The sequence below is a fragment of the Paenibacillus sp. GQ49 genome, assembly GCF_059759055.1.
This window is the reverse complement of sequence record NZ_JCAXEL010000031.1, coordinates 1-55627: the sequence shown is the minus strand read 5'-3', so window position 1 is coordinate 55627 and position 55627 is coordinate 1. Positions and strand designations below refer to the sequence as shown.

Sequence of the window (55627 nt, the reverse complement as noted above, 5' to 3'; positions counted from 1 at the left end):
CAATCCGTCCGAACTCTTTTTATCGGAACGTCCACTTGGTGTAGCAGGTTCAACGGTAGTTGCCAGTATGGAGGGGACACGTCCTCTGCTCGTGGAATTGCAGGCGTTGATCTCGACTACCCATTTTCCTTCTCCCCGCCGTATGGCAACAGGGGTAGATCTGCATCGATTAAATCTGATCATTGCAGTGCTGGAGAAACGGATGGGTATGTTCTTACAGACCCAGGATGCATATCTGAATGTAGCTGGAGGAGTAAGGCTGGATGAGCCCGCTGTAGACTTGGCGGTTGCCGTCAGCATTGCATCCAGTTTGAGAGATGTGCCGACCAAGCCAGATGACGTCATCTTTGGCGAGATTGGTCTGACAGGTGAAGTTCGAGCCGTATCACGGGCCGAACAACGAGTGAAGGAAGCCGCAAAGCTGGGCTTCAAACGAGTCATTTTACCAGAAAAAAGCTTAAAGGGCTGGAAACATCCTCGCGGGATACAACTGATCGGTGTGAATACCGTGGCAGATGCACTAGCGGTTGCTTTAGATTAGGGGGCATAACAAGATGAAAGATATGAGCCAACTGGATAATATGAATGAGTTGTTAAGGCTGATCGCACCAGGTACACCTTTCCGCGAAGGTCTGGAAAATGTGCTGCGCGCCAAGACGGGCGCACTGCTTGTTGTAGGATACAGCCCTGAAGTAATGGAAGTGGTGGATGGGGGATTCTCGATTAACTGTGATTTCTCCCCGAACTATCTGTACGAACTCGCCAAGATGGATGGAGCCATTATTCTTAGCGAGGATTTGAAGCGTATTCTTTACGCCAATACCCAGTTAATCCCCGACTCGTCGATCTCATCATCAGAGACGGGGATTCGTCACCGGACGGCAGAGCGTGTAGCGAAGCAAACGGGTAAATTGGTCGTATCCATATCACAGCGCCGGAATATCATTACCTTGTATCAGGGAACACTTCGTTATTCCCTCAAGGAAATCGGGGTTATTTTGACCAAAGCGAATCAAGCGATTCAAACCCTGGAGAAATACAAAGCGGTATTAACACAGTCCCTTACGAATCTGAGTGCTTCGGAATTTGAGGAATTAGTAACGATTCCTGAAGTGGTTAATGTGATTCAACGTACCGAAATGGTGATGCGGATCAAAACGGAAATCAAACGGTACATTCATGAACTCGGGAATGAGGGACGACTCATTTCCATGCAAATGGAAGAACTTGTGGGTACAACGGAAGAAGAAGCTTGGTTGCTGTATAAAGACTATGCCCGTGACGACAGTGATGACAAAATCCGTGAGATTATCGTGGGACTGAAAAGGTTGTCGGACGATGAGTTGCTGGATGCACATCATATTGTCCGTCTTCTCGGCTATCCTTCATCAGCGGCTACTTCGGAGGATTCGGTTGCCCCTCGTGGATTCCGGGTATTAAATAAGATCCCCCGCCTGCCCAATGTCATTATCCATAATCTGGTGGATCAATTCGAACAATTGCCTCATGTTATTATGGCTACAATTGAAGAACTGGACGAAGTGGACGGTATTGGTGAAGTTCGTGCCCGGACCATCAAGGAAGGCCTCAAACGTTTGCAGGAGCAAATGTTTATCGACAGACAGATGTAAGGGTTTGCCTATATAAAGGCTTGAAATGGATGAGGTGAAACAACGATGCTAACCAGATTCATTCCGAATCTCTTTACCCTGGGTAATCTGTTTCTTGGAATGATGGCAATTTTGCTTGCGATTGATGGAAATTACAGTTTGGCTGCCATTATGGTCATTGTAGCGATGCTGCTGGATGGTCTGGATGGCCGAGTGGCACGTGCACTCAATGCTCAAAGTGAATTCGGCAAGGAACTTGATTCCTTGTCTGACATGGTTTCCTTTGGTGCAGCACCAGCCTTGATCATATTTATGGTGTCATTTCAAGATTCGATGCCGATCCTCGCCTGGATCGCAACAGCGGCTTTTCCGATCTGTGGAGCCATTCGTCTTGCACGGTTTAACGTTCGTCCGGGTATTCCCGGATACTTCACAGGTCTGCCGATACCGGCAGCCGGCGGGGTACTGGCCACACTGTCCTTGTTCAATAAGGATATTGGCCCGGTTAGCATGATGATTGCTACGTTGCTGTTATCGTATCTGATGGTGAGTTCGCTTAAATATCCCAATTTCAAAAAGGTCGGGTTGCCACGCAAGGCAATCTGGATTGCACCATGGGTTGTGTTATTTGCCATAGCCGTAGCCGTTATTTTCCCAGAGCAGTTATCCAAATTGATCTTTATTCCGCTGGTATTATACGCCCTGTATGGAATGAAGCATAATGTGCGAACGGCGGCCTCACGTAGTCGGGCGAAAAAGCGCAAGGATGAGAAATCTTCCCGTCCTTCTGATCGTTAAGTCGCCTTGGGGACAGACACTATACAAAGAAAGCACGTACTCTCCTGAACTGGAGAATGCGTGCTTTTTGTTTATTCAGATCTATTTACGGTAAAAGAAACCCTTACGGACGACATACATATCTTCTTACGACAGATTAAACATCCCTAACGTTGAACACTTCTGTGATTCGTGATTTACGACCTCTTCCATGTTAATGTCCAGCAGATTGCAGAGAGCCGACATGTAGAACAGGTTCCGCCCTAGCTCAGAGCTGATGACCTCTCTGCAGTTCTCACACAACTCACCTTCCACATGCGTTTCCAGCAGGCCCTTGGTTTGAGCGATATCGCTCTCCGGGGCATATTTCTGCTTGGTGGCGTGCAGCTCGATGCAGCCGCATTCGGTAATGGCTTTGGACACGGCACGGTTAACAGACGCTCCGGCTTGTCCCGTTTTGGACAGTACATCAATCAGGCTGCGATGACGCAACAACAGTTCAGAAACTTGATCCTGGAAAGCCTGTAAACTTAGCGTACTCATTTTTGCCACTCACCTCGGGATATGAATTGAATTCATTATATGCCAATAATTTACCTACTTTCAACTGACGATTGCAACATTTCCAAAAAGTTCTTCTGGATGGGATTAGCAATTCAGGAATTGGATCATACTGGATATAAAGATCAAGATACATTGAAGGAGGTGCAGGGACTAATGTGGAAAAAAGGCATTTTAACTTTTACAGGATTGTGCGGTGCATGGTTCGGCTACACGGCATATCATCTGGCAGGAAAATCGGTCCCATGGATGGCGGAGTGGATTCAGTCAGCAGGATTACTGGGAGCTGGTATATCGACGCTGCTGGGAGCTGTAATGTTTATGGCTGTATGTAATATTGGTGGAACATTGATGGCAGACAGGCTGCATAGTGGAATTGATTCATTGGCAAAAGTACCTATGAACGAATTGGCTGCAGGTGCCGCAGGTACCGTTGCAGGATTGCTCGTGGCCTTGTTACTTTACCCTGTTGTGGGATGGATGGGGACGGCAGGAGAAGTGCTGCAAGTGGCGCTGACGGTGATTAGTGCTTATTCCGGTTATACCCTTGCCATGGCGAAGAAAGACGATCTGGGGGCCTTCTGGATGTCTGGACGATGGGGTCATCCCGAGGTGGACGAGGACAGACGGATGGAAGAACATAAAATTCTGGATACCAGTGTTATTATCGATGGGCGTATCGCTGATATATGCAAAACCGGATTTATTGAAGGCACAATCGTAATTCCGGAATTTGTTCTGGAGGAGTTACAGCATATTGCTGATTCATCGGATCTGCTCAAGCGGAACAGAGGACGGCGTGGACTGGACATTTTGAACAAAATCCAGAAGGAACTTGATGTAAAAGTCCTGATCTACGAGGGGGATTTCGAGGAAATCTCCGAGGTGGACAGCAAACTGGTTAAACTGGCTAAAGTGCTTCAGGGCAAAGTAGTCACTAATGACTTTAACCTGAACAAAGTGTGCGAACTCCAGGGTGTATCTGTGTTGAACATTAATGATCTCGCCAATGCGGTTAAGCCGGTTGTTCTGCCAGGTGAGGAGATCATGGTGCAGATCATCAAGGATGGCAAGGAGCATGGTCAAGGTGTAGCTTATCTGGATGATGGCACAATGATCGTTGTGGAAGGCGGCCGCGATTATATCGGCATGATGATGGAAGTGCTGGTGACCAGTGTGCTGCAGACTTCAGCGGGACGAATGATTTTTGCCAAGCCTAAACTGTTGGAAAAAGCCCAATAAAGCGGTATGATGGGTAGTGTATCGTTGAATGATATTGTATATCTTCGGACGATAAACTGACAGACAAGGCAGGGATTGCGGCATGGATAAAGGGTGGGGCGTTGTCATTGTGGCAGCAGGTCGCGGAACCCGGATGGGGACGACCGAGAGCAAACAGTTTCTGTTGCTGCAGGACAAGCCCGTTTTCATACATACGCTTGAGGTATTTGCTGTGCTGGACGAGATCCGCGAGATGGTGCTGGTCACAGGAACCGCAGATGTTGAACGCTGCCAGGATTGGGTAAAAGAATACCAACTGGATTCACGTGTCCGTGTTATCCCCGGAGGGAAAGAGAGACAACATTCTGTCCATAAAGGCCTTGGGGCACTTGGGACGGATTGGGTTCTCGTTCACGACGGGGTACGTCCTTTTGTGAACCATGAGCAGATCAAGGGATGCATGGCGGCTGCCATGTCCGGTGGTGGAGCAGCTGTACTGGCGGTTCCCGTGAAGGATACGATCAAACAAGTGAATGCGGAAGGAGTCGTTACGGCGACGCCAGACCGCAGCAGTCTGTGGAGCATTCAAACCCCGCAGGCTTTTCGTCTTTCTTCCCTGCTCTCCGCCTACGAATCAGCAGAGCAGGACGGATTTCTGGGGACAGATGATGCCATGCTGGCTGAACGTCAGGGAATGTCGGTCAAGGTTGTGGAAGGCAATTATACCAATATCAAATTAACAACGCCGGAAGATTTGCAATATGCTGCGTTTTTGCTGGGGGGAGAGAAGAAGAGATGATACGTGTAGGACAGGGATTTGATGTACATCAGCTGGTAGAGGGACGCCCGTGTATTATTGGCGGAGTAACGATTCCTTATGAAAAAGGACTGCTGGGTCACTCGGACGCAGACGTGCTGTTGCACGCGATTAGTGATGCCATTTTGGGTGCGCTGGCACTTGGGGATATTGGCAAGCATTTCCCTGATACCGATCCGGAATTCAAAGATGCCGACAGTCTGAAGTTGCTGGAGCATGTATGGCAGCTTGTGAAGGATCGCGGGTATAAGCTTGGGAATATCGATTCAACGATTATTGCCCAGAAACCAAAGATGGCTCCTTATATTCCACAGATGGCTGAGGTTATTGCCAAAGCACTGGAAGCGGATGTAACACAGGTGAACGTGAAAGCAACAACGACAGAGCAACTGGGATTCCCGGGACGGGGAGAGGGCATTGCCGCTCAATCCGTTGTTTGCCTTGTACGTGTGTGATATCATCAATCAATTAGTGACGGAGGGGATCATATGAGCACGGAAATTCGTGTGCGTTACGCGCCGAGCCCAACGGGACATCTGCATATCGGGAATGCTCGTACGGCGTTGTTTAACTATTTATATGCCAAACATAATAACGGTAAATTCATTATTCGTATTGAAGATACAGACGTGAAACGGAATATTGCCGGTGGTGAAGAAAGCCAACTGAAATACCTGAAATGGCTCGGAATTGAGTGGGACGAAAGTATTGACGTGGGCGGAGAATACGGACCATACCGTCAAACGGAACGTCTGGACCTCTATCGTAAATATACGCAGGAATTGCTGGATAAAGGTCTGGCTTACCGTTGCTTCTGCACGGAGGAAGAATTGGAGCAAGAGCGCGAGGAACAGTCAGCACGTGGAGAAACACCGCGTTATTCTGGCAAACACCGTGACCTGACTCCAGAGCAAATTAGTGCGTTTGAAGCGGAAGGCCGCGTAGCGAGTATTCGTTTCCGTGTGCCGGAAGAGCGCACATATACGTTTGATGATATGGTTAAAGGCACAATCTCGTTCAACAGCAAGGAATCCGGTGACTTCGTCATTGTGAAAAAAGACGGCATTCCCACGTACAACTATGCTGTTGCTGTGGATGATCACTTGATGAAGATCTCCCACGTCCTGCGTGGGGAAGATCACATCTCGAACACGCCGCGTCAACTGATGATCTATGAAGCGCTCGGCTGGGAGCCGCCGCAATTTGGTCATATGACGCTGATCGTGAATGAAAATCACAAGAAGCTGAGTAAACGGGATGAATCCGTTATTCAGTTTATTGAGCAATATGATCAGCTCGGCTATTTGCCTGAAGCGATGTTTAACTTCATTTCCTTACTCGGCTGGTCGCCGGAAGGGGAGGAAGAAATCTTCTCGCAAGAGCAGCTGATCTCCATTTTTGATACGAAACGTCTGTCCAAGAGCCCGGCGGTATTTGATACCCACAAGCTGGCTCACTTGAACAACCACTATATCAAACATGCTGACCCGGAACGTATTGCCGAGATGGCCATTCCGCATCTGCAAAAGGCTGGACGTATTTCTTCCGAGCTGTCTGCTGAACAAAAAGAATGGGCTTATACGCTGGTACACCTGTACCAGGAGCAGATGAATTCTGCCTCCGATATTGTCGGATTGTCGGAAGTATTCTTCCGTTCCAATCTGGAGCTTGAAAGTGAAGGAGAAGCAGTGCTTGCTGAGGAGCAGGTGCCAACCGTACTGAAGGCATTTGCGGATAAAGTACAGGCGAGCGAAGAGTTTACTCCAAGCAAAATGGCTGCATTGATCAAGGAAGTACAGAAAGAAACCGGCTTTAAGGGCAAACAGCTCTTTATGCCAATTCGTGTAGCCTTGACTGGACAGACGCATGGACGGGATCTGAACCAAACGATCGTGCTTCTGGGTCGTGATACGGTGATCAAACGTTTGCTTGCACAAGTAAAATAATCTTAGTCGAAGGCATTCCGTTTATTTGGAATCTGAACACAGTCCTATGAAGTATGGATTACGTAGGAGGCTGTTGTCAGTCTGAGGCCTTTTCGCTATAATAACAACACAACGAATAATTGATATGATTTATCTAATAGAACAGCAAAGATCGGGAGGAGTAGACTGACCCGGACAGATTCAGAGAGGATGGTCCCGCAGCAAAGAGAGATTTCTTTGGATGCGGTGGCTGTGAACCATCCACTGTCCATCAGTCGAAATGCGCCCGTGAGCTGCACAGCCGAATCCAGCCCCGCCTTTGTCGATCATGACAAGGGAAAACGTTAGGATAGGTTGTGACGATTGGTTTCCGTTACCAAACCGCTTGAGGGCTTATTCTATTTAAGAATGAACCGAGCAGAGTGGGACCGCGATAAACGCCTCTGCAGCTAAATGCTGCAGGGGCGTTTTTTTGTTTAGGCGAGTGTGCAGTACACTACCAAGGAACGCGCCGTCCGGTAAGCCGGAGGACGGGAACCTGAACAAGAGGGGAACGAGCATGTTCAAGAAGATCAGATCAGATATCCAGGCGGTGTTTGAAAACGATCCGGCGGCCCGAGGTTGGTTAGAGGTGGTATTCACCTACTCAGGGCTGCATGCGATATGGGCACACCGGATGGCTCATTTTTTATACAAGAGAAGATGGTTCTCGGTTGCCAGGTTCATTTCGCAGGTTAGCCGGTTTATGACAGGAATCGAGATACATCCTGGAGCTACGATCGGAAATCGGTTGTTTATTGACCATGGAATGGGCGTCGTTATTGGAGAAACATGTGAGATCGGCGATGATGTCGTTATCTATCAGGGGGTTACCCTGGGCGGAACAGGGAAAGAAAAAGGGAAGAGACATCCGACCATTGGTAATAATGTGGTTATCTCATCCGGAGCCAAGGTGCTGGGTTCATTTAGCGTGGGGGATCAATGCAACATTGGTGCGAACTCCGTTGTGCTTAAGGAGGTCCCTTCCAATAGTACCGTAGTAGGTATACCGGGCAGAATTGTTAAACAGGATGGCCGACGGGTAGATCGCCTCAGTCAGCAATTGCCCGATCCGGTCGTTGACTCCTTGCGCGGTATGCAAAAAGAACTCGAACGATTGCAGAAAGAAGTACGTACACTGCAGAATGCCCGTGAAAATGAGACTGTGCGTGATACGTGATACAATAAATAAAGGCAGTATAGGATGAAAGGATAAGTGACCATGACGCTTCAGATTTATAATACGATGAGTCGTACCAAAGAGGAATTTGTTCCCCAAGAGCCAGGGAAAGTAAAAATGTATGTATGCGGACCAACGGTGTATGACTACATTCATATCGGGAATGCACGCCCGGTTATCTTTTTCGACACAGTTCGCGGATACCTGGAACAGACAGGACATGATGTGAACTATGTGGTGAACTTTACGGATGTGGACGATAAGCTGATTCGCAAAGCAGAACAACTTGGAACAGACGTTCCTCATGTAGCTGAGAAATTTATTGCTGCCTATTATGAAGACCTTGAGGGATTGGGTATTCCCAAGGCAAGCAGCAATCCGAGAGTAACGGAAAACATGCCGCTGATCATTGATTTTATCCGTGAGCTGGTTGAAAAAGGATTTGCGTACGAAAATGGCGGTGACGTCTATTATCGCACAGGCAAATTCAGCGAATATGGCAAACTTTCGAAACAAAACCTGCAGGAGCTGCAATTTGGAATCCGTGTGGGTGTGGACGAGCGCAAAGAGCATCCCGAAGATTTTGTGCTCTGGAAGGCTGCCAAACCAGGTGAGATCTATTGGTCCAGTCCTTGGGGCGATGGTCGACCAGGATGGCATATTGAGTGCTCCGCCATGGCCAGGGAGTACCTTGGGGATACACTGGACATTCACGGGGGTGGGCAGGATTTGCAGTTCCCGCACCATGAGTGCGAATGCGCCCAATCCGAGGTATTAACAGGTAAACCACTTGCGAACTACTGGATGCATAATGGATTCATCCGGATTGATAACGAGAAGATGTCGAAATCACTCGGTAATGGTGTTCTGGTTAAAGACTTGCGGAATCAATATAAACGCGAAGCGATTCGTTATTTCATGTTGTCTACCCACTATCGTAACCCATTGAACTTCACAGATGATACGATGGAGCAGGCACAGAACAGTGTGGACCGGATTGCGAATGCGGTAGGTAACCTGAACCATCGTCTGAATGCAGTAACTGTTGATCAGGATATCACAGCAGAGTTTGCGGCAAGACTCGACCAAATTCGTCAGCAGTATCACGAGAAGATGCAGGATGATTTCAATACGCCTGATGCGATTACTGCTATGTTTGAGTGGGCAGGGGAAGCCAACCAACTGTTGCAGCAAGAGGTAGTTAATGCGGCAGACATTCGTGCACTCCTCGAGTTGTTCAGTGAATTGAATGCTGTGCTGCGCATTTATACTGACGCAGAGCCAGAACTTCTGGACGAGGAAGTAGAACGTCTGATTGAAGAGCGTGTAGAAGTGCGGAAGTCCAAAAACTGGGCAAGAGCGGATGAAATTCGCGATGAATTGTCTGCACGTGGCATTCTGCTTGAAGATACGGCGCAGGGCATGAGATGGCGGCGCAAATGAGCGAAGGACATCCAAATACACCAAAACAACAGGAGCAGGCCACAGAGGGAGGATGGTTCCCGTATCCTCCTTCCAGACCTGCGAGGTTGATTCCACCTATTGCACTGGCCTATATTGGTGATGCGGTATATGAGGTAGCTGTTCGTCAATATCTGTTGTCGAAAGCCAACATGCGTCCTAATCATTTGCACCGTAGTGCAACCGGGTTGGTATCAGCGAAGGCACAGAGCCGCATACTTACAACGATTGAGGATGAACTGACAGAGGAAGAACGTGATATCGTCCGGCAAGGGCGGAATGCCAAGTCGGGTAGTGTACCCAAAAATGCAGATGTGTTGGAGTACAGACATGCCACGGCTTTTGAATGTCTCATTGGTTACCTCTATAGCAGTGGTCATCATGATCGCATGATTGAACTGATCGGGCTTGGCATTGAGCACGCGGAACAACAATCGCCATCTCCGACAAAAAAATAGAAATTTCAACAAAACAACGCATTACAGAGAGGATCGAACAACGATGGAAGAAGAATGGATCGCCGGTAAACACTCCGTGACGGAGGCGCTGCGTTCAGGCCGGACCATTAATAAAATATGGATTGCCGATACAGCACAGAAACATCTGACTCAACCTATTATCTCGGAAGCTAAAAAACTAGGTATTGTCATTCAACACGTGGACAAGCGTAAGCTGGATCAAACGGTACCAGGCATTCAGCATCAGGGGGTAGTTGCTCAAGCAGCACCTTACGCTTATGTGGAGGTAGAAGACATTCTTGCCGCAGCAAAAGCGAAGAATGAGCATCCTTTCCTGATTCTGCTGGATGAGATTGAAGATCCGCATAACCTGGGGTCCATTTTGCGGACAGCGGACTGCACGGGTGCGCATGGCGTCATTGTACCCAAACGTCGCTCGGCTGCGGTAACCGTGACCGTATCCAAAACATCAGCAGGCGCGGTGGAGTACGTGCCAGTGGCTCGTGTAAGTAATCTTGGACAGACCATTGATCGCCTCAAAGAGGAAGGTGTATGGGTTGTAGGGACAGATGTCACGGCTCATGAAGGTGTCTTTGGTAATGGGGTCTTTACTGGCCCTGTGGCTTTGGTAATCGGAAATGAGAACAAGGGAATGGGACGACTTATTCGTGAGAAATGCGACGTGCTGATCAAATTACCAATGCAAGGTCAGATTAATTCCCTGAATGCTTCCGTGGCAGCCGGGGTTGTCATGTATGAAGTGCTCCGTTCGCGTCAAGCGCAGGAATAGAAGGTATGGCTGATTCCCGTGATGTGCTTCTTGTAGACGGGTACAACATGATTGGCGACTGGCCGGAATTAACCAAACTGGCGGAAAGTGGGCTGGAAGAGGCGCGAAACAGGCTTCTCTTTCGTCTTGCAGATTACCAGGCTTTCTCCGGCCGTCGAGTCATTGTTGTGTTTGACGCCTACCTCGTGCCTGGACTCGGTAAATCCTTTACTCAGAGCAAAGTGCAGATCTATTTTACAAAGGAAAAAGAGACGGCAGACGAATGCATTGAGAGACTCGTTCGGGAACTAAGCATGCGAAGACGCCAAATCTATGTGGCTACGAGCGATATGGTAGAGCAACATGTCATATTTGGACAGGGAGCGCTACGTGTATCTGCGAGGGAGTTGCTAATTGAAGTTGAGCAGAACGAAAAAGAATTAAAAAAACGACTGGAAGAAGATCAGGCGAAGACCACGCGTAACACACTCGGGGGCAAGTTGAGTCCGGATGTATTAAAAGAGTTCGAGCGATGGCGCCGGGAATAACAGCACGTTTTTACAAAATTTAGAATATTGAAACTCTTGACATTTATGTTATTGATGTTCTTTTTTAGGCAGAGCGTGGTTGACGGTGTGAGGTACCATCATATATACTGATCCTATATTTCATAGAGTAGAGTAACGGGGTACCTTGCGTTGCAGCCGGAGGGATTGTCTGTGAGTGTCGACCTCAAAGATATCATGTTATCTAAGTATGATTACCAAAGTGACGAAGACATTGTCGAAGCTTTCCGTGAAGGCGAAAGCGAAGCGTTAGAGTTTTTGATTAACAAATATCGTAACTTTGTACGCGCCAAGGCAAGATCTTATTTTCTGATTGGGGCAGACCGGGAAGATATTATTCAAGAAGGAATGATTGGCCTCTACAAATCCATTCGAGATTTCAAAGGGGACAAGCTGGCTTCGTTCAAGGCTTTTGCCGAACTGTGTATTACAAGACAGATCATCACGGCGATTAAGACAGCAACACGTCAGAAACATATTCCGCTTAATTCTTATGTATCTCTGGACAAGCCTATTTATGACGAAGAGTCTGATCGTACGTTACTCGATGTGATTTGTGGAACCCAGGTCAGTGATCCGGAAGAACTTATCATTAATCAGGAAGAGTTTGTGGGCCTGGAAGATAAAATGTCCGAGATTCTGAGTGATCTGGAACGTAAAGTATTGATGTTGTATCTGGACGGGAGATCTTATCAAGAGATTGCAGTAGATTTGGACAGACATGTGAAGTCCATTGATAATGCACTTCAGCGCGTCAAGCGCAAACTTGAAAAGTACCTGGAAGTTCGAGATAATTAAACACATGTTGTCGTTGACGGAAAAGGCTCGGTGTTTGAGTCTTTTTTTAGTGTCTCAAGTTTATAAAATCTAAGAATGTTTATACTAGTAATCGCTCGGTCCATGCAGGAGAAGAGAAAAAACAGAGATGAGAAACGAATGTACGTTGTACGGAAGTAATACCCAATGAATGAAAGGCTATTCTTTCATTGACATGGTTATACCCTTGTGATAAAGTGTTTTAGGTAGGCCTAAATTTATGGCTTTTTTTCAGGATCAATTTAGAGACTCTGCTTGAATGTGGAAGTCTTCGGGAGGTGTACATCATGCGGGTAATTATTACTTTGGCTTGTACTAACTGCAAACAAAGAAATTACACTACGACAAAAAACAAGCGTAATCACCCCGACCGCATGGAGATGAAGAAATTTTGCAAGTTTTGTAACGAGCAGACTTCTCATCGCGAAACCAGATAGTTTTTGGAGGTGTCGGCGTGAAACGAAGTTTCAAATCTCTGATTTCCTTTTTCTCAGAAAGCTGGGCTGAACTTAAAAAAGTTCGCTGGCCTAATCGTAAAGAGCTGACCAACTACACATTGATCGTACTTGGTACTGTTGTGGTTATGACGCTGTTTTTTTGGGTCATTGACATTGGCATCTCCTTTGTGATCGAAGCGATTATTTAAGAAGGGTTCCGGTGGCTTGATATGGAAAAAAGATGGTACGTCGTTCATACCTATTCAGGGTATGAGAATAAGGTCAAAGCCAATTTGGAAAAACGCGTAGAGTCTATGGGCATGGAAGACAAGATATTCCGCGTTCTTGTTCCTATGGAAGAAGAAGTGGTAAACAAGGATGGTAAGAAAAAAACCGTTATGCGTAAAGTTTACCCCGGTTATGTCTTGGTGGAAATGGTACAGACGGATGATTCTTGGTATGTTGTTCGCAACACACCAGGTGTTACAGGATTTGTCGGTTCGACAGGTTCTGGGTCCAAACCAACTGCATTGTTGCCTGAAGAAGTGGAACAAATTCTGAAGCACATGGGAATGGTTGAACCTAAGCCGAAAATTGAGTTCGATATTAAGGAATCCGTACGTATTAAAGTCGGTCCTTTTGCGAATTTCGTAGGCTCCGTGGAAGAAATTTTGGTAGACAAAAGCAAGTTGAAAGTGCACGTGAACATGTTTGGACGGGAAACGCCGCTTGAGTTGGAATACACGCAAGTGGAGAAGATATAGTTTCTTCAAGTTTCTTGTGGGAGGGTTGAAAAACCCGTTAACCACTATTTTGCAAGGAGGTGTCAATCATGGCGAAAAAAGTTATTAAAATGGTAAAGCTGCAGATTCCAGCAGGTAAAGCAAACCCAGCACCACCAGTAGGTCCAGCTTTGGGTCAAGCAGGTGTCAACATCATGGCATTTTGTAAAGAATTCAATGCTCGTACTGCTGATCAAGCGGGATTGATTATTCCAGTTGAAATTTCTGTATTCGAGGACCGTTCCTTTACTTTCATCACTAAAACTCCACCAGCAGCAGTTCTGTTGAAAGTGGCAGCTAAAGTTGAAAAAGGATCCGGCGAACCGAACAAGAAAAAAGTTGCTACTGTTAAACGTGATGCGGTACGTCAAATCGCAGAAACAAAAATGCCTGACCTGAATGCAGCAGACGTTGAGTCCGCTATGCGTATGGTCGAAGGTACTGCCCGCAGCATGGGTATCACCATCGAAGACTAATTTTCATAAGAAACATGGCTTCGTAAAACCGGTCGATTCGCGACCGGTTGATGTGGGAGGTATATCCGCTAACACCACAAAGGAGGAATAAAACATGGCTAAACACGGTAAAAAATACCTGGAAGCTGCTAAGCTGATTGACAGCGAAGCAACTTACGAGCCTTCAGAAGCTGTAGAGCTTGTGAAAAAGGCAGCTACTGCAAAATTCGATGAAACAATCGAAGCAGCAGTTCGTTTGGGTGTAGACCCTCGTAAGCAAGACCAGGCTGTACGTGGTGTTGTTGTCTTGCCACACGGCACAGGTAAAACACAACGCGTATTGGTATTTGCAAAAGGTGACAAAGCGAAAGAAGCGGAAGCGGCTGGCGCGGACTATGTTGGTGATGCAGACATGATCAACAAAATCCAACAAGGCTGGTTCGAATTCGACGTCTGCGTAGCGACACCAGATATGATGAGTGAAGTAGGTAAATTGGGCCGACTGCTCGGCGGTAAAGGTCTGATGCCTAACCCTAAAGCCGGAACGGTAACTTTCGATGTAACTAAGGCTGTTCAAGAAATTAAAGCCGGTAAAATCGAATATCGTCTGGATCGTGCAGGTCAAATTCATGCACCGATTGGTAAAGCTTCTTTCTCTTCTGAGCAACTCAATGAGAACTTCAAAGCTCTCATGGAAGCTCTGAATCGTGCTAAACCAGCGGCAGCAAAAGGTGTTTATCTGAAGAATGTTAGTCTTTCTTCCACGATGGGCCCTGGCGCACGCGTGAACGCAGCAGCTTTTAGATAATATCTCTTGACAGGCTTGTCCTGTTTTTGATAAGATATAAAAGTTGTGAGTCCGAGTGACTGACCGTTGACATTTGAATATGCTTGCCGTAGACAGTAGGTGCCATTTGGCTTAATTTCCTGCCGAGGTGTGATTATAGAACTTAGAACGATGCAAATCGATGATGAGTATATATCAAGCCTTCGTGATTCTACGGAGGCTTTTCTTAATGGGATAAATTTGATCAGGAGGTGTACAGATTGGCAAACGCAAAAGTGATTCAAGCAAAACAAGAATCCGTTGATGCAGTAACAGCAAAATTGCGCGAGAGCGTTACAACTGTTGTTGTTGACTATCGCGGATTGAACGTTGCCCAAGTAACTGAGTTGCGTAAGCAACTTCGTGAAGCAGGGATCGAATTCCAAGTGCTGAAAAACTCGTTGCTTCGCCGTGCAGCTGCAGCAGCAGAACTGACAGAACTCGATAGTGTTCTTACAGGTCCTACTGCAATTGCATTCAGCGTAGATGACGTTGTGGCTCCAGCTAAAATTCTGAACGACTTCGCGAAAAAGAACGATGCATTGGAATTGAAAGGTGCAGTCGTAGAAGGTCGCGTAATCGGAGTAGAAGAAGTTAAGGCATTGGCAGAACTGCCATCCCGCGATGGACTCCTCTCCATGCTCCTCAGCGTGCTTCAAGCGCCAGTGCGCAACTTCGCGCTTGCGGTTAAAGCAGTTGCAGAAAAAGAAGAACAAGGCGCGTAAGCAACTTGATCTGAATGCTGCTTAGGCAGTAAATGAATTAAAAAAAAATAATATTATATATGGAGGTTCACTCATGAGTAAAGAGCAAATCTTGGAAGCAATCAAAGGCATGACTGTACTGGAATTGAACGATCTTGTTAAAGCAATCGAAGAAGAATTCGGCGTAACTGCTGCAGCTCCAGTAGCTGCTGCAGGTGCAGTAGCTTCTGCTGAAGCTGAGCAATCCGAGTTCGACGTAATCTTGACTAGCGCTGGTGCTTCCAAAATCAACGTTATCAAAGCAGTTCGCGAAATCACAGGTCTTGGCCTGAAAGAAGCAAAAGAATTGGTTGACAACGCTCCAAAAGCATTGAAAGAAAAAGTTGCTAAAGAAGAAGCAGAAGCGGTTAAAGCTAAGCTTGAAGAAGCAGGCGCTTCAGTTGAAGTTAAATAATTTAGCTATTACAAGCTAAATGAACAAAACAACAAACCCCTTGACTTATATCAAGGGGTTTGTTGCTGTAATTGTAAATGGAAAGTGAGTGAGGGCATGTCCAATCATTATTATTCGGACAAACCGCAAGTGGCGCATGATCGCAGAGCAACTGAAGCGGTTCTTCGCGGATTCAGTCTGCGATTCGTGACGGATGCCGGTGTGTTTTCCAAAAACGGAATCGATTATGGCAGCAGAGTATTGATTGATGCGATAGAGTTGCCATTAGGGGCTCATGTTCTCGATGTGGGCTGTGGATACGGGCCAATGGGTCTTACAGCAGCCAAACTTGTACCGGATGGGCATGTCACCATGATCGATATCAACGAGAGAGCCGTTGAACTTTCCAGGGAAAATGCAAAAGCGAACGGAATTAACAATGTTACGGTATTGCAAAGTAATCTACTGTCTGAAGTAAAAAAGCAAGATTTTGACGTTATTCTAACCAACCCGCCTATACGGGCTGGGAAAGAGACGGTTCATACTATTTTCGAACAGGCACATCGCCATCTGAAGGTAGGCGGTTCGTTGTGGATTGTCATTCAGAAGAAACAAGGAGCACCGTCAGCGAAAGCGAAATTGGAATCTTTGTTTGGGAGAGTGGAAGAAGTGACGAAGGATAAAGGCTATCGGATTTTCAAAGCGGTGAAATCGGAATAGGTATCTACTAAAAGCTGAATCCGAGTTTGTAAAGTAAGCAGGGGATCATTTTTTTTGCAATAGGACTATTGACTTGAAATTCAGGTCGTGGTATAGTTGTAAAATGTCAGTATTAAGATGCCCTACTTGGCTTTAGCTAACTAAAAATGTCAACCTTTTTTTACGCCGAACGGGCTTATTATGCCTACGTTTGGCGTATAATATGTACATTTTGGGCAAACTGGGGATAAGAATGATTTGGAAAGACATCCGCCGATCAAAGTTGCTCTTTTTTCGAACGACATTTCGAGTAAGGGCTTTTCTTTATTTGTGGATGCATTGCTTTGCTCTGTATGTGTACCATTATAAGGTTACAAACAGAGGTTCGCAACGAAATTTTTAAAGTGAGTAGACATTGAGGGGTGAGTTTAAGTTGGCAGGACATCTTGTTCAATATGGTCGACGCACTCGGCGCAGTTATGCACGAATTAACGAGATACTCGAAGTTCCGAACCTGATTGAAATCCAACAAAAATCCTATGATTGGTTTTTGGAGGAAGGGTTGCGCGAAATGTTCCAGGATATCTCGCCGATCCAGGATTTTACAGGTAACTTGATTTTGGAATTTATCGATTACAGTCTCGGTGAACCGAAGTATACAGTAGACGACGCGAAAGAGCGTGACGTTACGTATGCAGCACCGCTTCGGGTCAAAGTCCGGCTCATTAATAAGGAAACCGGCGAAGTCAAAGAGCAGGAAGTATTCATGGGAGATTTCCCGCTGATGACCAACACGGGCACATTTATTATTAATGGTGCGGAACGGGTTATTGTCAGCCAGTTGGTTCGCTCTCCTAGCGTTTACTTCAGTACCAAAGTAGATAAAAACGCCAAAAAAACGTATACCGCTACAGTTATTCCTAACCGCGGCGCTTGGTTGGAACTGGAGATGGACGCGAAGGATGTTGTTTACGTCCGGATCGACCGTACACGTAAAATACCGGTTACGGTTCTCCTGCGTTCACTTGGTTTTGGCACAGATGCTGAGATTCTGGATCTGCTCGGTAATGACGAATATATCCGCAACACACTGGACAAAGACAACACGGATTCCACGGAGAAAGCACTCATTGAGATCTATGAGCGTCTTCGTCCAGGCGAGCCTCCAACGCTGGATAATGCGAAGAGCTTGCTCGTAGCACGTTTCTTTGATCCAAAACGTTATGACCTGGCTAATGTAGGTCGTTACAAAATGAATAAAAAACTGCACATCAAAAACCGTTTGTTCAACCAGCGCTTGGCTGAGTCACTTGTGGACGCTGAGACTGGTGAAATCATTGCTGAAGCAGGTCAAATGGTTGATCGTCGTTTGTTGGATGAAATCATGCCGTATCTGGAGAAGAGTGTTGGATTCCGCACGTATCACGTGGGTAACGGCGTTTTGGATGCCAATGATATCCCTATGCAAACGATTGATGTGTTCTCACCAACTGAAGATGGTAAAGTGGTCAAACTGATTGCCAATGGAATCATTGACAAGTCCGTTAAAAACGTGACACCGGCGGATATTATTTCGTCCATCAGTTATTTCCTTAACCTTCTGCAGGGAATTGGTAGCACGGATGATATCGATCATCTGGGTAACCGTCGTTTGCGTTCGGTGGGTGAACTCCTGCAGAACCAGTTCCGTATCGGTTTGTCCCGTATGGAGCGTGTGGTTCGTGAGAGAATGTCCATTCAGGATGCTAACGTAATTACACCACAAGCTTTGATTAACATACGTCCTGTTATTGCATCCATTAAAGAGTTCTTTGGTAGCTCCCAGTTGTCACAGTTTATGGATCAAACGAACCCATTGGGTGAGTTGACACATAAACGTCGTTTGTCCGCACTCGGACCCGGTGGTTTGACGCGTGAGCGCGCAGGTATGGAAGTGCGTGACGTCCATCCATCCCACTATGGCCGTATGTGTCCAATCGAGACGCCAGAGGGACCAAACATCGGTTTGATCAACTCCTTGTCTACGTTCGCCCGTGTGAATGAATATGGCTTCATTGAAGCTCCATATCGTTGGGTTGATCCGAAGACAGGTATTGTAACCGAGCAAATTGATTACCTGACAGCTGACGAAGAGGACAACTATGTTATCGCTCAAGCGAATGCGAAGCTGAATGAAGATAGTACATTTGAAGAAGAAGCGATCATTGTACGTTATAACAAACAGTCGGATAACATCCTTACGATGCCGAGTGAGCGCGTTGACTACATGGACGTATCTCCTAAACAAGTTGTATCCGTCGCTACAGCGCTTATTCCGTTCCTTGAGAACGATGACTCCAACCGTGCGCTCATGGGATCGAACATGCAGCGGCAGGCCGTTCCACTTTTGATTCCTAAAGCACCACTTGTGGGAACAGGTATGGAACACAAAGCCGCGAAAGATTCCGGTGTATGTATTGTCTCCGATTATGACGGAATTATTGAACGATCTACTGCGAACGAGATTTGGGTTCGTCGTGTTGAAGAAGTGGACGGTCAGGAAGTTAAAGGCGATATCGTTAAATATAAATTACACAAATTTATGCGTTCGAACCAAGGAACATGCATTAACCAACGTCCGATTGTTAAAAGAGGTGCCGCTGTCAAAGCTGGCGATATCCTCGCTGATGGTCCTTCAACGGAAATGGGTGAATTGGCTCTGGGACGTAACGTTGTTGTTGCCTTCATGACTTGGGAAGGTTACAACTACGAGGATGCGATCTTGCTCAGTGAAAAACTCGTTAAGGAAGATGTATACACATCCATCCATATCGAGGAGTATGAGTCAGAAGCACGTGATACCAAACTCGGACCTGAAGAGATCACACGTGACATCCCTAACGTTGGGGAAGAAGCGTTGCGTAACTTGGATGAGCGCGGTATTATCCGAATCGGTGCTGAGATCAGTGCTGGCGACATTCTGGTTGGTAAAGTAACACCTAAGGGTGTAACGGAACTTACAGCAGAAGAACGTCTCTTGCATGCAATCTTTGGTGAGAAAGCACGTGAAGTACGTGATACTTCCTTGCGTGTACCACATGGTACTGACGGTATCGTGGTAGACGTGAAAGTATTTACCCGTGAAAACGGTGATGAGCTGCCCCCAGGTGTTAACCAACTCGTTCGTGTATATATCGCTCAAAAACGGAAAATTTCCGAGGGTGATAAAATGGCCGGACGTCACGGTAACAAAGGGGTCGTGGCCCGCATCTTGCCGGAAGAAGATATGCCTTTCCTGCCAGACGGTACACCGGTTCAGATCGTTCTTAACCCACTGGGCGTACCTTCCCGGATGAATATCGGTCAAGTACTCGAGGTTCACTTGGGTATGGCCGCGATGCAACTGGGTATTCACGTAGCAACTCCTGTATTCGACGGAGCGAAGGAGTATGACGTCTTCGATACGATGGAAGAAGCAGGTATGCAACGTAATGGTAAAACTGTCCTGTATGATGGTCGTACAGGTGAAGAGTTTGAACGTGAAGTTACCGTAGGTGTCATGCACATGATCAAATTGGCACATATGGTTGATGATAAAATCCATGCCCGTTCCACAGGTCCTTACTCACTTGTTACGCAACAGCCATTGGGTGGTAAAGCCCAATTTGGTGGACAGCGTTTCGGGGAGATGGAAGTATGGGCGCTTGAGGCATACGGTGCAGCTTATACACTGCAAGAAATCTTGACTGTTAAATCCGATGACGTTGTTGGTCGGGTTAAAACGTATGAATCCATTGTCAAAGGTGAGAATGTTCCGGAACCAGGCGTTCCTGAATCATTCAAAGTATTGATCAAAGAGCTGCAAAGCTTGGGTATGGATGTTAAGATTTTGAGCGAAGATGAGCAAGAGATTGAAATGAGAGAAATGGACGATGAAGATGACGCTGCGAGCGATAAGCTCAGCCTCAACCTTGAGGGTACAGAGGTCGGAGCGGAATAAACCGCTTCGAGCGCATGATGACCGGCGTTTTTCATCAGGCTCGCGTCTTGCTCCGGCTTCGGCCGGAGTGGACGTAACCTAGATTACAGGAATTGGTTAAGGAGGGTTGCTCCTTGTTGGACGTCAACAATTTCGAATACATGAAGATCGGGCTTGCTTCCCCAGAGAAAATTCGTTCTTGGTCCCGCGGAGAAGTGAAAAAACCGGAAACGATCAACTATCGTACGTTGAAACCGGAAAAAGAAGGGCTGTTCTGCGAAAAGATTTTTGGCCCTACAAAAGACTGGGAATGTCATTGCGGTAAATACAAACGCGTCCGTTATAAAGGCGTTGTCTGTGATCGTTGTGGCGTTGAAGTAACACGTGCGAAAGTACGCCGCGAACGGATGGGGCATATTGAGCTCGCTGCTCCGGTATCGCATATCTGGTACTTCAAAGGTATTCCGAGCCGTATGGGTCTTGCTCTGGATATGTCTCCAAGATCTCTTGAAGAGATTATTTATTTTGCATCATATGTTGTAACTGATCCAGGAGAAACTCCACTGGAGAAAAAACAACTGTTGTCCGAGAAAGAATACCGCAGCTACCGTGAAAAATACGGCTATGGTTTCCATGCTGGCATGGGCGCAGAAGCAGTTAAAAAATTGCTTCAAGACCTTGACATAGACAAAGAGCTCGAGTTCCTGAAAGAAGAGCTCCGGACTGCGCAAGGACAACGTCGTAATCGTGCAATCAAACGTCTGGAAGTTATCGAAGCATTCCGCAACTCCGGCAATAAGCCAGAGTGGATGATCATGGATGTACTTCCTGTTATCCCGCCGGAACTTCGTCCAATGGTACAGTTGGATGGTGGACGTTTTGCAACGTCTGACCTGAATGACTTGTATCGCCGTGTAATCAACCGGAACAACCGTCTGAAACGCCTGCTTGATCTGGGCGCGCCAGATATTATCGTGCAAAATGAAAAACGGATGTTGCAGGAAGCTGTTGACGCATTGATCGATAATGGCCGTCGTGGACGCCCGGTAACGGGTCCTGGTAACCGTCCATTGAAATCTCTCAGCCACATGCTGAAAGGTAAACAAGGACGTTTCCGTCAAAACTTGCTCGGTAAACGGGTTGACTATTCTGGTCGTTCCGTTATCGTTGTTGGACCTTACCTGAAAATGTATCAGTGTGGTCTGCCAAAAGATATGGCACTTGAATTGTTCAAGCCTTTTGTTATGAAAGAGCTTGTAAATAAAGGGCTTGCCCACAACATCAAGAGCGCGAAACGTAAAGTTGAGCGTGTAAGTCCTGAAGTATGGGATGTTCTTGAAGAAGTAATCAAGGAGCATCCGGTTCTGTTGAACCGTGCCCCTACGCTTCACAGACTCGGTATTCAAGCATTTGAACCGATTCTCGTTGAAGGTAAAGCAATTCGTCTTCACCCGCTCGTATGTACGGCATACAATGCCGACTTTGACGGTGACCAAATGGCCGTGCACGTTCCGCTGTCCGCTGAAGCTCAAGCTGAAGCACGTATCCTGATGCTTGCATCTGGTAACATTTTGAACCCGAAAGACGGTAAACCGGTTGTTACTCCTTCCCAGGATATGGTGCTTGGTTCTTACTACCTCACTATGGACAACAAGGAAGAAAAGGGCACAGGTATGATCTTGCGTACAGTTAACGAAGCTGTATCGGCATACCAACGTGGTACTGCTGGTCTGCATGCGCGTGTGGCTATTCCGGTTAAGGCGCTTGGTAAAACAAGCTTCACGGAAGAGCAGCAAGAAGGAATGTTGCTGACAACTATCGGTAAAATTATCTTCAATGAAATTTTCCCGGCAAGCTTCCCGTATATCAATGATGCGACTCGTGCTAACCTGTACCAAGGTACTGCAGATCACTCATTTGTATATGAAAAGGGTGCTGATCTCAGAGAAGCTATTATGAATGCTCCTCTGGCTGGCGGTGTCGGTAAAGAATACCTCGGCTCCATCATTGCACGTTGTTTTGAAATTTATCACACAACGGAAACAGCCGTTATTTTGGATAAAATCAAACAACTTGGATTCACATACTCTACACGTGCCGGTATTACGGTTGCGGTATCTGATGTTATCGTTCCGCCTGAGAAGTTTGAAATTCTTAGACAATCTGAGGAAAAAGCACAAATCGTTACGAATCAGTACCGTCGTGGTCTGATTACGAATGAAGAGCGCTATGACCGTATCATTGACATCTGGTCAAAATCCAAAGATGACATCACTGAGATTCTGATGAAGTCCATGGATCGTTACAACTCGATCATGATGATGGTAGACTCCAAAGCACGGGGTAACAAATCGCAAATCACCCAATTGGGCGGTATGCGTGGTCTGATGGCCAACCCATCCGGTCGAATTATCGAACTCCCAATCAAATCGAACTTCCGTGAAGGTCTGACGGTACTCGAGTACTTTATTTCCACTCACGGAGCGCGTAAAGGTTTGGCGGATACAGCCCTGCGTACAGCCGATTCAGGTTACCTGACTCGTCGTCTCGTAGACGTAGCCCAAGACGTAATCGTGCGTGATGATGATTGTGGTACAGATAAAGGCTTTACGGTAAGTCGTATCCAGGATGGTAAAGAGGTTATCGAAGATCTCTACGATCGTATTGAAGGCAGATACTGCTTCGAGACAGTTCGTCATCCGGAAACGAAAGAAATCATTGTAGGTCGCAATGAATTGATTGACTCCGATAAAGCAGAAGCGATCATCAAAGCAGGTATTACTAAATTGCAAATCCGCTCCGTCCTCAGCTGCCGTGCAAGTCATGGTGTCTGCAAGAAGTGTTATGGTCGCAACCTCGCGACTGGTAAACACGTGGAGATTGGTGAAGCAGTTGGTATTATTGCAGCGCAGTCCATTGGTGAGCCGGGAACACAGCTTACAATGCGTACATTCCACACCGGTGGTGTAGCCGGAGACGATATTACGCAAGGTTTGCCGCGTATCCAGGAGTTGTTTGAAGCTCGTAATCCTAAGGGTCAAGCAACGATCAGTGAGATTGATGGTGTAGTTAAAGAGATTCGCGAAGCGAAAGATCGTCGTGAAATCGAAATTCAAGGTGAGGCGGAATCCAAAGTTTACTCCGTTACCTACGGTTCCCGTGTGCGCGTAAGCGAAGGCGCGGAAGTTGAAGCAGGTGACGAGTTGACAGACGGCTCCATTGATCCAAAAGAGATGTTACGGATTAAAGGCATACGTGGTGTACAAAACTACATTCTGCAGGAAGTACAACGCGTATATCGTAACCAAGGCGTAGAAATTAACGATAAACACGTTGAAGTTATGATCCGTCAAATGCTGCGTAAAATCCGCATCGTAGATGCAGGAGATACAACGCTGTTGCCGGGATCGTTCGTGGATATGCATGAGTACGAAAGAGCTAACAAAATTGCGATTCTTAGTGATAAAGAGCCAGCGGTTGCTAAACCAATCTTGCTCGGTATTACGAAAGCGTCCCTGGAAACAGACTCCTTCCTCTCGGCGGCTTCGTTCCAAGAAACTACACGTGTACTGACAGACGCAGCGATCAAAGGTAAAGTCGATCAGTTGCTCGGTCTGAAGGAAAATGTAATCATCGGTAAATTGATCCCTGCTGGTACAGGTATGCACCGTTACCGCAGCATCAAATTTGCTGAGCCAGAAGATGGCCAATCTTCAGTAGAAGAACTTGAGCCAGTTTCGGTAGATTAAATAGAATCCTCCTCATTTAGAGGGGAATGAAGGTTTTGTACGTCAGGAGGCGGACGCTTGTACAATGAAGGCGGACGAATCCTGATGTGCGTAAACTTTTAAAAAATGTTTTAGGATTAGCATTGACAATGCTTGCGCTAGATGCTAATATATCAAAGGTGCGTGGGCAGCTGATTGTACATGGTTCCATTCGGAGGAATGCACAATGTCTAATGAAAAAGCCTTGCAAGATGCTCATGTCAAAATAGGTACCAAACAGACCATGCGGATGGTGCAGACAGCTATGGCTTCTGAAGTCTATGTCGCAGAAGATAGTGATCCGCAGCTCACTTCCAAAATCATTGCTTTGTGTGAACAACACAATGTGAAGTACACGAAAGTGGATACAATGAAAAATCTCGGCAAAGCCTGCGGGATTGGAGTGGGAGCAGCTATGGCTGCTGTCGTAAAATGATAGTGTAAGGAACGTTTTTGTCCGAGAACTTTTAGGGATTCTCTAAGGCAAAAACTTTTCATTTGTCTTTTTATGAACCGCCTGGGTCTGTGGACTTAGCGAAAAGAGGTTTATAAAGAAACATGAATATTTCAGGAAGGGGGTGGCAATCACATGCCAACTATTAATCAACTGGTTCGTAAAGGACGTCAAGCAAAAGTTGAGAAGTCAAAATCTCCAGCTTTGCAAAAAGGATTCAACGCTTTGAAACGTGAATCTACTAACATCAGTGCCCCACAAAAACGTGGTGTCTGCACTCGTGTAGGTACAATGACTCCACGTAAACCAAACTCTGCACTTCGTAAGTATGCCCGTGTTCGTTTGACGAACCGTCTCGAGGTTACTGCTTATATCCCGGGAATCGGACATAACCTTCAAGAGCACAGTGTGGTATTGATCCGCGGAGGTAAAGTTAAAGACCTTGCAGGAGTTCGTTATCACATCGTTCGTGGAGCTCTCGATACTGCAGGCGTAAACAACCGTATGCAAGCTCGTTCGAAATACGGTGCTAAACGTCCAAAAGCTAAAAAAGCCTAAACCATTATAAGCAGAGAACCTGAAAGCCTTCTGGCTTAGGTCTGGAAGGTACAGGGTCTGCTGAACAAGAAAGAAAGGGGGATATCCATGCCACGCAAAGGTCCAGTTACGAAAAGAGACGTGTTGCCTGATCCATTGTACAATAGCAAGTTGGTTACTCGTTTAATCAACCGCATCATGATCGGCGGAAAACGCGGTGTTGCTCAAAGCATTCTGTATAATGCGTTCAAGTTGATTCAAGAACGTACGGGTAATGACCCTATGGAAGTATTTGAAGCAGCAATCAAGAACATCATGCCAGTCCTGGAAGTTAAAGCTCGCCGTGTCGGCGGTGCCAACTACCAAGTACCAATCGAGGTGAAACCAGAGAGACGTACTGCTCTGGGATTACGTTGGCTCGTGAACTACTCCCGCAACCGCGGTGAGAAAACAATGGAAGAGCGTTTGGCGGCTGAGATCATCGACGCTTCCAACAACACAGGCGCTTCCGTTAAAAAACGTGAAGATACGCACAAAATGGCTGAAGCGAACAAAGCGTTTGCTCACTACCGTTGGTAGGATTCAGTTCACAATAAAAAAACTTCAATTTTGAAGGGAGACCCATTTCATGGCTAGAGAGTTCTCCTTGAAAAATACACGTAATATCGGGATCATGGCTCATATTGATGCGGGTAAAACCACGACAACTGAGCGGATCCTGTTTTACACAGGACGTACGCACAAAATCGGTGAAGTACACGAAGGCGCTGCGACAATGGACTGGATGGAACAGGAACAGGAGCGCGGAATTACGATTACTTCCGCTGCAACTACCGCTGCTTGGAAAGGCCACCGCGTTAATATTATTGATACCCCGGGACACGTTGACTTCACTGTTGAAGTTGAACGTTCCCTTCGTGTATTGGACGGAGCAGTTGGTGTATTCAGTGCGAAAGAAGGCGTTGAGCCTCAGTCCGAAACCGTATGGAGACAGGCTGACAAGTACGGCGTACCTCGTATCGCATATGTAAATAAAATGGATATCATCGGTGCTGACTTCCTGAACGTTGTATCTGACATGCGTGATCGCCTTCAAGCGAACGCAGTTGCGATTCAACTTCCGATCGGCGCTGAAAATGATTTCACTGGTATCATCGATATCGTTGCACAAAGAGCTCATATGTACAAAGATGACCTTGGTCAAGATATCGAAGAAACCGACATTCCTGCAGAATTTGCAGATCAAGTTGAAGAACTTCGCAACGAGTTGATTGAGCGCGTTGCTGAACTGGATGAAGATTTGACAATGAAATACCTGGAAGGCGAAGAAATCACAATTGATGAGATCAAAGCCGTACTCCGTAAAGGTGTTGTAGATGTTAAGATCTTCCCGGTTATCTGTGGATCCTCGTATCGTAACAAAGGTGTTCAACTGATGTTGGATGCTGTTATCGATTACTTGCCAGCTCCAACAGATGTTCCTTCGATCACTGGACATCTTGAAGATGGAACTGAAGCAGTCCGTCAGTCATCCGATGAAGAGCCTTTCTCCGCATTGGCATTCAAAATCATGACAGACCCTTACGTTGGTAAATTGACATTCTTCCGCGTATACTCTGGTGTTCTTCAATCCGGATCATATGTATTGAATGCCACTAAAAACAAACGTGAGCGTATCGGTCGTATCCTTCAAATGCATGCGAACAGCCGTCAAGAAATCACTGTAGTTTACTCCGGTGATATTGCAGCTGCCGTGGGTTTGAAAGATACGGGTACAGGTGATACACTATGTGATGAGAAAAATCCGGTTATCCTGGAGTCAATGAACTTCCCTGATCCGGTTATCGAAATCGCCGTTGAACCTAAAACCAAAGCTGACCAAGATAAAATGGGTGTTGCTCTCGGTAAGTTGACTGAAGAGGATCCAACTCTTCGTGCTCATACTGACGAAGAAACAGGTCAAACAATCTTGGCGGGTATGGGTGAGCTTCACCTTGATATCATCATCGACCGTATGCGTCGTGAGTTCAAGGTTGAAACTACTGTGGGTAAACCACAAGTAGCTTACCGTGAAACATTCCGTGCTCCAGCGCGCGTTGAAGGTAAATTCGTACGTCAATCCGGTGGTCGTGGTCAATACGGTCACGTATGGGTTGAATTCGAACCTCTCGAGCCGGGTACAGGCAGCCAGTTCGAAAGTAAGGTTGTCGGTGGTTCCGTACCAAGAGAATACATTCAACCTGCACTGTCAGGGATTGAAGAGCAAATGAAAAACGGCGTTATTGCAGGCTTCCCGCTTGTTGACGTTAAGGCTACAATCGTAGACGGATCTTACCATGATGTCGATTCCAATGAGATGGCATTTAAAATTGCTGGATCTATGGCGCTTAAAGCGGCTAAAGACAAGTGTAAACCAGTTCTGCTTGAGCCTATCATGAAAGTAGAAGTAACTGTTCCAGAAGAGTACATGGGTGACGTAATGGGTATGTTGAACTCCCGTCGTGGCCGCATCGAAGGTATGGATTCCCGTAGTGGAGCTCAAATCATCCGTGCTAAGGTACCTTTGTCTGAAATGTTTGGTTACTCTACAACTCTTCGTTCCGGTACTCAAGGACGCGGCGTATTCTCCATGGAACTCTCTCACTATGAAGAAGTTCCTAAGAGCATCGCTGAAGAAATCGTTGCCAAAACAAAAGGCACCGAGTAGTTTTCTCACACTGGATGCAAGTGCATAAGAATTCAATTCGGAGCACTTCATTCAGTGAAAACATAAAATTATAATTTTAAGGAGGCCACGTTCAAATGGCAAAGGCTAAATACGAACGTAATAAACCCCACGTTAACATCGGTACTATTGGTCACGTCGATCACGGTAAAACAACTCTGACTGCTGCAATCACAACTGTATTGTCCAAAACTTACGGTGGTGCTGCAATTGCATTCGACCAAATCGACAAAGCTCCAGAAGAGCGCGAACGCGGTATCACAATCTCCACATCACACGTTGAGTACGAAACTGACACTCGTCACTACGCTCACGTTGACTGCCCAGGTCACGCCGACTATGTTAAAAACATGATCACTGGCGCGGCTCAAATGGATGGAGCTATCTTGGTAGTATCCGCAGCAGACGGCCCAATGCCACAAACTCGTGAGCACATCTTGCTCTCCCGTCAAGTAGGCGTACCTTACATTGTTGTATTCTTGAACAAATGTGACATGGTTGAAGACGAAGAGTTGTTGGAATTGGTTGAGATGGAAGTTCGCGACCTTCTTAACGAATATGAGTTCCCAGGTGACGATACTCCAATCACTCGTGGATCCGCTCGTGAAGCTCTGGCAAACCCAGATGGCGAATGGGCTCAAAAAATCGTTGAGATGTTCAAAGAGATCGACACTTACATCCCACTGCCTGAGCGTCAAACTGACAAGCCTTTCTTGATGCCTGTCGAGGACGTATTCTCCATCACTGGTCGTGGTACTGTTGCTACTGGCCGTGTAGAGCGTGGTACTGTTAAAGTCGGCGAAGAGATCGAAATCGTTGGTATCACTGAAGAAACTAAAAAATCCGTTGTAACAGGCGTTGAGATGTTCCGTAAATTGTTGGATTCCGCTCAAGCGGGTGACAACATCGGTGCATTGTTGCGTGGTGTTGACCGTACTCAAATCGAGCGTGGTCAAGTACTTGCAAAACCAGGTTCTGTTAAGCCACACACAGAATTCACAGCTCAAATCTACGTTCTGACTAAAGAAGAGGGCGGACGTCACAAACCATTCTTCACTGGTTACCGTCCACAGTTCTACTTCCGTACAACTGACGTAACAGGCATCATCAACTTGCCTGAAGGTACTGAAATGGTAATGCCTGGTGATAACATCACTGTTACTGTTTCCCTGATCTCCCCAATCGCGATTGAAGAAGGAACTAAATTCTCCATTCGTGAAGGCGGACGTACAGTAGGTGCCGGTTCCGTAGCATCTATCCAAAAATAATTCGGCTTAACGCTGAATAAAGCATATGTAACAGTGTACTGGAACGAGTAACATTGTATTGTAACGAAGCTTCGGAAGAGTTCTTTATCCGACATCGGATAGAGAACTCTTTTATTATGTTTAAAGTTCGGAACCTGCGTCATACAAGATGAACATCATTTACGAGTTTAGAAGGATTGGCAAGGCAGCCTGGATATTGAAGATTAACACTGCAATAAACGAAGTCATTTCATCAGAAAAGATAAGTTTAAATGTTTTTCTTAAATATGCTTGCAATACGCCTATCTTTTCTATATAATAATGAATGTTGTTCTGTGACGTTGCGATGATGTGAGAGGTTACTGGCACACCCGGCCCCTTTGCCATGGGAGAGTGGCTAGAAAATTTTCACGGAGTATGTCCGATAAAAAATTGGGCGATAGAAGGAGGGACTAAAATGGCAAAGCAAAAAATTCGTATTCGTTTGAAAGCTTACGACCACAGAATTCTTGATCAATCCGCGGAGAAAATTGTTGAAACAGCAAAACGTTCGGGTGCTGGTGTATCCGGTCCGATTCCGCTTCCTACTGAAAAACAAATCATTACTATTCTTCGTGCGGTGCACAAGTACAAGGATTCTCGGGAACAATTCGAACAACGTACACATAAACGTTTGATCGACATCGTTAACCCGACTCCACAAACTGTGGATGCCTTGATGCGCTTGGATCTGCCGTCCGGTGTAGATATCGAAATTAAATTGTAATACAAGCTACAACAAAGACCATGTATAAAGGAAAAGAGGTGTCAACATGAAAGCAATCTTAGGAAAAAAACTCGGAATGACTCAAGTATTTACTCCTGAAGGTAACGTCGTTCCAGTAACGGTTATCGAAGCAGGCCCTTGTGTTGTTTTGCAAAAGAAAGACATTGAGAACGATGGCTACGAAGCAATTCAAATCGGTTACTCCGATAAGAAAGAGAAAAATGCTAACAAGCCAGAAGCAGGTCACGCTAAAAAAGCGAACACTGCCCCTAAGCGCTACGTTCGTGAAGTTCGCGGTATCAACATCGCAGAATATGAAGTTGGCCAAGAACTGAAAGCTGACATTTTCGCTGAAGGCGAATTCGTTGACGTAACGGGTATTTCTAAAGGTAAAGGTTTTGCCGGCGTTATCAAACGTTGGGGACAAAGCACTGGACCTATGTCACACGGTTCGCGTTACCACCGTGGCCCTGGTTCAATGGGTTCGATCCAAGCTAACCGCGTTCCTAAAGGCAAACGCCTGCCAGGACACATGGGACATGATACTATTACAATTCAACGTCTTGAAGTAGTTAAAGTAGACGCTGAGCGTAACGTGTTGCTCGTGAAAGGTTCCATTCCTGGACCGAAAAACAGTCTCATCAGAGTTAAAGAAACGGTGAAAAAATAACCACTGAAGAAAGGAGGAACACAAAATGCCAAAAGTATCAGTTTACAATGTAGATGGTAGCCAAGTAGGCGAAGTTGAATTGAACGATGCGGTTTTCGGAATTGAGCCGAACCAACACGTTCTGTACGATGCAGTTCTTATGCAACGCGCTTCCCTTCGTCAAGGTACCCACAAAGTAAAAGGACGTTCTGAAGTTCGTGGCGGTGGACGTAAGCCTTGGAAACAAAAAGGTACAGGTCGCGCTCGTCAAGGTTCAATTCGTTCACCACAATGGAAAGGCGGCGGTATCGTATTTGGTCCAACACCACGGAGCTATGCGTATAAACTGCCTAAGAAAGTTCGCCGCTTGGCGATCAAATCAGCCCTTTCATCCAAAGTGCTTGACAATGACATTATCGTTTTGGACGCTCTTACGTTGAGTACGCCTAAAACTAAAGAATTTGCAGCCATCTTGAGTAACCTCAAAGTGGGACGTAAAGCTTTGATCGTAGCTCCTAGCTATGATGATAATGTAGCTCTTTCCGCACGGAATATTCCAGGCGTGAAATTCGTAGCTGCTGACGGTATTAATGTTCTTGACGTGCTCTCGCACGACAAATTGATCATTACGAAAGAAGCAGTTCAGAAGGTAGAGGAGGTGCTCGCGTAATGAAGGATCCTCGTGATATTGTAAAACGTCCGATTATTACGGAACGTACTGCTGACATGATGAACGACTTGAAATATGTATTTGAAGTCGATATCCGTGCAAACAAAACCGAGATCAAAAAGGCAGTAGAAGCTATTTTCAATGTAAAAGTGAAAAACGTGAACACGCTTCGTGTTCCAGCTAAGCCGAAACGGTACGGACGTTATTCCGGATATACTAGCGAATGGAAAAAAGCGTTTGTAACGCTGACAAAAGACAGCAAAACGCTTGAGTTTTTTGAAACTGTATAATTGAATTTTTGAAGTAAGGAGGGAAACCCAGTGCCAATCAAAAAGTATAAACCAACATCCCCGGCAAGACGGAACATGTCCGTTTCTACATTTGAGGAAATCACCACAAATCAGCCGGAGAAATCGTTGTTGGCCCCGTTGAGCAAACAAGCAGGCCGCAACAACCAAGGTAAAATTACAGTTCGTCACCATGGTGGTGGACACAAACGTAAATACCGTATCATTGACTTCAAACGTACTAAAGATGGAATACCGGGCCGCGTTGCTACGATTGAGTATGACCCGAACCGTACATCCAACATCGCTTTGATTCACTATGCTGATGGTGAGAAACGTTACATCATCGCTCCTAAAGGTTTGAAAGTTGGAGATCAAGTATTCTCCGGACCTGAATCAGACATCAAAATCGGTAACGCACTGCCACTCGAAAACATTCCAGTAGGTACCGTTATCCACAACATCGAGTTGAAACCAGGTAAAGGCGGACAATTGGTTCGTGCTGCTGGTACAGAAGCTCAATTGCTTGGTAAAGAAGAAAAATACGTTTCCGTTCGTCTCTCTTCCGGAGAAGTTCGTCGTATTTTGAAAGTTTGCCGCGCGACAATCGGATCTGTTGGTAACCAAGACCACGAGCTCATCAAAATCGGTAAAGCCGGTCGTAGCCGTTGGTTGGGTAAACGTCCTGAGGTTCGTGGTGTAGTAATGAACCCTAACGATCACCCACACGGTGGTGGTGAAGGTCGTGCTCCAATCGGACGTAAATCGCCAATGTCACCATGGGGTAAACCTACTCTTGGTTACAAAACGCGTAAGAAAAATAAAGCTTCTGATAAATACATCATTCGCCGCCGCACGAAGTAATACACACTGTGCATAACTTCGTGAGGCATCTGCGGATGCATAATAGCTACGTTTGAAGGGAGGATCTCCACATGGGTCGCAGTTTGAAAAAAGGGCCATTCATTGATGGCTACATGCTCAAAAAGGTAGAAGAGATGGAAGCTTCAGGCAAGAAGAACGTAATCAAAACCTGGTCCCGTCGTTCTACAATTTTCCCACAATTCATCGGTCACACATTTGGCGTTTACGACGGTCGTAAACACGTGCCAGTGTATGTAACTGAGGACATGGTCGGACACAAACTGGGTGAGTTCGCTCCAACCCGTACGTACAAAGGCCATACTGATGATGATAAGAAAACAAGAAGATAAATGAACATCTTTAATGTTTGAGAGGAGGTTACACAATGGAAGCAAAAGCACATGCTAAGTTTATCCGGATTGCTCCTCGTAAAGTTCAACTCGTTGTTGACTTGATTCGCGGCAAGCAAGTAGGTGAGGCGGTTGCCATTCTCCGTCACACTCCGAAATCCGCTTCTCCAATCGTTGAGAAGTTGCTTAACTCCGCTATTGCGAATGCGGAACATAACTATTCTTTGGATGTTAACAACTTGGTTATCTCGCAAGCTTACGTGAACCAAGGACCGACAATGAAACGTTTCCGCCCTCGTGCAATGGGACGTGCAAGTCGTATTAACAAACGTACTAGCCACATTACTTTGGTGGTATCTGAGAAGTAGAAGGAGGGGAAATGTGTGGGCCAAAAGGTAAATCCAGTCGGACTCCGTGTCGGAATTATCCGTGACTGGGAATCTAAGTGGTATGCAGGCAAAGACTTCGGTGATCTTTTGATGGAAGACGTGAGAATTCGTGAATTCCTGAAAAATAAATTGAAAGACTCCGCTTTATCTCGTGTAGAAATTGAGAGAGCGGCTAACCGCGTAAACGTAACGATTCACACTGCTAAACCAGGTATGGTTATTGGTAAGGGTGGTTCGGAAGTTGAAAATCTTCGTAACCAAATTACGAAAATTGCTGGCGGTAAAAAAGTACACATCAACATTTCTGAAATTAAGAACCAGGACTTGGACGCTGTTCTTGTAGCTGAAAGCATTGCACAACAATTGGAACGTCGCGTTTCTTTCCGTCGTGCTCTGAAACAAGCAATTCAAAGAACTATGCGCTCCGGTGCTAAAGGTATCAAAACTCAAGTAGGCGGACGTCTTGGCGGTGCTGAGATCGCACGTTCTGAAGGCTACAGCGAAGGAACTGTTCCACTGCACACACTGCGTGCTGACATTGACTATGGTACTGCAGAGGCTCATACTACTTACGGACGTATCGGCGTAAAAGTATGGATCTATCGTGGAGAGGTTCTTCCTACGGCTAAGAAACAAGCTGCTAAGGAAGGAGGCAACTAATCATGTTGGTACCAAAACGTGTAAAACACCGTAAGCAACAACGTGGACATATGAAAGGCCAAGCTAAAGGCGGAACGACTCTGAACTTTGGCGAATACGGTCTGCAAGCTACGGAACCGGCTTGGATTACGAACCGTCAGATCGAAGCGGCTCGTATTGCGATGACTCGTTACATCAAACGTGGTGGTAAAGTTTGGATTAAAATTTTCCCAGACAAACCAATCACTCAAAAGCCTCTCGAGGTTCGGATGGGTAGCGGTAAAGGTAACGTAGAAAAATGGGTTGCAGTAGTGAAACCAGGTAAGATCATGTTTGAACTTGCTGGTGTACCGGAGGAAATTGCACGCGAAGCAATGCGTCTTGCCGCTCACAAACTGCCAATCAAAACGAAGTTCGTGAAACGTGAAGAATTGGGTGGTGAAGCAAATGAAAGCTAGTGAATTTCGCAACCTAACCTCTGCTGAAATTGAGCAAAAGATTGCCGGATTTAAAGAAGAACTCTTTAACCTCCGCTTTCAATTAGCTACCGGTCAGCTGGATAACCCGACTCGCATCCGTGATGTGCGGAAAGAAATAGCTCGTGCTAAAACCATTATCCGTGAGAGAGAATTGGGAATCGGTTAATTAGGGATAGGATGGACAATCCGTCCGTAATCAGGAAGGAGGCCAACAATGAGCGAAGAACGTAACGCACGTAAAGTGCAAACTGGTAAAGTGGTCAGCGATAAAATGGACAAAACAATTGTTGTTGCTGTAGAAACTTACAAAAAACACAACTTGTACCATAAACGCATTAAGGTTACTAAAAAATTCAAAGCACATGACGAAGAAAACACTGCGAAAATCGGTGACACGGTGAAAATCATGGAGACTCGTCCGCTTTCGAAAGATAAACGCTGGAGACTTACTGAAATCGTAGAAAAAGCGGTTATCATCTAATGCTCAGCAGCACTGCTGAAAGGAGGAATACTAAATGATTCAACCATTTACACGTTTGACTGTGGCTGACAACTCCGGTGCGAAGGAACTGATGTGTATCCGCGTACTCGGCGGTACGGGACGTCGTACAGCTCAAATCGGTGATCTGATCGTTTGTTCTGTTAAACAAGCAACACCAGGCGGCGTTGTCAAAAAAGGTGATGTAGTTAGAGCGGTTGTCGTACGTACGAAACGTTCTGTACGTCGTAAAGACGGTTCCTACATCGGTTTTGATGAAAATGCAGCGGTTGTTGTAAAAGACGACAGAAGCCCACGTGGAACACGTATTTTCGGACCAGTTGCTCGCGAACTTCGCGATAAAGACTTCATGAAAATCGTTTCCTTGGCTCCAGAAGTTATCTAAAGCTTAATCTCGTGATGTTAGAAACAGGAGGTGTACGAAATGCCAAGAGTGAAAAAAGTTCTGGAATCCCATAACAACAAACTTCACGTTAAAAAGGAAGATACGGTTATGGTGATCAGCGGTAAAGACAAAGGTAAAAAAGGCCGTGTCATCGCTGCTTATCCTCGTGAGAACCGCGTCCTTGTGGAAGGTGTTAACATGGTGAAAAAACACCAGAAGCCTAACCAGCAAAATCCGCAAGGCGGCATTATCGAGAAGGAAGCTCCGATTCACGTTTCCAACGTAATGCACATCGATCCGAAGAGCGGAAAAGTAACCCGTGTAGGTTACAAAGTTTTGGATAACGGTAAGAAAGTGCGCGTTGCTAAACGTTCCGGAGAAATTATCGACTAATTGAACCGAATGAGAAAGGAGGGCTATGATTCATGGCATCAAGAATGAAAGAACGTTACCTGCAAGAAATCGCTCCTGCTTTGATGCAGAAGTTTAACTATACAACGGTAATGCAAGTGCCGAAAATCGAGAAAATCGTTATCAACATGGGTGTGGGCGACGCTGTCCAAAACTCTAAAGTGTTGGATTCCGCAGTAAGCGATTTGCAACTGATCGCAGGTCAAAAACCTGTAATCACTCGTGCTAAAAAATCTATCGCAGGTTTCAAACTGCGTGAGAATATGCCTATCGGTGTGAAAGTAACATTACGCGGTGAGCGTATGTACTACTTCCTAGATAAATTGCTCAACGTAACGCTTCCTCGTGTCCGCGACTTCCGCGGTGTATCGAGTAAAGCTTTCGATGGACGTGGTAACTACACACTGGGTCTGAAAGAGCAACTGATCTTCCCAGAGATCGAGTATGATAAAGTTGATAAAGTCCGCGGTATGGATATTGTCATCGTAACAACGGCGAAAACAGACGAAGAGTCCCGCGAATTGCTCACGCAAATGGGAATGCCTTTCGTTAAGTAATGTTGGCATAACGTTTCCGGGTGTCTGGAAAGACTCCCTTTTCTCCGAAATTATTTAGGAGGTGTCAGGCTAAGTGGCAAAAACTTCGATGAAAGTTAAACAACAACGTACACCTAAGTTTAAAGTACGTGCATATACACGCTGTGAGCGTTGCGGACGTCCACATTCGGTCCTGCAAAAGTTCAAAATTTGCAGAATTTGTTTCCGTGAATTAGCTTATAAAGGCCAGATCCCTGGCGTGAAAAAAGCAAGCTGGTAAAAAGTCCTGAACGGGAAGGAGGTTAACTCACAATGACTATGTCTGATCCAATTGCAGATATGCTTACTCGTATTCGTAACGCGAACACTGTTCGTCACGAAACGGTAGAAATGCCTGCTTCGACAATGAAAAAACAAATCGCCGATATCCTGAAGCGTGAAGGTTTCATCCGTGACGCTGAAGTTATCGATGATAACAAACAAGGGATTATCCGTGTTTTCCTGAAATACGGTCAAAATAACGAGCGCGTTATCACTGGTCTGAAAAGAATCAGTAAACCTGGTCTTCGTGTTTACACGAAAAGCAACGAAGTACCTCGTGTACTTGGTGGCCTGGGAATCGCGATCATCTCGACATCTAAAGGTATCATGACGGACAAAGAAGCTCGTCAATCGAAATCCGGCGGAGAAGTCGTTTGCTACGTTTGGTAATATAACGTCACAAGATAGGAGGTGCAACATATGTCTCGTATTGGTCGCAAACCAATCACAGTACCAAGTGGTGTAGACATCACCCTGGACAACACCGTTATTACGGTAAAAGGACCTAAAGGAACTTTGACTCGTGAGCTTCATAAAGACATGAAGGTTACAGTTGAAAATAACGAAATCACAGTTGTGCGTCCTTCCGATAACAAAACTCACCGTTCTTTGCACGGCACAACGCGTAGCGTTGTAAACAATATGGTGAGCGGCGTTACTGAAGGATTCGCGAAATCTCTGGAATTGGTTGGGGTCGGATATCGTGCAAGCAAATCCGGAGATAAAATCGTTCTGAACGTTGGTTACTCTCACCCGGTTGAAATTACACCGGAAGCGGGAATTGAATTCGAAGTACCTTCGAATACAAAAATCATCGTTCGCGGAATTGACAAAGAGCGTGTAGGTGCTTACGCTGCTAAAATCCGTTCCGTACGTGAACCTGAGCCATACAAAGGTAAAGGTATTAAATATGAAGGCGAGCGTATCATCCGTAAGGAAGGTAAAGCCGGTAAGAAGAAATAAGATTTCTCTTACCGCCTTTGCGCGGCTTTCGGCTTGCTTGCTTCGTGTGTTTCTAATATACCCCGTGGCTTCTGCTTTGAAGCCAGCGAGGTAACCTGAAAGGAGTGAATCTTTGAGATGATTACGAAACCAGATAAAAATAAGGCTCGTCTGAAAAGACACCTTCGTGTTCGTAAGAAAATCCAAGGAACGGCAGCACGTCCTCGTTTGAACGTATTCCGTTCTGGTAAACATATGTATGCTCAAATCATCGATGATGTTGCTGGTGTAACAATCGCTTCCGCGTCTACCGTAGACAAAGAATTGAGCACTGACATCAAAAATGGTGCATCTGTTGAATCAGCTCGTAAAGTTGGCGAACTCGTTGCTAAACGTGCTAAAGACAAAGGTGTTTCCAACATCGTATTTGACCGTAGCGGTTATCTGTACCATGGTCGTATCGCAGCATTGGCTGAAGCGGCTCGTGAAGCAGGACTTGAGTTTTAAGATATTTTTCAAAAGGAGGTTAACGACTTGCGTGTAGATCCGAATACTTTGGAACTGACTGAAAGAGTTGTAAATATTAATCGCGTAGCTAAAGTAGTAAAAGGCGGACGCCGTTTCAGCTTTAGCGCACTGGTTGTAGTCGGCGACGGCAACGGCTGGGTTGGAGCTGGTATCGGTAAAGCGGGCGAAGTACCTGATGCAATTCGCAAAGGTATTGAAGACGCTAAGAAAAACCTTGTACACGTTCCACTCGTAGGAACATCGATTCCTCACTTGGTAACAGGTAAGTTCGGCGCAGGACGCGTGCTGTTGAAACCAGCATCTGAAGGTACTGGTGTTATCGCTGGTGGTCCTGTACGTGCGGTTCTCGAACTTGCTGGTGTAGGTGACATTTTGACAAAATCTCTGGGTTCTTCGAATTCCATGAACATGGTCAATGCGACTTTGGAAGGTTTGTCCCGTTTGAAGCGTGCTGAAGACGTGGCTAAACTGCGCGGAAAATCCGTCGAAGAGCTTCTGGGTTAAGGAGGGAATTCTCATGGCTAAATTAGAAATTACCCTCGTCCGCAGCTTGATCGGACGTCCGGAGACGCAAAGAACAACTGTGAAAACATTGGGTTTGCGCAAAATCAATAGCAAAGTGGTACAAAACGATAATCCTGCCATCCGTGGTATGATTAACAAAGTAAGCCACTTGGTTGCTGTTAAAGAAGTAGAAGCTTAATAACGGGTTAATCCCACAAATCTTTAAGGAGGTGCAACGAACGATGAAGTTACATGAGCTTTCACCATCTCCTGGATCCCGCAAAGAACGTAAACGTCTTGGTCGCGGTCCAAGTAGTGGTACAGGTAAAACATCAGGTCGCGGTCACAAAGGACAAAATTCTCGTTCTGGCGGTGGAGTTCGTCCAGGCTTCGAAGGTGGACAAAATCCATTGTATCGTCGCTTGCCAAAACGTGGTTTTGTAAACCCAACTCGCAAAGAATATGCAGTTGTGAATACTGAAGACCTGAACAGTTTTGCTGCGGGTACTGAAGTAACTCCAGAATTCTTGATGACGAATGGCGTAGTTAAAAACGCTAAATCCGGAATCAAAATCCTGGGTAACGGTGATGTCACTGTGAAGCTGACTGTTAAAGCTAACAAGTTTTCTCAATCTGCTATTGAGAAAATTGAAGCTGCCGGCGGTACAACTGAGGTGATTTAATGTTCAAGACCCTAAAGAATATCTGGCGGGTTGAGGATCTGCGCAAAAGGGTATTATTTACCCTTTTTGTACTGATCATTTACCGCATCGGCTCCTTTGTCCCCGTGCCGGGAGTTAACAAAGATGTGTTCGAAGCGACAAATTCTGCGGGTAAAGAAGTTTTTGGACTTCTCAATACGTTCTCGGGTGGAGCGCTCTTCCAGTTCTCGATATTTGCGCTCGGGATCGTGCCTTACATCACTGCGTCTATCATAGTACAGTTGCTTTCCATGGACGTTATTCCTAAATTAGCGGAGTGGGCAAAGCAAGGTGAACAAGGTAAGAAGAAATCTGCACAGTTAACCCGTTATTTAACCATCGGGCTGGCATTGATTCAAGCGTTTGGTACGTCGATCGGATTCAACCGCTTGTACAATACAGAGATGGTGCCTAACGCTACATTTGCAGATTATATCTTGATCGCGATTGTACTTACGGCCGGCACTTCATTCCTGATGTGGCTTGGTGAGCAGATCACCGAGAAGGGCATAGGAAACGGAATTTCGATCTTGATCTTTGCGGGTATCCTATCTACGGTACCTAACATTATCAAACAAACGGTCGAATCTGACTTCATTCAACCTGACCAACTGTTTATGAATATTCTTAAAGGTGTTATCATCGCAATTGTTATTGTGTTGATCATCATAGGAGTCATTTACATTCAGCAGGCGATTCGGAAGATTCCGGTACAGTACGCTAAACGTGTCGTAGGTAACAAAATGTACGGTGGACAGAATACACATATCCCGCTGAAAATTAATGCAGCAGGTGTTATCCCTGTCATCTTTGCTTCATCGCTGTTGATGTTCCCAACGATCATCGCCAACTTCTGGGCAGATCGCCTCTGGGCACAGTGGATCGGACAGAACCTGACTACACACAAACCTCTGGGTATGTTGCTGTATGTCGTGATGATCTTCGGTTTCACATTCTTCTATACTTTCGTACAGATGAATCCACAGCAGATGGCTGATAATATGAAAAAGAACGGCGGTTACATCCCAGGCATTCGCCCGGGTAAAGCAACCGAGAAATATCTGACCCGTGTCATGACTCGTTTGACAATGGCCGGAGCCATCTTCTTGGCAGTCATTTCCGTTCTGCCTGTATTCTTAGGGGCACTTTCTGGTTTGCCTCAATCTGCGCAAATTGGAGGAACATCCCTCCTGATCGTTATCGGTGTTGCGCTGGATACGATGAAGCAAATCGAAAGCCAATTGATCAAACGCCACTACAAAGGTTTTATCAATAAATAGGCAATAGGTACCGGTCGAGTGAAGATTTACTTGCCGGCACCTATTGTGCTGTTTGTTGATGTAGGGTAGTCTTGGAGGGAGTGACATAACGTGAACATCCTATTCATGGGCCCTCCGGGGGCAGGAAAAGGAACGCAAGCAGACGTCATCGTGAAAGAGTTCGGTATTCCCCATATTTCAACAGGCGATGCATTTCGTCTCGCGATCAAACAGGGAACTCCCATTGGCATGAAAGCCAAGGAATATATGGATCAAGGATTGCTTGTACCAGATGATGTAACCATTGGCATCGTTGAAGAACGTTTGCAGCAGCCTGACTGCAGAGAAGGTTTTCTCTTGGACGGATTTCCAAGAACCCTTTCCCAAGCAGAAGCGCTCGATGGCATTCTGGATAGATTGAACTCAGGTCTCGATCATGTAATCAACCTGAAAGTGGATCGCAACAAATTGCTGGCTCGTTTGACGGGTCGTCGAATTTGTAAAAACTGTGGTTCCACTTATCATGTGGTATTCAATCCGCCTAAGCAGGAAGGTATTTGTGATAAATGCGCTGGTGAGTTGTATCAACGCTCTGATGATAATGAAGAGAGTGTAGGTACACGACTGGACGAGTATATCAACAAAACAGCACCACTCCTCACGTTCTATGAGACTAAAGGTCTTCTTCGTCAAATGAACGGAGAACAGGATATCGATCAAGTTTCTCAAGAAATCGTGTCCTTACTGAGAGGTTAATTGATGATCATTGGTAAGTCCGAAACGGAACTGGGCTTGATGAGGGAAGCAGGGAGAATTGTTGCGGAAACGCATCGTCTCTTGGCAGAGCATATCGCTCCCGGTATTACGACTGGAGAACTTGACCATATGGCTGATCAATATATCCGCAGTCAAGGAGCTGTGCCGTCTTTCAAAGGTTATAACGGTTTCCCTGCCAGTGTGTGCGCTTCAGTAAATGAAGAGTTGGTACATGGATTTCCCGGCAAACGCAAGTTGAACGAGGGCGATATCGTTACGTTTGACATTGGCGCGCAGTACCAGGGGTATCATGGAGATTCCGCCTGGACTTATCCGGTCGGCCGTATTTCCGAAGAAGCCCGTCGTCTTCTGGACGTTACCGAGGCTTCGTTATACGCAGGTCTGGCGCTGGTAAAACCGGACGTTCGCTTGTTTACAATATCTCATGCGATTCAGAAATATATTGAAGATGAAGGGTTCTCCGTAGTTCGTGAATATGTCGGTCACGGCATAGGCGCAGATCTGCACGAAGAACCACAGATTCCGAACTATGGTCTTCCCGATCGGGGACCACGGCTTAAAGCGGGCATGGTGCTGGCCATAGAGCCGATGGTTAACGTAGGTAGACGGTATGTGAAAACGTTGGAAGATAACTGGACTGTCGTCACGGTTGATGGTAAGTTATGTGCCCACTTTGAACACACCGTAGCAGTTACACCAGATGGTATGGAAATTTTCACGAAACTGAATGCGTAGGTGATGAGGCATGAACAGTCAGTCTAATCCGCAGCTCGGTCAACTTGTGAAGATCCGTAAAGGCCGCAATGCGGACCAAGCCGCAGTAATTGTTGCTATAGCGGACGGTAAGTTCGTATATATTGCGGATGGAGACAAACGTAAGTTTGATCAACCAAAGAAGAAGAATCTTCTTCATCTTGAACTCCAGCCCATGATTAGCAGCGAGGTTGTGAACAGTTTAAACGAGAGTGGTCGGGTGACAAATGGAAAGCTCCGTTACGCGGTTCATTCATTTCTGGAATCCACCAACATTCAAGCTGAAGAGAAAGGAGACTGACTAATGGCCAAGGAAGATGTCATTGAAGTGGAAGGTACGGTTCTCGAACCGCTACCGAATGCAACATTCAAGGTTGAGCTTGAGAACGGTCATCAAATTCTCGCTCACGTTTCCGGAAAACTGCGGATGCACTTTATCCGTATCCTGACTGGAGACAAAGTAGTTGTTCAGTTGTCGCCTTATGATTTAACAAAAGGTCGCATAACTTACCGTAAATAGTAGTAGACAGTTGCAATGAACTGTGAAGCTTATGTAGCGGGTTTTGCCCGGCAAAACTTGCGAAAGCTTCGAAGCCGGTTTTACAATAGTAGAACAAGGTCAATGCTTACGAAGAGGGTTTTGCTTAGCAAAACTTTGAGGAGGTAATTCACATGAAGGTAAGACCTTCGGTCAAGCCGATTTGCGAAAAATGCAAAGTCATTCGCCGCAAAGGGAATGTTATGGTTATCTGTGAAAATCCGAAACACAAACAAAAACAAGGTTAAAGAAGGGGGTGTAGCGTAAAATGGCACGTATAGCTGGTGTGGATTTGCCACGTGATAAGCGCGTTGAGATCGCCTTGACTTATATTTTCGGAATCGGTAAAACGACTTCCCAGAAAATTCTGAGCACAACAGGCATCAATCCGGACACTCGTGTTCGTGATTTGACGGAAGATGAAGTCAGCAAATTGCGTGAAAGTATCGATAAAGAGGTCAAAGTAGAAGGTGACCTGCGTCGAGAAATCTCTTTGAATATTAAACGTTTGACGGAGATCGGTTGTTACCGTGGAGTTCGTCATCGTCGTGGTCTGCCTGTTCGTGGACAACGTACGAAAACGAATGCTCGTACTCGTAAAGGTCCTCGTCGTACAGTAGCGAACAAGAAGAAATAATAAGGGGGGATAAGAGAAAATGGCTAAACCGAAAAAAGTCGTACGTACTAAACGTCGTGACCGTAAGAATATTGAATCTGGCGTGGCGCATATCCGTTCCACTTTCAATAACACTATCGTTACTATTACGGATCCTCACGGAAACGCAATTTCGTGGGCAAGCTCCGGCGGCCTCGGATTCAGAGGTTCCCGTAAATCGACTCCGTTTGCTGCACAAATGGCTGCTGAGACTGCTGCCAAAGCTGCAATGGAACATGGGATGAAAGCCGTTGAGGTTATGGTTAAAGGACCAGGCGCAGGCCGTGAAGCAGCGATCCGCTCTTTGCAAGCTGCTGGTCTTGAAGTTAACCTGATCAAAGACGTAACTCCAGTCCCGCATAACGGATGCCGTCCTCCAAAACGTCGTCGTGTCTAATGAGATTTGCCCCTGCGTGTGGTATATTTCCGGCACAATCTGCTAATAATGGTTGTTTAGGCATACTACTACATGTTTTCGCAAGAGAAGGTAAATGTTTCATAGAGGACCGACGTTTTGAAGGAGGGGTATTGCAGTGATTGAAATCGAAAAGCCGAAAATTGAGACGGTAGACGTCAACGATGATGGCACCTATGGGAAATTCGTAGTAGAACCGCTTGAGCGCGGATACGGTACGACGCTTGGAAACTCGCTTCGCCGAATCTTGCTCTCGTCACTGCCGGGTGCGGCAGTGTCTTCGGTTCAAATCGATGGCGTTCTGCATGAATTTGCTACAGTTCCTGGCGTAATGGAAGATGTAACGGAGGTTATTCTTAACCTGAAAGCTTTGTCGCTTAAGATTCATTCAGACGAGGAGAAAGTGCTCGAGATTGATGCTGAAGGCGAAGGAGCAATTACGGCTGGAGATATCCGTGCTGACTCCGATGTGGAAATTCTTAACCCGGATTTGCATATTGCTACGCTCGGACCAGGTTCGAGACTTCACATGCGTATTTTTGCCAATCGCGGTCGCGGCTACGTCCAGGCAGATCGGAATAAACGCGATGACCAGCCGATCGGCGTCATCCCAGTCGATTCCATCTTCACCCCGATCAGTCGCGTTAACTACGCTGTGGAAAATACGCGTGTCGGTCAAGTGACCAACTATGACAAGCTCACGTTGGAAGTTTGGACTGATGGAAGTATTCGTCCTGAAGAGGCTGTAAGCCTTGGCGCTAAAATTTTGACTGAGCATTTGATGCTCTTCGTGGGTCTTACAGACGAAGCGAAAGATGCAGAAATCATGGTCGAAAAAGAAGAAGACAAAAAAGAAAAAGTACTCGAAATGACGATCGAAGAGCTGGATCTCTCTGTTCGTTCCTACAACTGCCTCAAACGTGCCGGTATTAATACCGTGCAAGAGCTGACTACGAAAACGGAAGAAGACATGATGAAAGTCCGTAACCTCGGACGCAAGTCTTTGGAAGAAGTTCAAGAGAAGCTTGAGGAACTTGGTTTGGGACTCCGTACAGAAGAATAGACAGCCGAGTGCTTGAAGTGAAGGAGGGAAAACAATGGCATACCAAAAGTTGGGCCGTAATTCCAGCGCACGTAAAGCTTTGTTCCGTGACCTGGTAACCGACCTGTTCTTATACGAACGCATTCAGACAACTGAAGCGAAAGCAAAAGAGGTTCGCTCTATTGCTGAAAAACTGATCACTAAAGCGAAAAAGGGAGATCTTCATGCCCGTCGCCAAGTGGCAGCTTATGTTCGCCGCGAAACTATCGATGGTGAGCAAGATGCAATCCAAAAACTGTTTAGCGAATTGTCCGGTCGTTACGCTGAGCGTCCAGGTGGATACACTCGTATCTTGAAACTGGGACCTCGTCGTGGTGACGCAGCGCCAATGGTTTACTTGGAACTGGTAGACCGCGCGTAAAACAGATGAGATGAGGAAAGGGGACAGAATCAACGATTCTGGATTAACCCTTTTTTTCTCTTCATTTCGTAATTCGTGCTGTAATAGAAGCTCCGTAAGGGGCTTCTTTTGCTGTTCGGGATAGGGATATGTATAGTATGGAACAAAGGTGTGGTATTAATGCGGAACTTATGTATGACGTTAACTTATGATGGCACTGCCTATTACGGCTTCCAAGTACAGCCGGGTGGGAATACCATTCAGGATCATCTTGAAGATGCGATTCGTGCTTTAACCGGTGAGAAGGTTAAAATTACAGGTTCAGGCCGAACAGATGCAGGTGTTCACGCCCGCAGACAAATCTTCAATTTTCCTACGGAGTCCCAGATCCCGATTGAACGTTGGTGTATTGCACTCAACTCCAGACTACCCTCCGATATTGTCGTTATTGATGCGATTGAAGTTTCGGCTGATTTTCATTCTCGGTATGCAGCGAAAAAGAAAACGTATCGTTATACAGTCAATGCGAATCAATTTCCGGATGTATTCAACAGAAGACTGCAGTATCATCATCATGCGAAGCTTGATATTATGGCAATGCAGGAGGGCCTACGACATTTCATAGGGACGTATGATTTTACCTCTTTTGCTTCACGCAAGTCTCAGAAAGAGAATCATGTCCGTTCGGTATACGAAGCATGGATGGAAGTGGACCGATCAATGTGCAGAGACCATCCGCGCGATCAGGGTGTCATTCACATTTATGTGAGTGGTAACGGCTTTTTGCAGCATATGGTTCGTATCATTGTAGGGACACTGCTGGAGATCGGAGAGGGCAAACGGAAAGCCTCTGATGTACCAAATATGATTGCTGCATGTAATCGATCTGCTGCAGGACCTACTGCAGTTAGCTGCGGTTTAATGCTCTGGGATCTTGAATACAAAAAAGATTAAATTTGGTGAGTGAAAAGCTTAATTAACACTTGCGATTTAATCGCCTATCATGTAATATAAAAGTTGTGTTTTCTTAATGGCTTTCCCACAGCCCCAATTAAGAGGTTCACATCAAATTTACAATCCATCAACACCTAAAGTTATAACTTAACGAACGAAGATAAATGAAAATGATGATTTTGAACATTTTAAGGAGGAACTTTTCATGCGTACTACGTACATGGCGAAGCCTAACGAAGTTGAGCGCCAATGGCACATCATTGATGCTGAAGGCAAAACCCTCGGACGTTTGGCGAGCGAAGCAGCAGCTTTGATTCGCGGCAAACACAAGCCACAATTCACTCCACATGTGGACACTGGCGATTTCGTTGTTATCATCAATGCTGAGAAAATCGTATTGACTGGTAAGAAAATGCAAGGTAAAAAATACTACCGTCACTCAATGCACCCAGGTGGTTTGAAAGTAACTACAGCTGAAGAGATGGTTAAAAACAAACCTGAGCGTATGTTGGAATTGGCTGTTCGCGGTATGCTTCCTAAAACTCGCATGGGCGAGAAAATGAAGTTGAGACTTAAAGCGTACAGAGGCACTGAGCATCCACATGCAGCACAAAAACCAGAAGTTTACGAACTTCGCGGTTAATTAAAAGGAGGACAGTTTCATGGCACAAGTACAATACTATGGGACAGGTCGTCGTAAACATTCGGTAGCACGTGTTCGCCTTGTACCGGGTGAAGGACGCATTGTCATCAATAAACGTGATATTAATGAATACTTCGGTTTGGAAACACTCAAACTGATCGTAAAACAACCACTGAACTTGACAGAAACACTCAACAACTATGACGTTCTTGTTATTGCTCATGGTGGCGGAATCTCCGGCCAAGCCGGCGCAATCCGTCATGGTATCTCCCGCGCTCTGCTCAAAGCAGATCCGGAATACCGTGCATCCCTGAAAAAAGCAGGATTCCTGACTCGTGACCCACGTATGAAAGAACGTAAAAAATACGGTCTTAAAGCGGCTCGTCGCGCACCTCAGTTCTCCAAACGTTAATATTAAAAGCCTTTGGCCTCGGTCAAAGGCTTTTTTATATATTCATGATTATTACGCCATATATTATATTAGTTTATGCGATAGCTCTTATATCTCTGATGTCTCTCCCCAAGCTTCTGCATTTTTCCTTCATTGCCTTTTCAATGTGCCCTTAATGTCCCTCAATACAGTCCTATAATATGTACGTTAATACATCCACATTTTACTGAACCTCTCTAATCGTTTAGATCATTGAATATGCTCATACCCATCGCTCACCACTCACCACACATTTTATAACAGCTCTTTTATAATCATCGATTAGAACTCATGCGTGATTTCTTGAATGCACTCGGCTTACTGTTTTTGCACTTAATTCTTTATTGCAAACCTTATCAGTATTTCTTATGGAAACGATAAAAGTCCCTTACATATCAACAGCTAAAATTCGCAACGTTGCTCCCCTTAAAACTTTAGCTTTTCTTCCTTCATTTTCAATCACCTAGTGATTTTTGGATGTTGTTCTTGACGACAAGAACTGTCCAAACCCAGTAACAGCAAAGGTTTTCCGGGCTAAGAGATGTATTTTTACTTGCCTAGTGACCTGGGCCAACATCATTGTTTTTATCTCATTAACAGAGAAATGGATAAATTGAACCAAAATATTGTTTGAGAGCGACGATTAAAAATGGACAAAAACTGATTTATTTTACCATATGGCAGGCATTGACATCCCCAACGAAAGATTTATACTAAACATAATTCATATTAGATTAGTCGGCTTTAAGATGTATTGAATTGCAGAATGGGGGAAATTTACAGATGAACTTGTTGGAGAAAGAAGATTTGGCACGGACGAAGGCAGAGGAACTGGAACATGCTAGTCCAGAGGATATTATTCGGTATGCTATTGAAACATTCCCAAATATCACTTTTGCATGTAGCTTTGGTGCAGAAGATGTTGTACTTGTAGATATGTTGCAGAAAATCAGCCCATCCACAGATATTTTTTATTTGGATACAGATTTTCACTTTAAAGAAACATACGAAACACGTGATAAGATGCAGGAGAACTACAACCTTGAATTTGTACGCGTGTCACCTAAGATTACTCCGGAAGAGCAGGCAGCTGAGCACGGTGAAGAGTTGTGGAAGTCTGATCCCAATGGGTGCTGTAACATTCGCAAAGTCGAACCGTTAACACGTATTCTTTCTCAGTATGATGCATGGATTACAGGTATTCGTAGAGATCAAGCACCAACTCGTGCAAACTCGAAGAAGGTTGAATATGATTCTAAATTTGGCCTGATGAAGTTTAATCCGATTGCGCACTGGACGACTGAGGATGTATGGCAATATATTCGTGACAATAACGTTGTATATAATCCCCTTCATGATCAGAACTACCCAAGTATTGGTTGTGAGCATTGCACACGTCAAGTTATGCCTGGAGAGGACCCACGTGCCGGACGCTGGTCTGGTAATGATAAAACGGAATGTGGCCTTCATAAATAATAGTTATACAAGGAGCTGACAAGATGACATCGATTCTGCCTCATGGAGGTACGCTGGTTCAGCGTATCGTACAAGGAGAAGAACGGGAGCAGTTGTTGCAAGACAGTAAAAACTTATCCTCTTTGCTTATTAATACTTGGACGATATCAGATTTGGATCTGATTGGTGTGGGTGCGTTCTCACCACTAGAAGGTTTCTTGAATGAGGAAGATTACCTCTCGGTGGTGTCTCGCATGCGTCTCGCCGATGGAACAGTCTGGAGTATACCAATCACACTTGCTGTTGACGATCAACAAGCCGCATCCCTCCAGATTGGTGAACGTGTGAAACTTGTTGGTGATCAAGATGGAGTCACATATGGATTGCTTGAAGTCCAAAGTATATACCAGGTGGATCAGGGTGAAGAAGCCCGGCGTGTATTCAAAACAGATGATCCCGAGCACCCGGGTGTTAAAAAACTGTTGGAGCGTCCTGCAACATACGTAGGAGGTCCAATCCAAGTGTTGAATCGTCCAAAACCTTCGAAATTCGAAGAATTCTATTATGATCCTGCAGATACCCGGAAGATTTTTCAGGAGAAGGGTTGGAAGACGGTAGTTGGTTTTCAGACACGTAATCCGGTCCATCGGGCTCATGAGTACATCCAGAAGAGTGCTATGGAGATTGTCGACGCACTTTTCCTGAACCCGCTCGTTGGAGAGACGAAGTCGGACGATGTTCCCGCAGATGTTCGGATGAAGAGTTATCTGGTATTACTGGAGAACTATTACCCGGCTGATCGTGCGTTCCTTGGTGTGTTCCCCGCAGCGATGCGGTATGCCGGTCCACGTGAAGCTATTTTCCATGCGATGGTTCGCAAAAATTACGGATGTACCCACTTTATTGTCGGTCGTGACCATGCCGGTGTGGGTGATTATTATGGAACATATGAAGCACAGGAGATCTTTACTAACTTTACGGCAGAGGAACTGGGGATCACACCGCTGTTCTTCGAACATAGTTTCTTCTGTACCAAATGTGGAAACATGGCATCCAGCAAAACTTGTCCACATGATAAAGAACACCATATGGCGCTTTCCGGCACCAAAGTACGCGGTTTGCTCCGTGACGGCCAGTGCCCTCCACCTGAATTTACACGTCCTGAGGTAGCTGAGGTGCTGATTGAAGGAATGGCGGAGCAAGTCCGGTCCTAGCGGTATATTTGTCCATCTTGTCCCATATAGATGATTAGAATCATTTATAGGGACGAGGTGGTTTTTTTATGCGTGAAAATATGGGGAAGCACTTTGTAGTCTGGATCCGGTTAAAAACAATCAAAAGGGTCATGCTGAGCCTCTGTCTGCTGGCCATGTTAGTGGCGGTAATGTCCTATGAACTGCCTTCCGCAAAGACGTCAGGTTATTGGAGTTTGCCGATGGCGGGTAAAGTCATTGCTATTGATGCAGGACACGGAGGTCCAGATGGAGGAGCAGTAAGTAAACAGGGGGTTATTGAAAAAGATATCAACCTGTCTATCGCCCTGTATGTGAGAGATTATTTGCAGCAGGCAGGGGCCTTAGTGGTGATGACACGAGAAATAGACACCGATCTGGCGGAATCGGACACCAAGGGGTACTCCAAACGCAAGACGGAAGATCTGAAACAAAGAGTACGGCGGATAGAGGATAAGCAAGCGGATCTCTTTATTAGCATTCACATGAACAGTGTCCCTTCCAACCGATGGAGTGGAGCGCAGGTTTTCTATACAACGAACCATCCGGATAACGAAGGTTTGGCTAATCTGCTTCAACAAGAGATGGTTCGTAATCTGGAGAATACAGATCGAATCGCCAAAACGGTGAATACGGTTTATCTGTTACAGGCTCTGAAGATCCCTTCAGCGTTGGTAGAAGTGGGTTTCCTTTCTCATCCGGAAGAGGCACGTATGCTTGCCGACGAAGCTTATCAACGCAAGGTAGCGGCTTCGATCTATAATGGGATTCTCAGATATTCCTCAGGAGAACGGCCTAAAAGTTAGTCAGAACAAGAAAGGTAATGATATAATTGGATCAGCATACCTAATTACATGCCAATAGATAAAGCTGAGGTGCTGTCTGATGTTATCAAAAGAACAGATACTTGAACTATTACAGCCATTACAAGAACCGCAATTGGGAGTAAGTCTGACCGAACTGGAATGGGTTCGAGATATTATGGTGAAAGAAAATCATGTGGCTCTGACCATAGTGACACTGGAAAATCGACCTGAGGATACAACAGCCTTGAGTGATGCAGCGCGTAATCTGTTGTCCCAGCACGGACTGAAGGATGTACATATTCGTGTGCGTGCAGCTTCTGAGCATGATCGTGAGAGCCTGAATATGGGACAACCCGATGATGAGCCAGATCGGGACGAAGTGCTCGTAAAAGGTCACGCAGCGGGTCTAGATGGACATGAGTTGTTAAGTCCTGAATCAGGTGTTCGTTTTATTGCTGTGGCCAGTGGTAAAGGTGGCGTTGGTAAATCAACGGTAACCGTTAATCTCGCTGCAGCATTGGCACGTCAAGGCAAGAAAGTGGGCTTGATTGATGCGGATATCTATGGCTTCAGTGTACCCGACATGATGGGGATTGAAGAATATCCGGTCGTGGAAGATGGCGTTATTCAACCGGTTGAACGTTTTGGCGTCAAAGTTATGTCGATGGGCTTCTTTATTCGGGAGAACAACCCGGTAATCTGGCGTGGACCCATGCTGGGTCGGATGCTGCGTCAATTCTTTACGGATGTCCAGTGGGGCGAATTGGATTATATATTACTGGATCTGCCACCAGGTACGGGAGATGTTGCTTTGGATGTGCATCAGATGTTGCCACAGAGCAAGGAAATCATCGTTACCACGCCGCATGCAACAGCAGCTTTTGTCGCAGCACGTGCGGGGGCGATGGCCATTCAGACCGATCATGAGTTACTTGGTGTGGTTGAGAATATGGCTTATTATGAGTGTGGCAGTTGCGGAGAGAAGGATTATGTTTTTGGTCGTGGAGGCGGGGGAAGACTTGCGGAAAGTCTGCATACAAGCTTGCTTGCCCAGATTCCATTAGGCACGCCGGATAATCATCCTTCTGAGCCTGATTTCTCACCTTCTGTTTACAAAGCAGATTCCCGTATAGGGGCTATCTACGATGAAGTTGCCCGGTCCATTGAATCCAAATTCTAATGGCATGAGTGTTATATATACAAATAAAGCCTGCGTCCATTCGGATGCAGGCTTTTCAGTTTCTGTAATATACCAACATCTACTGTTTATGAACCTCCACCGCTGCCAGAATCTCCACTTCCACCATCTCCGCCATCACTGCCACCTTCGCCCTGACCCTCTTGCTGTCCGCCTTGCTCTTCCCCCTGTTTTCCGCCACTTTCCACTTTGGGTTGCAATTCGTCCTGTACTACCTTCTTGAGCAAAGTGAGTACTTCCATTCGGAACAACGGGTTTTGCATCACTTCCTGCATGACAGTCATCGTCTGTTTACGATAATCGGGAGTCTTCGTCATATCCATGAACATCTTGGATACCTCAGGTGACTTCATGATGTCTCCAACAGATTTTTGATACGTGGGATCTTTAATCAATTGCATATGAAGTTGTTTGCTTTGGGCGTTGATCACTTTGGCGAATTCCCCGGCAAACTGTGGATCTGTCATGATCTTTTCGAATTCCTTCTGGTATTCGGGAGCTGTGATGGTGTCTTTTACTGCAATGCGTATTTGTTCTGAAGATTGCACAGGCATTAACATTTTCATACCAATGGTTCCCGAACCACCACCCGATCCGCCGCCACCTTCTTCTGAACCGCCGCTTTCACCGCTGGATGAGCTTTGACCGGTAAGAGCTTCCTCCACCGCTTTCTTGCCTTCGTCACTTTTCAAAATATCTACAACCATTGTTTTCATCTCTTTATAACTGCCCTGAGGAGGCGAAGAACTCTGATCTGAACCGCAGCCGGCAAGCATGACGGATAGCCCCAGTACGACACAGCATAGCTGCCACAAAGGCCGTTTCATGTGTACAATCCCTCCTTGATTAGATACTGGATGTAGTATGTGATGGGAAAGGGGGAAATATGTTGAGCAATGATGGTTTTTTGCTGAGAAGGTTGGTAAAATAAACACTCGGGGGTGGAAAACTTTTGAATTTACGTAAATGGTTTTTCCTGTTTTGGACAGCCTTGCTTATTGGGGCCGCGGGAGCATTCGGTACAGGATTGATTATGATGCTGGTGAACGGGGAGAAAACAAATGGATTGAATGATTTTCTTCTGTATCTTTTGATCTTATTTGGATCAGGGGTTATGATCAGCGTGTATTCACAAATGGGTTTCTTTGCATATCTGATATTGAATTATATGGGTAAAGGTGTATTTCCAAAGCGCGGTTGGCAGATCGTGCAGATTGTACTAACGGTGTTAGCCCTGCTTGACGTGATGTTTTTACGCTTGTTTGTTGGGGGAGACCGAGAGCGCATATCTGATATTGTGTTAGGTATCATTATTTTGGCAGCAGCAATTGTTACCGCTTACGTTAAAGTAAAGCTGACTCATATCTCCGCGCTAGTACCCACACTCTTTTTCATGATTGCCGTCACCATAGTGGAGACGATCGGCGTATTACGTATTGATGTGAATGCTGCAACCATATTTATTGTTGTTCCCTTGCTCCTATGTAATGCGTACCAAATGCTGATATTGCACAGGCTGGTGGATGTATCGACGAACCAGAGCGTAAATGAAAGTGGAAAGACAGAGCCGTTGAAGGAAAGTCGAGCATAGATTTTATTTTGAAAATAAAAACATACCAAAAAGAGCTAACCTGGTTAGCTCTTTTCAACTTTTACGCACCTATTTGAGCTATAGCTCAAATAATCTAGTAATCATTGACCGCTGGCTTGATCACGAACTTCCTTACCTTCTACACTGGAATGGTTAAGCAACTCAGACACGGTTACGAATTCATAGCCCTGGTTTTTTAATTTGTCGATAATGACAGGGAGTGCTTCATGAGTTTGTTTAGAGGAATCGCTAGCATGCAGCAGTACGATGTCCCCTGGATGTGCTTTGCTTACTACACGATCAACAATGGTCTGTACACCAGGGTTTTTCCAATCCAAGGAGTCGGTATCCCACTGCACAACCTGATAATTCAGACTATTGGCTACCTGAAGCACTCGCTTGTCAAAGTCCCCGTTGGGCAGACGTATTAATTTCGGTTCTTTTCCCGTTAAATCGGTTAAAATGCTATGAGCTGTCGAAATTTCTTTGCGTATTTCTTCCTCGGTCAGGCTGCTGTAGTTCTCATGTCTGTGACCATGGCTGCCAATTTCATATCCTGCCTCTTTGATGGCAGTAACAATTTCGGGGTGTGTCTTGCTCCAGGGGGACGAAAGGAAAAAGGTTGCCTTCTGCACTTTATTTTCCTGAAGAACTTTCAGAATCGGCTCTGTCCGTTTATCTCCCCAGCTGATGTCAAAGGTAAGTGCAATTACCTTCTTCTCGGTTGGAACGCTGTAGACGGCCGATGGTGCTTCCTCCGAGAATACGGAGACATTGCCACGCTCCAGATAAATAATACCGATCGCAAAGATGGCAGCAACGAAGACAATCAGGTACCGTTTAATCTTTTTGCCGCTAAATACATAGAACGAGTTCATTTCAATAAGCGCCCCTCTCCCATAAGAAATGCTTGTTTACTCTCCAATGTATGCTCGTACTCCCCAGTTATTCGTAACGGAACCTTGTTTGTCCATCATTTTAGATTCTACAGGAGGTTATTATGTTAAAATTCAGTACATTTCTTAAAGATCTTGGTTCCATCCGCAGTGCATTAATCTGGTCCGTAGTTTTGTTTGCTGTTGGAATAGGGGCAGGGTGGGTGAGTACAGGACCACTGGAAGAACTGTTGTTGAACCAAATCGGAGGTTTACGTGAAGTCAGTGAACGGCTGGAGCAGGGGGGCAATGTGCAATGGAACTTCTTCCTGTTTATCTTTTTCAATAATGCCATCAAAAGTGTACTTGTCATCTATGCTGGTATATTCTTCGGAATTCTGCCTGTCATCTTCCTGCTGATCAATGGGATGGTCCTTGGATTTGTGGTGCACACCACGATGAATTATGGAGCAAGCTTCTATGATATTGTGGTTAAAGGTTTACTTCCGCATGGCATTATTGAGATTCCGGTCATTATTATTGCTTGCGCCTTCGGACTGAAGTTTGGTGGTCTGGTTATCAAAAGCCTTGCACAACTTGGAAGTGACAAGCGAAATACGATGGGCACCCGGTGGAGAGCATTCATGAATAGGACGTTAACGGCATCCTTCTGGGTTGTCATCTTGCTTCTTGTTGCAGCAATCATCGAAAGCACACTTACGTATACTCTGGTGAGAGGATAAAATTTTGTGTTGGTTGGCATTCATAAATTTTCAGAAAGTTGACCATAACAATAAAACGGGTTCCAGCAGCACCCACAAAAGCGAGAATGCACAGGGTGTAGCATGAAACTTGTGTAAGTGTGATAAAGAGGCTATGCACAAAAAGGAGAACTCTAATGCTGGGTATGTTGTTTAACGAGAAGGAATGCAAGGAACTGGACTATGTGCTGCGTAAAGAATTAGATGAGATGCTTTTCGATCTAAGTGATAATCGTCTTGACCAAGAGATCAAATATGCTATCGCGAGCCGATATAAGACTGTGTTCCGCATGTATGCACGCTTTGCCCCGCCAAAAGAATTGTCCAAGTATGCAAGAGGTGGTAAGCTGAAAAAGTCGAAGCCGTAATGCTGAAGCTGGTCATATATTCGATTTACAGTAGTGGAAGTGAGGTGCGGCTCTCAATAGCGGGTGCTGTACCTCTGAACCATGAAAATGTGAAATTGTTGGGGGTTTCATACTTTTTGTCGAAAAAGGGTTGACCTTTCTAATTTCATATGGTAAATTAATTTTCGTTCCTTTTTTAGGAGCGGTTCACCGAAACAAGCATGAAAATAAAGCGATTGAAAAGAATTGAAAAAATAATGCTTGCAAAGAGAACTTCAACATGATATATTATAAAAGTCGCCGCTGAAACGACGACAACATGAAAAACAGCACTAAATTGAATGTTTGATCT

General features: G+C 45.7%; 72 protein-coding genes and 1 other annotated feature (1 of these 73 cut by a window edge). Of the genes, 69 read left to right on the top strand and 3 right to left on the bottom strand.

The window, feature by feature from the left end; genetic code table 11:
* The 3 genes in view from radA to pssA are tightly spaced (at most 45 nt apart) and all read left to right on the top strand, a layout consistent with a single transcriptional unit that may run on beyond the window.
* A protein-coding gene (radA, locus tag AC6CIF_RS30655) for a DNA repair protein RadA (RefSeq protein ID WP_036671578.1) crosses the window boundary here: on the top strand, positions 1–541 show its final stretch. It extends 827 nt beyond the left edge of the window; only the last 541 of its 1368 coding nucleotides appear in the window; the start codon falls outside the window, past its left edge; it ends in the stop codon at positions 539–541.
* 13 nt (positions 542–554) lie between these two features.
* Entirely contained in the window at positions 555–1631 is a 1077-nt protein-coding gene (gene disA, locus AC6CIF_RS30650; RefSeq protein ID WP_047841130.1) for a DNA integrity scanning diadenylate cyclase DisA, read from the top strand.
* Between the two features lie 45 nt (positions 1632–1676).
* Positions 1677–2408: a CDP-diacylglycerol--serine O-phosphatidyltransferase gene (gene pssA, locus AC6CIF_RS30645; protein ID WP_017692048.1), complete on the top strand. Its 732-nt coding sequence runs from the start codon at positions 1677–1679 to the stop codon at positions 2406–2408.
* Positions 2409–2534: 126 nt separating this feature from the next.
* On the opposite strand, the gene AC6CIF_RS30640 is transcribed toward pssA, so the two are convergent.
* On the bottom strand, positions 2535–2930 hold the full coding sequence (locus AC6CIF_RS30640; protein WP_017692049.1) for a nucleoside triphosphate pyrophosphohydrolase family protein: 396 nt from the start codon (positions 2928–2930) through the stop codon (positions 2535–2537).
* A 174-nt stretch (positions 2931–3104) separates the two neighbouring features.
* On the opposite strand from AC6CIF_RS30640, the gene AC6CIF_RS30635 reads away from it, so the two are divergent.
* The 63 genes from AC6CIF_RS30635 to salA all read left to right on the top strand — a co-directional run bounded on the left by AC6CIF_RS30635 (position 3105) and on the right by salA (position 51683).
* Positions 3105–4190, top strand: a complete 1086-nt coding sequence (locus AC6CIF_RS30635; RefSeq protein ID WP_498202614.1) for a PIN/TRAM domain-containing protein — start codon at positions 3105–3107, stop codon at positions 4188–4190.
* An 82-nt stretch (positions 4191–4272) separates the two neighbouring features.
* On the top strand, positions 4273–4968 hold the full coding sequence (gene ispD / locus AC6CIF_RS30630) for a 2-C-methyl-D-erythritol 4-phosphate cytidylyltransferase (RefSeq protein ID WP_498202613.1): 696 nt from the start codon (positions 4273–4275) through the stop codon (positions 4966–4968).
* The gene (ispF, locus tag AC6CIF_RS30625) at positions 4965–5441 is read left to right on the top strand and encodes a 2-C-methyl-D-erythritol 2,4-cyclodiphosphate synthase (protein WP_017692052.1); all 477 of its coding nucleotides are present in this window, start codon (positions 4965–4967) and stop codon (positions 5439–5441) included. Before ispD ends, ispF begins: the two co-directional genes overlap by 4 nt.
* A gap of 33 nt (positions 5442–5474) precedes the next feature.
* On the top strand, positions 5475–6932 hold the full coding sequence (gene gltX / locus AC6CIF_RS30620; RefSeq protein WP_498202612.1) for a glutamate--tRNA ligase: 1458 nt from the start codon (positions 5475–5477) through the stop codon (positions 6930–6932).
* A gap of 538 nt (positions 6933–7470) precedes the next feature.
* Positions 7471–8130 carry a serine O-acetyltransferase gene (gene cysE, locus AC6CIF_RS30615; RefSeq protein ID WP_498202611.1) on the top strand — a complete coding sequence of 220 codons (660 nt, stop codon included), beginning with the start codon at positions 7471–7473 and terminating at the stop codon, positions 8128–8130.
* A gap of 42 nt (positions 8131–8172) precedes the next feature.
* Positions 8173–9573, top strand: coding sequence for a cysteine--tRNA ligase (gene cysS / locus AC6CIF_RS30610; RefSeq protein ID WP_498202610.1), 1401 nt, complete (start codon positions 8173–8175; stop codon positions 9571–9573).
* Entirely contained in the window at positions 9570–10049 is a 480-nt protein-coding gene (locus tag AC6CIF_RS30605) for a Mini-ribonuclease 3 (protein WP_498202609.1), read from the top strand. Before cysS ends, AC6CIF_RS30605 begins: the two co-directional genes overlap by 4 nt.
* A 43-nt stretch (positions 10050–10092) precedes the next feature.
* Positions 10093–10839 (top strand): 23S rRNA (guanosine(2251)-2'-O)-methyltransferase RlmB, encoded by a 747-nt coding sequence (gene rlmB / locus AC6CIF_RS30600; RefSeq protein ID WP_017692057.1) that lies wholly within the window; start codon positions 10093–10095, stop codon positions 10837–10839.
* Positions 10840–10844: 5 nt separating this feature from the next.
* Entirely contained in the window at positions 10845–11366 is a 522-nt protein-coding gene (locus tag AC6CIF_RS30595) for an NYN domain-containing protein (protein WP_036607162.1), read from the top strand.
* 171 nt (positions 11367–11537) lie between these two features.
* Positions 11538–12182 carry an RNA polymerase sporulation sigma factor SigH gene (gene sigH, locus AC6CIF_RS30590; protein ID WP_017692059.1) on the top strand — a complete coding sequence of 215 codons (645 nt, stop codon included), beginning with the start codon at positions 11538–11540 and terminating at the stop codon, positions 12180–12182.
* A 305-nt stretch (positions 12183–12487) separates the two neighbouring features.
* The gene (gene rpmG / locus AC6CIF_RS30585) at positions 12488–12637 is read left to right on the top strand and encodes a 50S ribosomal protein L33 (RefSeq protein ID WP_072735843.1); all 150 of its coding nucleotides are present in this window, start codon (positions 12488–12490) and stop codon (positions 12635–12637) included.
* Positions 12638–12654: 17 nt separating this feature from the next.
* On the top strand, positions 12655–12846 hold the full coding sequence (gene secE / locus AC6CIF_RS30580) for a preprotein translocase subunit SecE (protein ID WP_017692060.1): 192 nt from the start codon (positions 12655–12657) through the stop codon (positions 12844–12846).
* Positions 12847–12867: 21 nt separating this feature from the next.
* The gene (gene nusG, locus AC6CIF_RS30575) at positions 12868–13401 is read left to right on the top strand and encodes a transcription termination/antitermination protein NusG (protein WP_024633599.1); all 534 of its coding nucleotides are present in this window, start codon (positions 12868–12870) and stop codon (positions 13399–13401) included.
* Positions 13402–13469: 68 nt separating this feature from the next.
* Entirely contained in the window at positions 13470–13895 is a 426-nt protein-coding gene (gene rplK / locus AC6CIF_RS30570) for a 50S ribosomal protein L11 (protein ID WP_017692062.1), read from the top strand.
* A gap of 94 nt (positions 13896–13989) precedes the next feature.
* Positions 13990–14682, top strand: a complete 693-nt coding sequence (gene rplA, locus AC6CIF_RS30565; protein WP_017692063.1) for a 50S ribosomal protein L1 — start codon at positions 13990–13992, stop codon at positions 14680–14682.
* A 68-nt stretch (positions 14683–14750) separates the two neighbouring features.
* Positions 14751–14897, top strand: a sequence feature (ribosomal protein L10 leader region).
* Positions 14898–14921: 24 nt separating this feature from the next.
* Positions 14922–15425, top strand: a complete 504-nt coding sequence (rplJ, locus tag AC6CIF_RS30560; RefSeq protein ID WP_017692064.1) for a 50S ribosomal protein L10 — start codon at positions 14922–14924, stop codon at positions 15423–15425.
* Positions 15426–15498: 73 nt separating this feature from the next.
* Positions 15499–15858, top strand: coding sequence for a 50S ribosomal protein L7/L12 (gene rplL, locus AC6CIF_RS30555; protein WP_017692065.1), 360 nt, complete (start codon positions 15499–15501; stop codon positions 15856–15858).
* 96 nt (positions 15859–15954) lie between these two features.
* A complete protein-coding gene (locus AC6CIF_RS30550; RefSeq protein ID WP_076216855.1) occupies positions 15955–16557 on the top strand; it encodes a class I SAM-dependent methyltransferase in 603 nt (200 codons plus the stop codon).
* A gap of 412 nt (positions 16558–16969) precedes the next feature.
* Entirely contained in the window at positions 16970–20515 is a 3546-nt protein-coding gene (rpoB, locus tag AC6CIF_RS30545) for a DNA-directed RNA polymerase subunit beta (protein ID WP_047841125.1), read from the top strand.
* Positions 20516–20628: 113 nt separating this feature from the next.
* Complete coding sequence (gene rpoC / locus AC6CIF_RS30540) at positions 20629–24243, top strand: DNA-directed RNA polymerase subunit beta' (protein WP_076216856.1); 3615 nt, start codon at positions 20629–20631, stop codon at positions 24241–24243.
* A gap of 205 nt (positions 24244–24448) precedes the next feature.
* Positions 24449–24697, top strand: a complete 249-nt coding sequence (locus AC6CIF_RS30535; RefSeq protein WP_498202608.1) for a ribosomal L7Ae/L30e/S12e/Gadd45 family protein — start codon at positions 24449–24451, stop codon at positions 24695–24697.
* A 153-nt stretch (positions 24698–24850) separates the two neighbouring features.
* Complete coding sequence (rpsL, locus tag AC6CIF_RS30530) at positions 24851–25273, top strand: 30S ribosomal protein S12 (RefSeq protein WP_017692070.1); 423 nt, start codon at positions 24851–24853, stop codon at positions 25271–25273.
* Positions 25274–25360: 87 nt separating this feature from the next.
* On the top strand, positions 25361–25831 hold the full coding sequence (rpsG, locus tag AC6CIF_RS30525) for a 30S ribosomal protein S7 (RefSeq protein ID WP_017692071.1): 471 nt from the start codon (positions 25361–25363) through the stop codon (positions 25829–25831).
* A gap of 49 nt (positions 25832–25880) precedes the next feature.
* Positions 25881–27959 carry an elongation factor G gene (fusA, locus tag AC6CIF_RS30520; protein WP_076216857.1) on the top strand — a complete coding sequence of 693 codons (2079 nt, stop codon included), beginning with the start codon at positions 25881–25883 and terminating at the stop codon, positions 27957–27959.
* A 95-nt stretch (positions 27960–28054) separates the two neighbouring features.
* A complete protein-coding gene (gene tuf, locus AC6CIF_RS30515; protein ID WP_017692073.1) occupies positions 28055–29245 on the top strand; it encodes an elongation factor Tu in 1191 nt (396 codons plus the stop codon).
* Positions 29246–29681: 436 nt separating this feature from the next.
* Positions 29682–29990 carry a 30S ribosomal protein S10 gene (gene rpsJ, locus AC6CIF_RS30510; RefSeq protein ID WP_017692074.1) on the top strand — a complete coding sequence of 103 codons (309 nt, stop codon included), beginning with the start codon at positions 29682–29684 and terminating at the stop codon, positions 29988–29990.
* A gap of 46 nt (positions 29991–30036) precedes the next feature.
* The gene (gene rplC, locus AC6CIF_RS30505; RefSeq protein ID WP_017692075.1) at positions 30037–30660 is read left to right on the top strand and encodes a 50S ribosomal protein L3; all 624 of its coding nucleotides are present in this window, start codon (positions 30037–30039) and stop codon (positions 30658–30660) included.
* A 25-nt stretch (positions 30661–30685) separates the two neighbouring features.
* Positions 30686–31309, top strand: a complete 624-nt coding sequence (gene rplD, locus AC6CIF_RS30500; RefSeq protein ID WP_017692076.1) for a 50S ribosomal protein L4 — start codon at positions 30686–30688, stop codon at positions 31307–31309.
* Positions 31309–31599, top strand: a complete 291-nt coding sequence (gene rplW, locus AC6CIF_RS30495; protein WP_017692077.1) for a 50S ribosomal protein L23 — start codon at positions 31309–31311, stop codon at positions 31597–31599. Before rplD ends, rplW begins: the two co-directional genes overlap by 1 nt.
* Before the next feature lie 30 nt (positions 31600–31629).
* Entirely contained in the window at positions 31630–32460 is an 831-nt protein-coding gene (rplB, locus tag AC6CIF_RS30490) for a 50S ribosomal protein L2 (protein ID WP_017692078.1), read from the top strand.
* 71 nt (positions 32461–32531) lie between these two features.
* Positions 32532–32810, top strand: coding sequence for a 30S ribosomal protein S19 (gene rpsS / locus AC6CIF_RS30485; RefSeq protein WP_062836183.1), 279 nt, complete (start codon positions 32532–32534; stop codon positions 32808–32810).
* A gap of 35 nt (positions 32811–32845) precedes the next feature.
* Positions 32846–33178, top strand: coding sequence for a 50S ribosomal protein L22 (rplV, locus tag AC6CIF_RS30480; protein ID WP_024633583.1), 333 nt, complete (start codon positions 32846–32848; stop codon positions 33176–33178).
* A gap of 15 nt (positions 33179–33193) precedes the next feature.
* The gene (gene rpsC / locus AC6CIF_RS30475; RefSeq protein WP_076216858.1) at positions 33194–33859 is read left to right on the top strand and encodes a 30S ribosomal protein S3; all 666 of its coding nucleotides are present in this window, start codon (positions 33194–33196) and stop codon (positions 33857–33859) included.
* 2 nt (positions 33860–33861) lie between these two features.
* Positions 33862–34296, top strand: coding sequence for a 50S ribosomal protein L16 (gene rplP, locus AC6CIF_RS30470; RefSeq protein WP_017692082.1), 435 nt, complete (start codon positions 33862–33864; stop codon positions 34294–34296).
* Positions 34286–34483, top strand: a complete 198-nt coding sequence (gene rpmC, locus AC6CIF_RS30465; RefSeq protein WP_017692083.1) for a 50S ribosomal protein L29 — start codon at positions 34286–34288, stop codon at positions 34481–34483. Before rplP ends, rpmC begins: the two co-directional genes overlap by 11 nt.
* Positions 34484–34531: 48 nt before the next feature.
* Positions 34532–34798, top strand: coding sequence for a 30S ribosomal protein S17 (rpsQ, locus tag AC6CIF_RS30460; RefSeq protein WP_017692084.1), 267 nt, complete (start codon positions 34532–34534; stop codon positions 34796–34798).
* Between the two features lie 34 nt (positions 34799–34832).
* Positions 34833–35201 carry a 50S ribosomal protein L14 gene (gene rplN, locus AC6CIF_RS30455; RefSeq protein WP_017692085.1) on the top strand — a complete coding sequence of 123 codons (369 nt, stop codon included), beginning with the start codon at positions 34833–34835 and terminating at the stop codon, positions 35199–35201.
* 39 nt (positions 35202–35240) lie between these two features.
* Complete coding sequence (gene rplX, locus AC6CIF_RS30450) at positions 35241–35594, top strand: 50S ribosomal protein L24 (protein ID WP_017692086.1); 354 nt, start codon at positions 35241–35243, stop codon at positions 35592–35594.
* A 32-nt stretch (positions 35595–35626) separates the two neighbouring features.
* The gene (gene rplE / locus AC6CIF_RS30445) at positions 35627–36169 is read left to right on the top strand and encodes a 50S ribosomal protein L5 (RefSeq protein WP_076216859.1); all 543 of its coding nucleotides are present in this window, start codon (positions 35627–35629) and stop codon (positions 36167–36169) included.
* A 73-nt stretch (positions 36170–36242) separates the two neighbouring features.
* Positions 36243–36428: a type Z 30S ribosomal protein S14 gene (locus tag AC6CIF_RS30440; protein ID WP_013312154.1), complete on the top strand. Its 186-nt coding sequence runs from the start codon at positions 36243–36245 to the stop codon at positions 36426–36428.
* 32 nt (positions 36429–36460) lie between these two features.
* Positions 36461–36859 carry a 30S ribosomal protein S8 gene (gene rpsH / locus AC6CIF_RS30435; RefSeq protein ID WP_017692088.1) on the top strand — a complete coding sequence of 133 codons (399 nt, stop codon included), beginning with the start codon at positions 36461–36463 and terminating at the stop codon, positions 36857–36859.
* A 30-nt stretch (positions 36860–36889) separates the two neighbouring features.
* Positions 36890–37432 carry a 50S ribosomal protein L6 gene (rplF, locus tag AC6CIF_RS30430; protein ID WP_017692089.1) on the top strand — a complete coding sequence of 181 codons (543 nt, stop codon included), beginning with the start codon at positions 36890–36892 and terminating at the stop codon, positions 37430–37432.
* Positions 37433–37549: 117 nt separating this feature from the next.
* Positions 37550–37918, top strand: a complete 369-nt coding sequence (gene rplR, locus AC6CIF_RS30425) for a 50S ribosomal protein L18 (protein WP_017692090.1) — start codon at positions 37550–37552, stop codon at positions 37916–37918.
* Positions 37919–37945: 27 nt separating this feature from the next.
* Positions 37946–38443 carry a 30S ribosomal protein S5 gene (rpsE, locus tag AC6CIF_RS30420; protein WP_017692091.1) on the top strand — a complete coding sequence of 166 codons (498 nt, stop codon included), beginning with the start codon at positions 37946–37948 and terminating at the stop codon, positions 38441–38443.
* 13 nt (positions 38444–38456) lie between these two features.
* Positions 38457–38642, top strand: coding sequence for a 50S ribosomal protein L30 (rpmD, locus tag AC6CIF_RS30415; RefSeq protein ID WP_017692092.1), 186 nt, complete (start codon positions 38457–38459; stop codon positions 38640–38642).
* Between the two features lie 43 nt (positions 38643–38685).
* On the top strand, positions 38686–39126 hold the full coding sequence (rplO, locus tag AC6CIF_RS30410) for a 50S ribosomal protein L15 (RefSeq protein ID WP_017692093.1): 441 nt from the start codon (positions 38686–38688) through the stop codon (positions 39124–39126).
* The gene (gene secY / locus AC6CIF_RS30405; RefSeq protein WP_076216860.1) at positions 39126–40424 is read left to right on the top strand and encodes a preprotein translocase subunit SecY; all 1299 of its coding nucleotides are present in this window, start codon (positions 39126–39128) and stop codon (positions 40422–40424) included. The genes rplO and secY overlap by 1 nt, the downstream gene beginning before the upstream one ends.
* 90 nt (positions 40425–40514) lie before the next feature.
* On the top strand, positions 40515–41159 hold the full coding sequence (locus tag AC6CIF_RS30400; RefSeq protein WP_036607188.1) for an adenylate kinase: 645 nt from the start codon (positions 40515–40517) through the stop codon (positions 41157–41159).
* 3 nt (positions 41160–41162) lie between these two features.
* Entirely contained in the window at positions 41163–41915 is a 753-nt protein-coding gene (gene map / locus AC6CIF_RS30395; RefSeq protein WP_036607191.1) for a type I methionyl aminopeptidase, read from the top strand.
* A gap of 10 nt (positions 41916–41925) precedes the next feature.
* Positions 41926–42234: a KOW domain-containing RNA-binding protein gene (locus AC6CIF_RS30390; protein WP_036607194.1), complete on the top strand. Its 309-nt coding sequence runs from the start codon at positions 41926–41928 to the stop codon at positions 42232–42234.
* A 3-nt stretch (positions 42235–42237) separates the two neighbouring features.
* Positions 42238–42453, top strand: a complete 216-nt coding sequence (gene infA / locus AC6CIF_RS30385) for a translation initiation factor IF-1 (RefSeq protein WP_017692098.1) — start codon at positions 42238–42240, stop codon at positions 42451–42453.
* Positions 42454–42605: 152 nt separating this feature from the next.
* Positions 42606–42719 carry a 50S ribosomal protein L36 gene (gene rpmJ, locus AC6CIF_RS30380; protein ID WP_003333770.1) on the top strand — a complete coding sequence of 38 codons (114 nt, stop codon included), beginning with the start codon at positions 42606–42608 and terminating at the stop codon, positions 42717–42719.
* Between the two features lie 20 nt (positions 42720–42739).
* Positions 42740–43108 (top strand): 30S ribosomal protein S13, encoded by a 369-nt coding sequence (gene rpsM / locus AC6CIF_RS30375; RefSeq protein WP_062329455.1) that lies wholly within the window; start codon positions 42740–42742, stop codon positions 43106–43108.
* 19 nt (positions 43109–43127) lie between these two features.
* Positions 43128–43523: a 30S ribosomal protein S11 gene (rpsK, locus tag AC6CIF_RS30370; protein ID WP_017692100.1), complete on the top strand. Its 396-nt coding sequence runs from the start codon at positions 43128–43130 to the stop codon at positions 43521–43523.
* A 136-nt stretch (positions 43524–43659) separates the two neighbouring features.
* Positions 43660–44604 carry a DNA-directed RNA polymerase subunit alpha gene (locus AC6CIF_RS30365; RefSeq protein ID WP_017692101.1) on the top strand — a complete coding sequence of 315 codons (945 nt, stop codon included), beginning with the start codon at positions 43660–43662 and terminating at the stop codon, positions 44602–44604.
* Positions 44605–44638: 34 nt separating this feature from the next.
* Entirely contained in the window at positions 44639–45004 is a 366-nt protein-coding gene (gene rplQ, locus AC6CIF_RS30360) for a 50S ribosomal protein L17 (RefSeq protein ID WP_017692102.1), read from the top strand.
* Between the two features lie 159 nt (positions 45005–45163).
* Entirely contained in the window at positions 45164–45937 is a 774-nt protein-coding gene (gene truA / locus AC6CIF_RS30355; protein WP_076216861.1) for a tRNA pseudouridine(38-40) synthase TruA, read from the top strand.
* 205 nt (positions 45938–46142) lie between these two features.
* Positions 46143–46580 carry a 50S ribosomal protein L13 gene (rplM, locus tag AC6CIF_RS30350; protein ID WP_024633564.1) on the top strand — a complete coding sequence of 146 codons (438 nt, stop codon included), beginning with the start codon at positions 46143–46145 and terminating at the stop codon, positions 46578–46580.
* Between the two features lie 19 nt (positions 46581–46599).
* Positions 46600–46992, top strand: a complete 393-nt coding sequence (rpsI, locus tag AC6CIF_RS30345; protein WP_017692105.1) for a 30S ribosomal protein S9 — start codon at positions 46600–46602, stop codon at positions 46990–46992.
* Between the two features lie 801 nt (positions 46993–47793).
* Positions 47794–48486 carry a phosphoadenylyl-sulfate reductase gene (locus tag AC6CIF_RS30340; protein ID WP_498202607.1) on the top strand — a complete coding sequence of 231 codons (693 nt, stop codon included), beginning with the start codon at positions 47794–47796 and terminating at the stop codon, positions 48484–48486.
* A 23-nt stretch (positions 48487–48509) separates the two neighbouring features.
* A complete protein-coding gene (gene sat / locus AC6CIF_RS30335; RefSeq protein WP_498202606.1) occupies positions 48510–49679 on the top strand; it encodes a sulfate adenylyltransferase in 1170 nt (389 codons plus the stop codon).
* Positions 49680–49747: 68 nt separating this feature from the next.
* A complete protein-coding gene (cwlD, locus tag AC6CIF_RS30330) occupies positions 49748–50503 on the top strand; it encodes an N-acetylmuramoyl-L-alanine amidase CwlD (protein WP_498202605.1) in 756 nt (251 codons plus the stop codon).
* Positions 50504–50582: 79 nt separating this feature from the next.
* Positions 50583–51683, top strand: a complete 1101-nt coding sequence (gene salA, locus AC6CIF_RS30325) for an iron-sulfur carrier protein/transcriptional regulator SalA (protein ID WP_272907843.1) — start codon at positions 50583–50585, stop codon at positions 51681–51683.
* Between the two features lie 86 nt (positions 51684–51769).
* On the opposite strand, the gene gerD is transcribed toward salA, so the two are convergent.
* Entirely contained in the window at positions 51770–52528 is a 759-nt protein-coding gene (gene gerD, locus AC6CIF_RS30320) for a spore germination lipoprotein GerD (protein ID WP_498202604.1), read from the bottom strand.
* A 125-nt stretch (positions 52529–52653) separates the two neighbouring features.
* Here gerD and AC6CIF_RS30315 point away from each other — a divergent pair, with 125 nt between their 5' ends.
* Positions 52654–53292: a KinB-signaling pathway activation protein gene (locus AC6CIF_RS30315; protein WP_498202603.1), complete on the top strand. Its 639-nt coding sequence runs from the start codon at positions 52654–52656 to the stop codon at positions 53290–53292.
* 101 nt (positions 53293–53393) lie between these two features.
* On the opposite strand, the gene pdaB is transcribed toward AC6CIF_RS30315, so the two are convergent.
* Complete coding sequence (pdaB, locus tag AC6CIF_RS30310) at positions 53394–54170, bottom strand: polysaccharide deacetylase family sporulation protein PdaB (RefSeq protein ID WP_076216866.1); 777 nt, start codon at positions 54168–54170, stop codon at positions 53394–53396.
* Between the two features lie 122 nt (positions 54171–54292).
* Between pdaB and AC6CIF_RS30305 the strand changes: the two genes are divergently transcribed.
* Together AC6CIF_RS30305 and AC6CIF_RS30300 are read left to right on the top strand one after the other, a co-directional pair.
* A complete protein-coding gene (locus AC6CIF_RS30305; RefSeq protein WP_036607221.1) occupies positions 54293–54910 on the top strand; it encodes a stage II sporulation protein M in 618 nt (205 codons plus the stop codon).
* A 155-nt stretch (positions 54911–55065) separates the two neighbouring features.
* Positions 55066–55296, top strand: a complete 231-nt coding sequence (locus AC6CIF_RS30300) for a hypothetical protein (protein ID WP_017692114.1) — start codon at positions 55066–55068, stop codon at positions 55294–55296.
* The last annotated feature ends 331 nt before the right edge of the window (positions 55297–55627 follow it).

Bases quoted from the DNA above. Each gene is read 5' to 3' on its own strand.
- tuf (WP_017692073.1), top strand. From the start codon at position 28,055: ATGGCAAAGGCTAAATACGAACGTAATAAACCCCACGTTAACATCGGT.
- rplN (WP_017692085.1), top strand. From the start codon at position 34,833: ATGATTCAACCATTTACACGTTTGACTGTGGCTGACAACTCCGGTGCG.
- rplP (WP_017692082.1), top strand. From the start codon at position 33,862: ATGTTGGTACCAAAACGTGTAAAACACCGTAAGCAACAACGTGGACAT.
- rpsS (WP_062836183.1), top strand. From the start codon at position 32,532: ATGGGTCGCAGTTTGAAAAAAGGGCCATTCATTGATGGCTACATGCTC.
- rpsM (WP_062329455.1), top strand. From the start codon at position 42,740: ATGGCACGTATAGCTGGTGTGGATTTGCCACGTGATAAGCGCGTTGAG.
- rplM (WP_024633564.1), top strand. From the start codon at position 46,143: ATGCGTACTACGTACATGGCGAAGCCTAACGAAGTTGAGCGCCAATGG.
- rplK (WP_017692062.1), top strand. From the start codon at position 13,470: ATGGCGAAAAAAGTTATTAAAATGGTAAAGCTGCAGATTCCAGCAGGT.
- AC6CIF_RS30305 (WP_036607221.1), top strand. From the start codon at position 54,293: ATGTTAAAATTCAGTACATTTCTTAAAGATCTTGGTTCCATCCGCAGT.
- rplF (WP_017692089.1), top strand. From the start codon at position 36,890: ATGTCTCGTATTGGTCGCAAACCAATCACAGTACCAAGTGGTGTAGAC.
- AC6CIF_RS30595 (WP_036607162.1), top strand. From the start codon at position 10,845: ATGGCTGATTCCCGTGATGTGCTTCTTGTAGACGGGTACAACATGATT.
- rpsJ (WP_017692074.1), top strand. From the start codon at position 29,682: ATGGCAAAGCAAAAAATTCGTATTCGTTTGAAAGCTTACGACCACAGA.
- truA (WP_076216861.1), top strand. From the start codon at position 45,164: ATGCGGAACTTATGTATGACGTTAACTTATGATGGCACTGCCTATTAC.
- rplW (WP_017692077.1), top strand. From the start codon at position 31,309: ATGAAGGATCCTCGTGATATTGTAAAACGTCCGATTATTACGGAACGT.
- AC6CIF_RS30640 (WP_017692049.1), bottom strand. From the start codon at position 2,930: ATGAGTACGCTAAGTTTACAGGCTTTCCAGGATCAAGTTTCTGAACTG.
- AC6CIF_RS30300 (WP_017692114.1), top strand. From the start codon at position 55,066: ATGCTGGGTATGTTGTTTAACGAGAAGGAATGCAAGGAACTGGACTAT.
- AC6CIF_RS30635 (WP_498202614.1), top strand. From the start codon at position 3,105: ATGTGGAAAAAAGGCATTTTAACTTTTACAGGATTGTGCGGTGCATGG.
- pdaB (WP_076216866.1), bottom strand. From the start codon at position 54,170: ATGAACTCGTTCTATGTATTTAGCGGCAAAAAGATTAAACGGTACCTG.
- cysS (WP_498202610.1), top strand. From the start codon at position 8,173: ATGACGCTTCAGATTTATAATACGATGAGTCGTACCAAAGAGGAATTT.
- rlmB (WP_017692057.1), top strand. From the start codon at position 10,093: ATGGAAGAAGAATGGATCGCCGGTAAACACTCCGTGACGGAGGCGCTG.
- rplR (WP_017692090.1), top strand. From the start codon at position 37,550: ATGATTACGAAACCAGATAAAAATAAGGCTCGTCTGAAAAGACACCTT.
- map (WP_036607191.1), top strand. From the start codon at position 41,163: ATGATCATTGGTAAGTCCGAAACGGAACTGGGCTTGATGAGGGAAGCA.
- gltX (WP_498202612.1), top strand. From the start codon at position 5,475: ATGAGCACGGAAATTCGTGTGCGTTACGCGCCGAGCCCAACGGGACAT.
- cwlD (WP_498202605.1), top strand. From the start codon at position 49,748: ATGCGTGAAAATATGGGGAAGCACTTTGTAGTCTGGATCCGGTTAAAA.
- rpmG (WP_072735843.1), top strand. From the start codon at position 12,488: ATGCGGGTAATTATTACTTTGGCTTGTACTAACTGCAAACAAAGAAAT.
- rpsG (WP_017692071.1), top strand. From the start codon at position 25,361: ATGCCACGCAAAGGTCCAGTTACGAAAAGAGACGTGTTGCCTGATCCA.
- ispF (WP_017692052.1), top strand. From the start codon at position 4,965: ATGATACGTGTAGGACAGGGATTTGATGTACATCAGCTGGTAGAGGGA.
- rpmJ (WP_003333770.1), top strand. From the start codon at position 42,606: ATGAAGGTAAGACCTTCGGTCAAGCCGATTTGCGAAAAATGCAAAGTC.
- rpsQ (WP_017692084.1), top strand. From the start codon at position 34,532: ATGAGCGAAGAACGTAACGCACGTAAAGTGCAAACTGGTAAAGTGGTC.
- pssA (WP_017692048.1), top strand. From the start codon at position 1,677: ATGCTAACCAGATTCATTCCGAATCTCTTTACCCTGGGTAATCTGTTT.
- rpsK (WP_017692100.1), top strand. From the start codon at position 43,128: ATGGCTAAACCGAAAAAAGTCGTACGTACTAAACGTCGTGACCGTAAG.
- cysE (WP_498202611.1), top strand. From the start codon at position 7,471: ATGTTCAAGAAGATCAGATCAGATATCCAGGCGGTGTTTGAAAACGAT.
- infA (WP_017692098.1), top strand. From the start codon at position 42,238: ATGGCCAAGGAAGATGTCATTGAAGTGGAAGGTACGGTTCTCGAACCG.
- gerD (WP_498202604.1), bottom strand. From the start codon at position 52,528: ATGAAACGGCCTTTGTGGCAGCTATGCTGTGTCGTACTGGGGCTATCC.
- rplX (WP_017692086.1), top strand. From the start codon at position 35,241: ATGCCAAGAGTGAAAAAAGTTCTGGAATCCCATAACAACAAACTTCAC.
- AC6CIF_RS30390 (WP_036607194.1), top strand. From the start codon at position 41,926: ATGAACAGTCAGTCTAATCCGCAGCTCGGTCAACTTGTGAAGATCCGT.
- rplV (WP_024633583.1), top strand. From the start codon at position 32,846: ATGGAAGCAAAAGCACATGCTAAGTTTATCCGGATTGCTCCTCGTAAA.
- salA (WP_272907843.1), top strand. From the start codon at position 50,583: ATGTTATCAAAAGAACAGATACTTGAACTATTACAGCCATTACAAGAA.
- rplC (WP_017692075.1), top strand. From the start codon at position 30,037: ATGAAAGCAATCTTAGGAAAAAAACTCGGAATGACTCAAGTATTTACT.
- rplA (WP_017692063.1), top strand. From the start codon at position 13,990: ATGGCTAAACACGGTAAAAAATACCTGGAAGCTGCTAAGCTGATTGAC.
- rpmC (WP_017692083.1), top strand. From the start codon at position 34,286: ATGAAAGCTAGTGAATTTCGCAACCTAACCTCTGCTGAAATTGAGCAA.
- sat (WP_498202606.1), top strand. From the start codon at position 48,510: ATGACATCGATTCTGCCTCATGGAGGTACGCTGGTTCAGCGTATCGTA.
- fusA (WP_076216857.1), top strand. From the start codon at position 25,881: ATGGCTAGAGAGTTCTCCTTGAAAAATACACGTAATATCGGGATCATG.
- nusG (WP_024633599.1), top strand. From the start codon at position 12,868: ATGGAAAAAAGATGGTACGTCGTTCATACCTATTCAGGGTATGAGAAT.
- rplQ (WP_017692102.1), top strand. From the start codon at position 44,639: ATGGCATACCAAAAGTTGGGCCGTAATTCCAGCGCACGTAAAGCTTTG.
- AC6CIF_RS30550 (WP_076216855.1), top strand. From the start codon at position 15,955: ATGTCCAATCATTATTATTCGGACAAACCGCAAGTGGCGCATGATCGC.
- rplE (WP_076216859.1), top strand. From the start codon at position 35,627: ATGGCATCAAGAATGAAAGAACGTTACCTGCAAGAAATCGCTCCTGCT.
- AC6CIF_RS30535 (WP_498202608.1), top strand. From the start codon at position 24,449: ATGTCTAATGAAAAAGCCTTGCAAGATGCTCATGTCAAAATAGGTACC.
- rpmD (WP_017692092.1), top strand. From the start codon at position 38,457: ATGGCTAAATTAGAAATTACCCTCGTCCGCAGCTTGATCGGACGTCCG.
- rpsH (WP_017692088.1), top strand. From the start codon at position 36,461: ATGACTATGTCTGATCCAATTGCAGATATGCTTACTCGTATTCGTAAC.
- rplL (WP_017692065.1), top strand. From the start codon at position 15,499: ATGAGTAAAGAGCAAATCTTGGAAGCAATCAAAGGCATGACTGTACTG.
- rplO (WP_017692093.1), top strand. From the start codon at position 38,686: ATGAAGTTACATGAGCTTTCACCATCTCCTGGATCCCGCAAAGAACGT.
- secY (WP_076216860.1), top strand. From the start codon at position 39,126: ATGTTCAAGACCCTAAAGAATATCTGGCGGGTTGAGGATCTGCGCAAA.
- AC6CIF_RS30340 (WP_498202607.1), top strand. From the start codon at position 47,794: ATGAACTTGTTGGAGAAAGAAGATTTGGCACGGACGAAGGCAGAGGAA.
- ispD (WP_498202613.1), top strand. From the start codon at position 4,273: ATGGATAAAGGGTGGGGCGTTGTCATTGTGGCAGCAGGTCGCGGAACC.
- rplD (WP_017692076.1), top strand. From the start codon at position 30,686: ATGCCAAAAGTATCAGTTTACAATGTAGATGGTAGCCAAGTAGGCGAA.
- disA (WP_047841130.1), top strand. From the start codon at position 555: ATGAAAGATATGAGCCAACTGGATAATATGAATGAGTTGTTAAGGCTG.
- rpsI (WP_017692105.1), top strand. From the start codon at position 46,600: ATGGCACAAGTACAATACTATGGGACAGGTCGTCGTAAACATTCGGTA.
- rpsL (WP_017692070.1), top strand. From the start codon at position 24,851: ATGCCAACTATTAATCAACTGGTTCGTAAAGGACGTCAAGCAAAAGTT.
- AC6CIF_RS30605 (WP_498202609.1), top strand. From the start codon at position 9,570: ATGAGCGAAGGACATCCAAATACACCAAAACAACAGGAGCAGGCCACA.